At 55.9% G+C, this 55411-nt stretch carries 57 protein-coding genes, 1 pseudogene and 1 riboswitch (2 of these 59 only partly in view); of the genes and pseudogenes, 26 read left to right on the top strand and 32 right to left on the bottom strand.

Annotated features, from left to right (window positions below):
• Positions 1-30: the end of a disulfide bond formation protein DsbB gene (gene dsbB / locus ACOTXT_RS03295; protein WP_028015880.1), read on the top strand. 501 nt of this gene lie to the left of the window's left edge; the window shows 30 of its 531 coding nt (coding positions 502-531); the start codon falls outside the window, past its left edge; its stop codon occupies positions 28-30.
• A 115-nt stretch (positions 31-145) separates the two neighbouring features.
• Here the strand turns inward: dsbB and ACOTXT_RS03300 are convergent, their stop codons facing one another.
• The 3 genes from ACOTXT_RS03300 to ACOTXT_RS03310 form a co-directional block, all read right to left on the bottom strand.
• Positions 146-586 carry a YcgN family cysteine cluster protein gene (locus ACOTXT_RS03300; RefSeq protein WP_008500509.1) on the bottom strand — a complete coding sequence of 147 codons (441 nt, stop codon included), beginning with the start codon at positions 584-586 and terminating at the stop codon, positions 146-148.
• A gap of 93 nt (positions 587-679) precedes the next feature.
• The gene (locus ACOTXT_RS03305) at positions 680-1339 is read right to left on the bottom strand and encodes a fumarylacetoacetate hydrolase family protein (protein ID WP_008500508.1); all 660 of its coding nucleotides are present in this window, start codon (positions 1337-1339) and stop codon (positions 680-682) included.
• Positions 1340-1386: 47 nt separating this feature from the next.
• Positions 1387-1662 carry a YcgL domain-containing protein gene (locus ACOTXT_RS03310; RefSeq protein WP_008500507.1) on the bottom strand — a complete coding sequence of 92 codons (276 nt, stop codon included), beginning with the start codon at positions 1660-1662 and terminating at the stop codon, positions 1387-1389.
• 123 nt (positions 1663-1785) lie between these two features.
• On the opposite strand from ACOTXT_RS03310, the gene minC reads away from it, so the two are divergent.
• The 3 genes from minC to minE are packed head-to-tail and all read left to right on the top strand — an operon-like array spanning position 1786 to position 3602.
• Positions 1786-2493 (top strand): septum site-determining protein MinC, encoded by a 708-nt coding sequence (minC, locus tag ACOTXT_RS03315; protein WP_008500506.1) that lies wholly within the window; start codon positions 1786-1788, stop codon positions 2491-2493.
• 23 nt (positions 2494-2516) lie between these two features.
• Entirely contained in the window at positions 2517-3329 is an 813-nt protein-coding gene (gene minD, locus ACOTXT_RS03320) for a septum site-determining protein MinD (protein WP_008500505.1), read from the top strand.
• 3 nt (positions 3330-3332) lie between these two features.
• Positions 3333-3602, top strand: a complete 270-nt coding sequence (gene minE / locus ACOTXT_RS03325; protein ID WP_008500504.1) for a cell division topological specificity factor MinE — start codon at positions 3333-3335, stop codon at positions 3600-3602.
• A 74-nt stretch (positions 3603-3676) separates the two neighbouring features.
• On the opposite strand, the gene rnd is transcribed toward minE, so the two are convergent.
• From rnd to ACOTXT_RS03350, 5 genes are all read right to left on the bottom strand, one after another.
• A complete protein-coding gene (rnd, locus tag ACOTXT_RS03330; protein ID WP_333165311.1) occupies positions 3677-4792 on the bottom strand; it encodes a ribonuclease D in 1116 nt (371 codons plus the stop codon).
• Between the two features lie 83 nt (positions 4793-4875).
• Positions 4876-6561, bottom strand: coding sequence for a long-chain-fatty-acid--CoA ligase FadD (gene fadD, locus ACOTXT_RS03335; protein ID WP_014884268.1), 1686 nt, complete (start codon positions 6559-6561; stop codon positions 4876-4878).
• 203 nt (positions 6562-6764) lie between these two features.
• Positions 6765-7346: a Slp family lipoprotein gene (locus ACOTXT_RS03340; RefSeq protein ID WP_333165246.1), complete on the bottom strand. Its 582-nt coding sequence runs from the start codon at positions 7344-7346 to the stop codon at positions 6765-6767.
• Positions 7347-7383: 37 nt separating this feature from the next.
• Complete coding sequence (tsaB, locus tag ACOTXT_RS03345) at positions 7384-8079, bottom strand: tRNA (adenosine(37)-N6)-threonylcarbamoyltransferase complex dimerization subunit type 1 TsaB (RefSeq protein WP_008500500.1); 696 nt, start codon at positions 8077-8079, stop codon at positions 7384-7386.
• A 66-nt stretch (positions 8080-8145) separates the two neighbouring features.
• Complete coding sequence (locus ACOTXT_RS03350; RefSeq protein ID WP_333165243.1) at positions 8146-10056, bottom strand: ATP-dependent DNA helicase; 1911 nt, start codon at positions 10054-10056, stop codon at positions 8146-8148.
• A gap of 133 nt (positions 10057-10189) precedes the next feature.
• Here ACOTXT_RS03350 and ACOTXT_RS03355 point away from each other — a divergent pair, with 133 nt between their 5' ends.
• On the top strand, positions 10190-10534 hold the full coding sequence (locus ACOTXT_RS03355) for a RidA family protein (protein ID WP_008500498.1): 345 nt from the start codon (positions 10190-10192) through the stop codon (positions 10532-10534).
• Between the two features lie 6 nt (positions 10535-10540).
• Here ACOTXT_RS03355 and ACOTXT_RS03360 read toward each other — a convergent pair whose 3' ends face one another.
• A complete protein-coding gene (locus tag ACOTXT_RS03360; protein WP_008500497.1) occupies positions 10541-10723 on the bottom strand; it encodes a YoaH family protein in 183 nt (60 codons plus the stop codon).
• Positions 10724-10784: 61 nt separating this feature from the next.
• Here ACOTXT_RS03360 and pabB point away from each other — a divergent pair, with 61 nt between their 5' ends.
• The 4 genes from pabB to ACOTXT_RS03380 all read left to right on the top strand — a co-directional run bounded on the left by pabB (position 10785) and on the right by ACOTXT_RS03380 (position 15974).
• Positions 10785-12110 (top strand): aminodeoxychorismate synthase component 1, encoded by a 1326-nt coding sequence (gene pabB, locus ACOTXT_RS03365; RefSeq protein ID WP_032663285.1) that lies wholly within the window; start codon positions 10785-10787, stop codon positions 12108-12110.
• Positions 12111-12116: 6 nt separating this feature from the next.
• A complete protein-coding gene (locus ACOTXT_RS03370; RefSeq protein WP_023293938.1) occupies positions 12117-12695 on the top strand; it encodes a CoA pyrophosphatase in 579 nt (192 codons plus the stop codon).
• A 185-nt stretch (positions 12696-12880) separates the two neighbouring features.
• The gene (gene sdaA, locus ACOTXT_RS03375; protein ID WP_008500494.1) at positions 12881-14245 is read left to right on the top strand and encodes an L-serine ammonia-lyase; all 1365 of its coding nucleotides are present in this window, start codon (positions 12881-12883) and stop codon (positions 14243-14245) included.
• 130 nt (positions 14246-14375) lie between these two features.
• Positions 14376-15974 (top strand): EAL domain-containing protein, encoded by a 1599-nt coding sequence (locus tag ACOTXT_RS03380; protein WP_032663284.1) that lies wholly within the window; start codon positions 14376-14378, stop codon positions 15972-15974.
• Positions 15975-15980: 6 nt separating this feature from the next.
• Here ACOTXT_RS03380 and yoaE read toward each other — a convergent pair whose 3' ends face one another.
• Entirely contained in the window at positions 15981-17540 is a 1560-nt protein-coding gene (yoaE, locus tag ACOTXT_RS03385) for a CNNM family cation transport protein YoaE (RefSeq protein WP_008500492.1), read from the bottom strand.
• Entirely contained in the window at positions 17528-17737 is a 210-nt protein-coding gene (locus ACOTXT_RS03390; RefSeq protein ID WP_371006884.1) for a protein YoaL, read from the bottom strand. Before ACOTXT_RS03390 ends, yoaE begins: the two co-directional genes overlap by 13 nt.
• Positions 17738-18001: 264 nt before the next feature.
• Between ACOTXT_RS03390 and manX the strand changes: the two genes are divergently transcribed.
• The 5 genes from manX to mntP all read left to right on the top strand — a co-directional run bounded on the left by manX (position 18002) and on the right by mntP (position 22157).
• Positions 18002-18967: a PTS mannose transporter subunit IIAB gene (manX, locus tag ACOTXT_RS03395; protein WP_008500491.1), complete on the top strand. Its 966-nt coding sequence runs from the start codon at positions 18002-18004 to the stop codon at positions 18965-18967.
• Between the two features lie 46 nt (positions 18968-19013).
• Positions 19014-19814 (top strand): PTS mannose transporter subunit IIC, encoded by an 801-nt coding sequence (manY, locus tag ACOTXT_RS03400; protein ID WP_008500490.1) that lies wholly within the window; start codon positions 19014-19016, stop codon positions 19812-19814.
• A gap of 12 nt (positions 19815-19826) precedes the next feature.
• Entirely contained in the window at positions 19827-20678 is an 852-nt protein-coding gene (locus ACOTXT_RS03405) for a PTS mannose transporter subunit IID (RefSeq protein ID WP_006810994.1), read from the top strand.
• 55 nt (positions 20679-20733) lie between these two features.
• On the top strand, positions 20734-21192 hold the full coding sequence (locus ACOTXT_RS03410; protein WP_045335013.1) for a DUF986 family protein: 459 nt from the start codon (positions 20734-20736) through the stop codon (positions 21190-21192).
• A 198-nt stretch (positions 21193-21390) separates the two neighbouring features.
• A riboswitch (yybP-ykoY riboswitch) is annotated at positions 21391-21581 on the top strand.
• A 9-nt stretch (positions 21582-21590) separates the two neighbouring features.
• The gene (gene mntP / locus ACOTXT_RS03415) at positions 21591-22157 is read left to right on the top strand and encodes a manganese efflux pump MntP (protein ID WP_039266936.1); all 567 of its coding nucleotides are present in this window, start codon (positions 21591-21593) and stop codon (positions 22155-22157) included.
• On the opposite strand, the gene rlmA is transcribed toward mntP, so the two are convergent.
• From rlmA to mgrB, 7 genes and pseudogenes are all read right to left on the bottom strand, one after another.
• Positions 22154-22969 carry a 23S rRNA (guanine(745)-N(1))-methyltransferase gene (rlmA, locus tag ACOTXT_RS03420; RefSeq protein ID WP_333165237.1) on the bottom strand — a complete coding sequence of 272 codons (816 nt, stop codon included), beginning with the start codon at positions 22967-22969 and terminating at the stop codon, positions 22154-22156. The genes mntP and rlmA overlap by 4 nt on opposite strands.
• Before the next feature lie 65 nt (positions 22970-23034).
• Positions 23035-24753 (bottom strand): peptidoglycan glycosyltransferase FtsI, encoded by a 1719-nt coding sequence (gene ftsI / locus ACOTXT_RS03425; protein WP_045335016.1) that lies wholly within the window; start codon positions 24751-24753, stop codon positions 23035-23037.
• 219 nt (positions 24754-24972) lie between these two features.
• Positions 24973-25182 carry a transcription antiterminator/RNA stability regulator CspE gene (gene cspE / locus ACOTXT_RS03430; RefSeq protein WP_001062678.1) on the bottom strand — a complete coding sequence of 70 codons (210 nt, stop codon included), beginning with the start codon at positions 25180-25182 and terminating at the stop codon, positions 24973-24975.
• A gap of 13 nt (positions 25183-25195) precedes the next feature.
• A pseudogene (locus tag ACOTXT_RS03435) lies at positions 25196-25340 on the bottom strand (DUF2627 domain-containing protein).
• Positions 25341-25864: 524 nt separating this feature from the next.
• Positions 25865-26854 carry an MBL fold metallo-hydrolase gene (locus ACOTXT_RS03440; protein WP_129344706.1) on the bottom strand — a complete coding sequence of 330 codons (990 nt, stop codon included), beginning with the start codon at positions 26852-26854 and terminating at the stop codon, positions 25865-25867.
• Between the two features lie 24 nt (positions 26855-26878).
• Positions 26879-27169 carry a YebO family protein gene (locus ACOTXT_RS03445; protein ID WP_008500484.1) on the bottom strand — a complete coding sequence of 97 codons (291 nt, stop codon included), beginning with the start codon at positions 27167-27169 and terminating at the stop codon, positions 26879-26881.
• 74 nt (positions 27170-27243) lie between these two features.
• Positions 27244-27387 carry a PhoP/PhoQ regulator MgrB gene (gene mgrB, locus ACOTXT_RS03450; RefSeq protein WP_006175995.1) on the bottom strand — a complete coding sequence of 48 codons (144 nt, stop codon included), beginning with the start codon at positions 27385-27387 and terminating at the stop codon, positions 27244-27246.
• 159 nt (positions 27388-27546) lie between these two features.
• Between mgrB and ACOTXT_RS03455 the strand changes: the two genes are divergently transcribed.
• Complete coding sequence (locus tag ACOTXT_RS03455) at positions 27547-27786, top strand: YobH family protein (protein WP_008500483.1); 240 nt, start codon at positions 27547-27549, stop codon at positions 27784-27786.
• A gap of 66 nt (positions 27787-27852) precedes the next feature.
• Here the strand turns inward: ACOTXT_RS03455 and kdgR are convergent, their stop codons facing one another.
• Complete coding sequence (gene kdgR, locus ACOTXT_RS03460) at positions 27853-28644, bottom strand: DNA-binding transcriptional regulator KdgR (protein ID WP_021240421.1); 792 nt, start codon at positions 28642-28644, stop codon at positions 27853-27855.
• A 178-nt stretch (positions 28645-28822) separates the two neighbouring features.
• Between kdgR and ACOTXT_RS03465 the strand changes: the two genes are divergently transcribed.
• The gene (locus tag ACOTXT_RS03465; protein ID WP_021240422.1) at positions 28823-30196 is read left to right on the top strand and encodes an MFS transporter; all 1374 of its coding nucleotides are present in this window, start codon (positions 28823-28825) and stop codon (positions 30194-30196) included.
• Positions 30197-30247: 51 nt separating this feature from the next.
• On the opposite strand, the gene htpX is transcribed toward ACOTXT_RS03465, so the two are convergent.
• The 4 genes from htpX to ACOTXT_RS03485 form a co-directional block, all read right to left on the bottom strand.
• The gene (gene htpX / locus ACOTXT_RS03470; RefSeq protein ID WP_021240423.1) at positions 30248-31129 is read right to left on the bottom strand and encodes a protease HtpX; all 882 of its coding nucleotides are present in this window, start codon (positions 31127-31129) and stop codon (positions 30248-30250) included.
• A 193-nt stretch (positions 31130-31322) separates the two neighbouring features.
• Entirely contained in the window at positions 31323-33371 is a 2049-nt protein-coding gene (prc, locus tag ACOTXT_RS03475; protein WP_021240424.1) for a carboxy terminal-processing peptidase, read from the bottom strand.
• 19 nt (positions 33372-33390) lie between these two features.
• The gene (gene proQ / locus ACOTXT_RS03480) at positions 33391-34077 is read right to left on the bottom strand and encodes an RNA chaperone ProQ (RefSeq protein WP_333165506.1); all 687 of its coding nucleotides are present in this window, start codon (positions 34075-34077) and stop codon (positions 33391-33393) included.
• A 96-nt stretch (positions 34078-34173) separates the two neighbouring features.
• Positions 34174-34671, bottom strand: a complete 498-nt coding sequence (locus ACOTXT_RS03485) for a GAF domain-containing protein (RefSeq protein ID WP_008500476.1) — start codon at positions 34669-34671, stop codon at positions 34174-34176.
• 132 nt (positions 34672-34803) lie between these two features.
• On the opposite strand from ACOTXT_RS03485, the gene yebS reads away from it, so the two are divergent.
• The 4 genes from yebS (at position 34804) to ACOTXT_RS03505 (ending at position 40555) form a co-directional block, all read left to right on the top strand.
• Positions 34804-36087, top strand: coding sequence for a membrane integrity lipid transport subunit YebS (gene yebS, locus ACOTXT_RS03490; protein WP_047074160.1), 1284 nt, complete (start codon positions 34804-34806; stop codon positions 36085-36087).
• The gene (locus ACOTXT_RS03495) at positions 36056-38689 is read left to right on the top strand and encodes a PqiB family protein (RefSeq protein ID WP_023325508.1); all 2634 of its coding nucleotides are present in this window, start codon (positions 36056-36058) and stop codon (positions 38687-38689) included. Before yebS ends, ACOTXT_RS03495 begins: the two co-directional genes overlap by 32 nt.
• A gap of 77 nt (positions 38690-38766) precedes the next feature.
• Positions 38767-40209, top strand: a complete 1443-nt coding sequence (rsmF, locus tag ACOTXT_RS03500) for a 16S rRNA (cytosine(1407)-C(5))-methyltransferase RsmF (protein WP_333165511.1) — start codon at positions 38767-38769, stop codon at positions 40207-40209.
• Positions 40210-40315: 106 nt separating this feature from the next.
• Positions 40316-40555, top strand: coding sequence for a YebV family protein (locus ACOTXT_RS03505; protein ID WP_008500472.1), 240 nt, complete (start codon positions 40316-40318; stop codon positions 40553-40555).
• 34 nt (positions 40556-40589) lie between these two features.
• Here the strand turns inward: ACOTXT_RS03505 and pphA are convergent, their stop codons facing one another.
• Positions 40590-41234, bottom strand: coding sequence for a protein-serine/threonine phosphatase (pphA, locus tag ACOTXT_RS03510; RefSeq protein WP_095442391.1), 645 nt, complete (start codon positions 41232-41234; stop codon positions 40590-40592).
• Between the two features lie 166 nt (positions 41235-41400).
• Between pphA and ACOTXT_RS03515 the strand changes: the two genes are divergently transcribed.
• The gene (locus ACOTXT_RS03515; RefSeq protein ID WP_021240429.1) at positions 41401-42342 is read left to right on the top strand and encodes a VirK/YbjX family protein; all 942 of its coding nucleotides are present in this window, start codon (positions 41401-41403) and stop codon (positions 42340-42342) included.
• A 405-nt stretch (positions 42343-42747) separates the two neighbouring features.
• On the opposite strand, the gene ACOTXT_RS03520 is transcribed toward ACOTXT_RS03515, so the two are convergent.
• From ACOTXT_RS03520 to yobA, 3 genes are read right to left on the bottom strand one after another with little or no spacing between them, the layout of a single operon-like run.
• Entirely contained in the window at positions 42748-43086 is a 339-nt protein-coding gene (locus ACOTXT_RS03520) for a YebY family protein (protein ID WP_032652385.1), read from the bottom strand.
• A gap of 16 nt (positions 43087-43102) precedes the next feature.
• Positions 43103-43972 carry a copper homeostasis membrane protein CopD gene (gene copD / locus ACOTXT_RS03525; protein ID WP_333165516.1) on the bottom strand — a complete coding sequence of 290 codons (870 nt, stop codon included), beginning with the start codon at positions 43970-43972 and terminating at the stop codon, positions 43103-43105.
• Between the two features lies 1 nt (position 43973).
• Positions 43974-44345 (bottom strand): CopC domain-containing protein YobA, encoded by a 372-nt coding sequence (gene yobA / locus ACOTXT_RS03530; protein WP_069598484.1) that lies wholly within the window; start codon positions 44343-44345, stop codon positions 43974-43976.
• 137 nt (positions 44346-44482) lie between these two features.
• Between yobA and ACOTXT_RS03535 the strand changes: the two genes are divergently transcribed.
• From ACOTXT_RS03535 to exoX, 3 genes are all read left to right on the top strand, one after another.
• On the top strand, positions 44483-44713 hold the full coding sequence (locus ACOTXT_RS03535; protein ID WP_008500465.1) for a DNA polymerase III subunit theta: 231 nt from the start codon (positions 44483-44485) through the stop codon (positions 44711-44713).
• Positions 44714-44823: 110 nt separating this feature from the next.
• On the top strand, positions 44824-45474 hold the full coding sequence (locus ACOTXT_RS03540) for a carbon-nitrogen hydrolase family protein (RefSeq protein ID WP_008500464.1): 651 nt from the start codon (positions 44824-44826) through the stop codon (positions 45472-45474).
• A 24-nt stretch (positions 45475-45498) separates the two neighbouring features.
• The gene (exoX, locus tag ACOTXT_RS03545; protein ID WP_025756911.1) at positions 45499-46161 is read left to right on the top strand and encodes an exodeoxyribonuclease X; all 663 of its coding nucleotides are present in this window, start codon (positions 45499-45501) and stop codon (positions 46159-46161) included.
• Here exoX and ptrB read toward each other — a convergent pair.
• On the bottom strand, positions 46158-48218 hold the full coding sequence (ptrB, locus tag ACOTXT_RS03550; protein WP_333165519.1) for an oligopeptidase B: 2061 nt from the start codon (positions 48216-48218) through the stop codon (positions 46158-46160). The two genes, exoX and ptrB, sit on opposite strands and share 4 nt — an antisense overlap.
• An 85-nt stretch (positions 48219-48303) precedes the next feature.
• Complete coding sequence (locus ACOTXT_RS03555; protein WP_333165522.1) at positions 48304-48954, bottom strand: tellurite resistance TerB family protein; 651 nt, start codon at positions 48952-48954, stop codon at positions 48304-48306.
• Positions 48955-49125: 171 nt separating this feature from the next.
• Between ACOTXT_RS03555 and purT the strand changes: the two genes are divergently transcribed.
• A complete protein-coding gene (gene purT / locus ACOTXT_RS03560; protein ID WP_333165524.1) occupies positions 49126-50304 on the top strand; it encodes a formate-dependent phosphoribosylglycinamide formyltransferase in 1179 nt (392 codons plus the stop codon).
• Between the two features lie 41 nt (positions 50305-50345).
• On the opposite strand, the gene ACOTXT_RS03565 is transcribed toward purT, so the two are convergent.
• The 3 genes from ACOTXT_RS03565 to zwf all read right to left on the bottom strand — a co-directional run bounded on the left by ACOTXT_RS03565 (position 50346) and on the right by zwf (position 54547).
• Complete coding sequence (locus tag ACOTXT_RS03565; RefSeq protein WP_025756915.1) at positions 50346-50987, bottom strand: bifunctional 4-hydroxy-2-oxoglutarate aldolase/2-dehydro-3-deoxy-phosphogluconate aldolase; 642 nt, start codon at positions 50985-50987, stop codon at positions 50346-50348.
• A 39-nt stretch (positions 50988-51026) separates the two neighbouring features.
• Entirely contained in the window at positions 51027-52838 is a 1812-nt protein-coding gene (gene edd, locus ACOTXT_RS03570; RefSeq protein WP_045372535.1) for a phosphogluconate dehydratase, read from the bottom strand.
• A 233-nt stretch (positions 52839-53071) separates the two neighbouring features.
• Complete coding sequence (gene zwf / locus ACOTXT_RS03575) at positions 53072-54547, bottom strand: glucose-6-phosphate dehydrogenase (protein ID WP_008500457.1); 1476 nt, start codon at positions 54545-54547, stop codon at positions 53072-53074.
• 356 nt (positions 54548-54903) lie between these two features.
• Here zwf and ACOTXT_RS03580 point away from each other — a divergent pair, with 356 nt between their 5' ends.
• On the top strand, positions 54904-55411 hold the 5' portion of the coding sequence (locus tag ACOTXT_RS03580; RefSeq protein WP_008500456.1) for a MurR/RpiR family transcriptional regulator. The gene runs 362 nt beyond the window's last position; the window shows 508 of its 870 coding nt (coding positions 1-508); it begins with the start codon at positions 54904-54906; the stop codon falls past the right edge of the window.

Genomic DNA, 55411 nt, shown 5'->3' on the forward strand with positions numbered 1-55411 from the left:
CCGAAGAAACGCGATTTGTTCGGACGCTAATTCGCCCGGCGGCGCTTCGCTTGCGCGGGCCTACGGTTTTGTAGGTCGGGTAAGCGCAGCGCCACCCGACACAACAGCGCACAATAAAAAACCCGCTTCGGCGGGTTTTTTAATCTCAACGGGTCGGGTGGTTCATGATGTGATCTTCCCAGTCCCGCACCTCGGACTCTTTCACCGCAATGTGGCGCACGGAGATACGTTCGCCGTGCATCGCCGCTTTTGAACCGGTCAGCAGGGGGTGCCAGTCAGGCAGACCTTTCCCCTCCGCCAGCAGGCGATACGCGCAGGTATGCGGCAGCCATTCAAAGGTGGGCAGATTCTCACGGGTTAATTTAATGCAGTCTGGCTCGAACTCGAAGCGGCGCTCGTAGTTGCGGCACTGGCAGGTTTTGATATTCAGCTGCTTGCAGGCCACGTTGGTGAAGTAGATTTCGTCCGTGTCTTCATCCATCAGCTTGTGCAGGCAGCACTGACCACAGCCGTCGCATAAGGATTCCCATTCCGCGTCGGTCATGTCGTCGAGAGTTTTGCTTTGCCAGAAAGGGATGTCGTTCATCAGGATGTCCACACGTCAAAAGAAAGCGCACCTTATAACGAGTCTGGCACGTCGTTGCAAGTTTTGCCGCCCTTTTCAGGCGGCAAGAGGAGGTTACAGCACGCGGGTTTTCAGCGACAGGCCGTTAAAACCAACTTCAAGTTCATCACCGCTCGCGAGCGGACCAACGCCTTCCGGCGTGCCGGTCAGGATCACATCACCCGGCTTGAGGGTAAAGAAGCGGCTCATGTAGGCGATCAGCGGCACAATCTTATGGATCATGTCTGCCGTGGTGCCCTGCTGGCGGATTTCACCGTTAACCTTCAGGCTGAGCGGCGTGTCCTGCGGATTACCGGTAAATTCGCTCACCGGCACAAACGCCGAAATCGGGCAGGAATTATCAAACCCTTTGGCTTTTTCCCACGGCTGCCCCGCTTTCTTCATTTTACCCTGCACGTCGCGTAGCGTCAGATCCAGCGCCACGCCATATCCGGCAATCGCTTTTTGCACATGCTCTTCGGAGGCCTGACGCAGCGTTGCGCCGATCAGCACGGCGAGTTCCACTTCGTGGTGCACCGAGCCGAGCCCCTGCGGCAGGGCCAGCGGCTGGCGAATATCGCAAAGCGCCGTTTCAGGCTTAATGAACAGAACCGGCTCTTCTGGCGTCGCACTGCCCATCTCCTGAATATGTTTTGCATAGTTGCTGCCCACGCAAACCACTTTGCTGACGGGATAATCCAGTAATGCACCTTGCCAGTTATGATGTTGATACATGGTCGACCCCTAAACGGTTGATGTGTTGTGCTCAAAAACAGTTGAGACTATTTTTTACCGTTCGCCTCAAGATGCTGTTTTAATAAATTCTCGGGTGGCGGCGGAAGCTGTAAATAATAGCCCTGCTCGGCTAATGCCGTTTTCACTTTCTCCAGATCGGCATTCACCAGTTTCTTGCGACCATCAAGCGGCAGCAGCATCGCCATCTGCGGTCGGCCAAAGCTCTTCATTAATTCTTCAGGCACGCGTGAAAAATCGTCTTTCTTTTCGACATAAAGATAGGTCTGGTCACGGGTTGTACTTCTGTAGATCACACAAAACATGTTTTTACTCTGAATTAATGGGTGGTTGCTTGCCTCAATATACTCCTGACTATAACATGCCTGATACTCTTCGGAATATCGCAGCGAGTGGTTGCGGTTAATAGCAAATTGAGTAAGGCCAGGATGTCAAACACGCCCATCGAGCTTAAAGGCAGTAGCTTCACCTTATCAGTGGTACATTTGCATGATGCAAAACCCGAGGTTATTCGTCAGGCGTTAGAAGACAAAATCGCCCAGGCTCCCGCCTTCCTGAAGCACGCCCCTGTTGTTATCAACGTCAGCGGTCTTGAAGCGCCGGTTAACTGGAAACGTCTCCAGCAGGCCGTCTCCTCGACCGGACTGCGTATTGTCGGCATCAGCGGCTGCAAAGATACTGAACTGAAAGCGGAAATTGACCGTGCGGGGCTGCCGCTTCTGAATGAAGGCAAAGAAAAAGCCCCGCGTGCGGCACCCGTTGCCGTCGAAACGCCCCCTCCTGCGGCGCAAAACGTTACAAACATCACAAAAACGCGAATGATTGATGTGCCGGTTCGTTCCGGTCAGCGCATTTATGCACCAAACTGTGATCTGATTGTTACAAGCCACGTCAGTGCTGGCGCTGAGCTGATTGCAGATGGCAATATTCACGTTTACGGTATGATGCGTGGACGTGCGCTCGCAGGTGCAAGTGGCGATCGGGACGCGCAAATATTTTGTACTCACCTGACGGCGGAACTGGTGTCCATCGCAGGTGAATATTGGCTGAGCGACAAGATCCCAGCCGAATTTTATGGCAAAGCGGCTCGCCTGCTTCTGGCAGACGACGCGTTGACCGTTCAACCGTTGAATTGATCCCTTTTTAACAAGGAATTTCTATGGCACGCATTATTGTTGTTACTTCGGGTAAAGGAGGCGTTGGCAAGACCACCTCCAGCGCGGCCATCGCTACTGGTTTGGCCCAGAAGGGAAAGAAAACCGTCGTTATCGACTTCGATATCGGCCTGCGTAACCTCGACCTCATCATGGGATGTGAGCGTCGCGTCGTGTATGACTTTGTGAACGTCATTCAGGGCGATGCCACGCTGAACCAGGCGCTGATTAAAGACAAGCGCACCGAGAACCTCTACATTCTCCCGGCTTCTCAGACGCGTGACAAAGACGCCCTGACCCGTGAAGGGGTGGAAAAGGTGCTCGACGAGCTGAAAAAAATGGAGTTCGACTTCATTGTCTGTGACTCCCCTGCCGGCATCGAAACCGGTGCCCTGATGGCGCTCTACTTCGCTGATGAAGCGATCATCACCACCAACCCTGAAGTTTCATCCGTGCGTGACTCAGACCGCATTCTCGGGATCCTCGCCTCTAAATCCCGTCGTGCGGAAAATGGCGAAGACCCGATTAAAGAACACCTGCTGCTCACCCGCTACAACCCGGGCCGCGTGAACAAAGGTGACATGCTGAGCATGGAAGACGTGCTGGAGATCCTGCGCATTAAGCTGGTGGGCGTTATCCCGGAAGATCAGTCCGTGTTACGTGCCTCTAACCAGGGCGAGCCAGTGATCCTTGATACAATGGCAGATGCAGGTAAAGCTTACGCCGATACCGTTGACCGTCTGCTGGGAGAAGAACGTCCTTTCCGCTTCATTGAAGAAGAGAAGAAAGGTTTCCTCAAACGCCTGTTCGGAGGATAAGTTATGGCATTACTGGACTTTTTTCTCTCGCGGAAAAAGAACACCGCCAACATCGCAAAAGAACGTCTGCAAATTATCGTTGCGGAGCGTCGTCGTAGCGACGCCGAGCCTCACTACCTGCCGCAGCTGCGCAAGGACATCCTGGAAGTGATCTGTAAGTACGTGCAGATTGACCCGGAGATGGTGACGGTGCAGCTGGAACAAAAAGACGGGGATATTTCGATTCTGGAGCTGAACGTGACGCTCCCGGAAGCGGAAGAGTCGCGTCCGTAGGTTTGTGATTTCGTCGCCCCGGTAAGCGCAGCGCCACCGGGGGAATATGCCGGGTTTATCACCCGGCATATTTTTTATCGCGGATAACCTTCCAGCAGCGTATTCAGGCGACCGGCCATCAATTCCCCGCGCCATCCCGCCATCATCTCCGGCATGCCATTCTGCGGCTTCAGCTTCCAGTGCCAGTTAAGCAGCTGGTTAATCTGACGGCGTGAAGCGAGCAGCTCCGCGCTCAGCTTGCTTTCCGTAGCCACCGCCTGCACCAGCGCTTTGATGTCCTTAAACGCTTTGCGATAGCCCGGCATATCCATCAGGTTCAGCAGCGGTTCCGGCAGCGCCTCTTCCGGTAACGCCTGCGCTTTTGCGACCAGCGCCAGCAGGGTTTTGCCGTGGAAACGGATTTCACTGCCCGAAAGCCCAATGCTGTCCAGCTCGCCGAGGCTGCCCGGCATATAGCGCGCAACCGCCCAGAGATGCTCTTCACGAACCACAAAGTTAACGGCCAGATCGCGCTCGCGCGCTTTACGCAAGCGCCAGTCTGCCAGCAGCTGCAGGCACGCCAGCTGACGCGTACGCAGCTGCCAGGCGTTGCTGATGTCGCGCCAGGCCTCTTTCGGCTCCACCACTTCCTGACGACGCAGCTGGGTCATACGGCACTCGTCCAGCGCGGCGGACAGCCAGCCGGATGCCTCGGCTTCTTGCATCAGCTGTCCGGCGATCGGCAGCAGGTAAAACACGTCAGCCGCCGCATACTCCAGCTGGCGCGCGGTAAGCGGACGGGCCAGCCAGTCGGTACGGGATTCGCTTTTATCCAGCGTCAGGCCCGTATACTCCTCCACCATGGCGGCAAAGCCCCAGGAGAGCGGTCGCCCGCTGAACGCCGCAAGGATCTGCGTATCAATCAGCGGCTGAGGCATGATGCCAAAGGTGTTCAGAAAGACTTCCAGATCTTCACTGCCTGCGTGCAGGTATTTCGTGACGGCGGTATCGAGCAGCAGATCGCGCATCGGCGTCCAGTCGGTAATGCCGAGAGGGTCGATCAGCGACACGTGTTTACCGTCGTACATCTGAATCAACCCCAGCTGCGGATAGTACGTCCGGGTACGGACAAACTCGGTATCCAGGGCAATGGCAGGAAAGTCGCGCGTCACTTCGCACAGCGAAGCCAGCTCGTCGTTGGTCGTGATCATCTGGTAATTCAAATCGGATTCTCTTTTGTTTGCGCCCATAAAAAACGCCGGCTTAACCGGCGTCTGGACGATTAACGTGAAGCTCAGGCCTTATTGTCTACTTTGGCACGGGCTTCGTCACGTAATTCTCGTCGTAATATCTTCCCGACGTTGGATTTCGGCAGCTCGTCGCGGAATTCCACCAGCTTCGGCACTTTATAGCCCGTCAGCTGACGACGACAAAACGTTATCAGCGCTTCCTCGGTGAGAGAAGGATCTTTCTTGACCACAAATATTTTCACCGCTTCACCGCTGCTGCCGGAAGGCACGCCGACCGCTGCCACTTCGAGTACGCCGCTGTGCTGCATGACCACGTCTTCGATCTCATTCGGATAGACGTTGAAGCCAGAGACCAGGATCATATCTTTCTTGCGATCGACAATGCGCAGGAAGCCCTCGTCATCCATCACCGCGATGTCACCGGTATGCAGCCAGCCGTCTTTGATGATTTCGTCGGTCGCGTCGGGACGCTGCCAATAGCCCAGCATGACCTGTGGACCTTTAACGCACAGCTCCCCCGGCTCACCCGGCGCGACTTCGTTATCGTTATCATCGACCAGTTTCGCTTCAGTAGAAGGAACGGGCAGTCCAATGCTTCCGCTGTGGTAGTCGATGTCATGCGGGTTAACGCTGACCAGCGGCGCGCACTCCGTCAGGCCATAGCCCTCCAGCAGATACTGGCCGGTAAGCTTCACCCAGCGCTCGGCCACCGCCTGCTGAACCGGCATGCCGCCGCCCGCAGAGAGATGGAGCGTGGAGAAGTCCAGCTGCTGGAACTCTTTGTTATTAAGCAGCGCGTTAAACAGGGTATTTACCCCGGTCATGGCGGTGAACGGGTATTTTGCCAGCTCTTTCACCAGCCCCGGTATATCACGCGGGTTGGTAATCAGCACGTTTTGACCGCCCAGCTCAATAAACAGCAGGCAGTTCATGGTCAGTGCGAAAATGTGGTACAGCGGCAGCGCCGTAATGACCAGCTCTTTGCCGGGATGCAGCAGCGGCCCGTAGGTTGCATTGACCTGCTCAAGGTTCGCCAGCATGTTGCGGTGGGTCAGCATTGCGCCTTTCGCCACGCCAGTGGTACCGCCGGTATACTGCAGGAACGCGAGATCTTCTGAGACCACTTCCGGCTTAACATACTGCATACGATAGCCCGCATGCAGCGCGCGGCGGAAGGAGATAGCGTCCGGCAGATGGTATTTTGGCACCAGACGTTTGACGTATTTGACGACAAAGTTAACCAGCGTGCCTTTGGCGGTGGAGAGTTGATCCCCCATGCGCGTCAGGATGACGTGTTTCACCTGGGTTTTGTCGACCACTTTTTCCAGCGTATGGGCAAAGTTGGACACAATGACAATCGCAACCGCGCCGCTGTCGTTCAGCTGATGCTCCAGCTCGCGCGGGGTGTACAGCGGGTTGACGTTAACGACAATCATCCCGGCACGCAGGATACCGAACAGCGCCACCGGGTATTGCAGCAGGTTCGGCATCATCAGCGCGACGCGGTCCCCTTTTTGCAGCCCCAGCCCTTCCTGCAGGTACGCCGCAAACGCCCGGCTGCGCTCCTCCAGCTTACGGAACGTCATCACCTCGCCCATATTCACAAATGCGGGCTGGTCCGCGTAGCGCCTTACCGAGTGTTCAAATAATTCCACCAGGGATTGATAACGGTCAGGATTGATCTCAGCAGGAACATCTGCGGGATAACGGTTAAGCCAAACCTTCTTCAATGCATCACCTCTGAAATGAGTGTTCGTCGTCATCACAACCCCGATAATAAACAGTTTGTTAACATTATATTAACTCAGCGTACCAGTTTATTAATTGTTCAGATTTAAGGTTGCGAAGCGCGTCACTCTTTTTTTTCGTTTTATCCGTAAAAAAACAGAGACAGCGGCTGAGCCGCTGTCTCTTTTCTAACAATAACAGTGAGTTACTCAGTTACGATCGTCTGTACCTGTGCAGGCCCCGGGTTATACCAGCCCCAGCCCGGGTAGCCGTAACGATAAGGATGTGGACCCCACATCCACGGATCGATCGGCTGAGGCGGCATGATCACCTGCTGTGCCAGCCGCCAGCGCTTGTAGCCGTTGACCTGCATGGTCATAAATTTATACGGCGTGCTGCCGATTTTGCCCTGTACGGCGCCGGTAATCGGCCCGACAACGGTCACCAGCTGTCCGCGGAAATCGACCGGGTCCAGGAACCCACTGACGTCCGCATAGATACGTCCCCGGGAGGCCTCGCCCAGTACAGGCCGAGCGCCGCTGTCGAGCGGTACCGTGGCGATCTCCAGACGGGTTTTCCCCTGCTGGTTCTGCACGTCGATCACTTTCCCACCAAAGCGCGCTTCCTGGCCGATGTACAGCTCAGGTGCATTCATCACCCGAACCAGATCCTGCTGTGGCGTCGGGCTGCTGCCCTTAATCGCATCAGGAACGGAAACGCATCCGCTCAGTGCTATGGCAACCGCGCCTGCCATAATAAGGCGTACTACTTTAGTCTGAACCGCCATGATGCGACTCCTTTTTCTCAGTTCCTGTTACTGAGATTCACTCGCGGCCCGGAAGTTTCTTCCACGCGACGGTGTTTCGCAAATAAACCGGTTCCGCGTGTTCAACGGCCACGGTTTTGCCTGCTGCGAGCAGCTGGCTGGCAATCGGAAGCATATCTTCCGCAGCCGGCAGAAGCATGTTGCCGTCCACCAGCGTCAGCCCGGTGCCGTTCGCCATCTCAGGCCACGCCTGCCAGCCCGTACCGACGGTCGCCCACTCGCCGGACAGCTGCTTCAGCCGTTCCGTCACCGCTTCCGGCTTAAGCACGGCTTCCGTCTCTTCACCGTGCCACACGCCCTGCTCGTCGCGGGTGTATTCGGCCCAGTAGACTTCGCCCATGCGGGCATCAATCGCTGCCAGGACGCGCGTTGCCCCGGTCATGCGCCATGCGCCCTGCGCCATGGTGGCGAGGGTTGAGACGCCGATCATCGGCAGTTCGGCGCCCAGCGCCAGCCCTTGCGCAATGCCAATCCCGATGCGTACGCCCGTAAAGCTGCCGGGGCCGCGGCCAAAGGCCAGCGCGTCGAGGTCGGTTAAGGAGGTGTTGCCCTGGGTTAAAATGGCTTTTACCAGGGGGAGAATGCGTTGGGTGTGTTCCCGTGGGCACTCTTCGAAATGGGCAGAAACAGCACCGTCGTTCAACAGAGCAACAGAGCAAGCCTCTGTCGCGGTATCAATAGCCAGAATTCGCATCAGTCGTCGCGCTCTCGCAAGGGTCAGTCACAAAATGGCGCGCATCTTAGCACACTCCGGGGTAAATTACTCCGCCGTTGGGTTTGCCAGGAAACGCACCGCGCGTTTTATGTCCCGCGTCCGCGGTGCGGGCGGCAGGCTTGCAAGGAAGGTTGCCCCGTAAGGACGCATCACCAGCCGGTTATCGCAGATGACCAGCACGCCGCGATCGGTGACGTCACGGATTAAGCGCCCTACCCCTTGCTTAAGCGTAATGACCGCATCCGGCAGCTGAACCTCGTCAAACGGATCGCCGCCGCGCAGGCGGCAGTCTTCCATGCGCGCCTTCAGCAGCGGATCGTCCGGGGAGGTAAACGGCAGCTTATCAATGATCACCAGCGAGAGCGTATCGCCCCGCACGTCGACCCCTTCCCAGAAGCTGCTGGTTGCGACCAGCAGGGCATTACCGGCGCTAACGAACTGCTGCAGCAGCTGGCCTTTGCTGGTTTCGCCCTGCAGCAGCACCGGTAGCGTCATGATGGCGCGGAACTGCTCGGCGAGGTCGCGCATCATGGCGTGGGAGGTGCAGAGCATAAAGCAGCGGCCGTTATTGGCCTCGATCATCGGCTTCAGCATCGCCGCGAGATGCCGCGCCGCCCCCGGCTGGTTCGGCAGCGGCAGATTGCGCGGCACGCAGAGCAGCGCCTGCTTTTCGTAATCGAACGGGCTGGGCAGAAGCAGCGATTCCGCCTGCTCGATGCCGAGGCGCTCGGTGAAGTGGTGCAGGTCGTCATTCACCGACAGGGTTGCCGACGTGAAGATCCAGCTGCCCGGCTTTTGCGCCATCACCTCTTTAAATTTATCCGCCACCGTCAGCGGCGTGAGCGCCAGGGTAAAGTGGCGCGAAGTGCACTCGTACCAGTAGCTGTAACCCGGCTGGTTAATCTCTTTCAGCCGCTTCAGCCGCCCGCGATAGAGCGTGGCGCGTTCGAAGGCCGCATCCAGCAGCGCGGAGCGGCCGAGCGACAGTTTCGCTACGTCGTAGCAGAGCTCAAGCGCATCATCGAGCAGCAGCAGCGCGCGCTGGATGTTTTTGTCCGCCAGCAGCTCGCGCAGGTTACCGCGATAGCCCGGCTCGCCGAGCTGTAAACGGAAATCCTGCGCGCTCTGCGCCAGACGGTCGGCGCACTTCTGCAGCTGCTGGGTATCTTTGAGTTCGGTCCGGTAAGCAATGGTGAAATCTTTCGCCAGATCCTGCAGCTGGCGGCTGGAGAGCGACTGCCCAAAATACTGGCTGGCGATGTCCGGAAGCTGGTGGGCTTCGTCGAAGATCATCACGTCCGCCTCCGGGATCAGCTCACCAAAGCCGCTGTCCTTGACGACCATATCCGCCAGAAACAGATGATGGTTCACCACAACAACATCAGCATCCATCGCCGTTTTGCGCGCTTTCACCACGAAGCAGTCTTTATACAGCGGGCAGTCGCTGCCGAGGCAGTTGTCGTTGGTGCTGGTCACCAGCGGCCAGGCGGGAGAGTCTTCCGGCACGCTCGCGCAGGTGCTGATGTCGCCCTCTTCCGTCTGGTTCGCCCAGGCGCGAAGGATAATGACGTCGCTCAGGGTTTGCACCGGCAGGTCACCGCCCGCCAGCGCCTGCTGCTCAAGGCGTTCCAGGCAGAGATAGTTGGAGCGCCCCTTCAGCAGGGCCAGACGGCCTTTGTATTTCAGCGCCTTTGCCACCGTGGGCAAATCGCGGCTGTAGAGCTGGTCCTGCAGGGCTTTCGAACCGGTCGAGATAATCACCTTTTTTTTCGCCCGCAGCGCCGGCGCAAGATAAGCATAGGTTTTACCCGTGCCGGTACCCGCTTCGACCACCAGCGGCTGAGCCTTATCGATGGCGCGTGCAACGGCGTGCGCCATCTGTCGCTGAGGCTCACGGGGTTTGAAGCCGGGGATAGCCTGCGCTAATTGACCTTCAGGGGAAAAATCGTCTGCCACGGTGCTCTCTCACTGTATTTTTGCACAGGGATTATGTCAGCCCATCCTCTCCTGTGCCACCCCAAATAGTGACGACACGAGAACAATATGGCAGTCTTGCCGCCTGACGACGAAAAATAACGAGGAAACGTTTATGACAATTGTGCGCATTGATGCCGAAGCCCGCTGGTCTGATGTGGTGATCCACAACCAGACGCTCTACTACACCGGCGTCCCGGCGAACCTTGACGCGGATGCGTTTGAGCAGACGGCCAATACCCTGGCGCAGATTGACGCGGTGCTGGAAAAACAGGGCAGCGACAAATCCCGCATTCTGGATGCGACGATTTTCCTGGCGAACAAAGACGACTTCGCGGCAATGAACAAAGCCTGGGATGCGTGGGTGGTGGCGGGTCACGCGCCTGTACGCTGCACCGTACAGGCCACGCTGATGAAGCCGGAATACAAGGTTGAGATTAAGATTATCGCGGCGGTTTAAGCCCGATCACTCTTCATCTTCATCCTCGAAACGCGCCACGATCCGCTCGCCGGTATGCGTGGCGCGCAGTTCTTCCGCCACCTGGGAAATCGCCTGTCCGCTGCTCATCCCCTGGGACATCAGTTCCTGAATTCGCTCAACCGCTTTCTGCTGCTGTTCATGGCTCAGAGAAGGTAAACCTGCAAACATCGTCAACTCCTGCTAAATTATTCGCGCTAATTATTTCACGCTGCCCGGTAGTATGCCACACATGAACATGCGCTTCCCCACTGTTATTACCCTGCCCTGGCGGACAGACGCCGCTGAATACTGGTTTTCCCGCCTGAGCCATCTTCCTTTTGCGATGCTGCTGCACTCCGGCCATGCGGACCATCCCTACAGCCGCTTTGATATTCTGGTCGCCGATCCGCTGAAGACGCTGACAACCGATGACCTGTCGCTGACGGACGATCCGCTGGCGCAGCTTCAGCACGATATTAACGCGCTGGGCTTATCCGCTACGCCAAACCCGGACCTTCCCTTCCAGGGAGGCGCGCTGGGCCTGTTTGGCTATGATTTGGGCCGCCGTTTCGAAACGCTGCCCGAGCATGCTCAGGCTGATATTTCTCTGCCAGACATGGCCGTGGGGCTGTATGACTGGGCGTTAATTGTCGATCACCAGAAAAAAACGGTTTCCCTGCTGAGCCATCGTGACGTCCAGGCGCGTCTGGACTGGCTTGAGGCGCAACAGGCTGCACCCGCAGAGACGTTCACGCTGACCTCCGGCTGGCGCTCCAACATGAGCGCTGCGGAATATGCCGAAAAATTCGCGCGCGTTCAGGCGTATCTGCAAAGCGGCGACTGCTACCAGGTTAACCTCGCCCAGCGCTTCCAGGCGACCTATCGGGGAGATGAATGGCAGGCGTTTACCCGCCTAAATGCCAGCAATAAGGCGCCGTTCAGCGCATTTGTCCGTCTGGAACAGGGGGCGATCCTCAGCCTGTCGCCCGAGCGTTTTATTCATCTGGCCGAGGGCACCATTCAAACCCGTCCGATTAAAGGCACGCTGCCACGCCTTGCCGATCCCGACGCCGACCGCAAGCAGGCGGAAAAACTCGCCGCCTCGCCGAAAGACCGCGCCGAAAACCTGATGATTGTCGATCTGATGCGCAACGACATTGGCCGGGTGGCCGTGCCGGGCAGCGTCCGCGTGCCGGAACTGTTTGTCGTCGAGCCTTTCCCTGCGGTGCATCATCTGGTCAGCACCATTACCGCGCGGCTGCCAGACTCGCGCACGGCCTGCGACCTGCTGCGCGCCGCGTTCCCGGGCGGCTCCATCACCGGTGCGCCGAAGGTGCGGGCAATGGAGATCATTGATGAACTGGAGCCCCACCGCCGCAATGCCTGGTGCGGCAGCATCGGCTATATCAGCCTGTGCGGCACGCTGGATACCAGCATTACCATCCGCACGCTGACCGCCTGCAACGGAAACCTTTACTGTTCGGCCGGGGGCGGGATTGTTGCCGATAGTCAGGTCGATGCGGAATATCAGGAAACCTTTGATAAAGTTAACCGTATCCTGAAACTACTGGAGTAATCACGGGTGGAAAAAGAGAACCTGACGCTGGATGATTTTTTATCGCGTTTTCAGCTACTAAGACCGCAGGTCAACCGCGAAGCGCTGAATCAGCGTCAGGCGGCCGTGCTGATCCCGGTCGTGCGTCGCGCACAGCCGGGCCTGCTGCTCACCCAGCGTTCCGCCCATTTACGCAAGCATGCCGGTCAGGTCGCTTTTCCGGGGGGCGCGGTAGACAGCTCCGACGCCTCGCTGATTGCCGCCGCGCTGCGGGAGGCGCAGGAAGAGGTCGCCATTCCGCCGGAGGCCGTTGAGGTCATCGGCGTGCTGCCGCCCGTCAACAGCGTCACCGGCTTTCAGGTTACGCCGGTGGTCGGTATTATCCCGCCGGACCTGCAGTATCACGCCAGCGTCGATGAAGTCTCAGCGGTGTTTGAAATGCCGCTGGAAGAGGCCCTTCGGCTGAGTCGTTACCACCCGCTGGATATTCAGCGTCGTGGGCATGACCATCGGGTCTGGTTGTCCTGGTATCAGCATTATTTTGTCTGGGGCATGACGGCGGGCATCATTCGTGAACTGGCGCTGCAGATCGGCCTGAAACCTTGACTATACTTTACATTCCGCCCTCTTCTGCCAGGTTTGCGATCTGCGTCGCGCTATTAGCAAAACCCATCGTTAACCATTAGTTTAATTCATGTGAATAGTTAAGCCGAGGTCGGTGTTCCCTCTTACACTATGCGCAGTTATAACATCGTTACTGGAACCCCGGTAACCCTGTCAGGAGTGTGAAAGTGATTAGTATATTCGACATGTTCAAAGTGGGAATTGGCCCTTCGTCTTCCCATACTGTTGGCCCGATGAAGGCCGGTAAACAGTTCGTCGATGATCTGGTCGAAAAAGGATTACTGGAAAGCGTTACCCGTGTGGCCGTGGATGTTTACGGCTCGCTGTCATTAACGGGTAAAGGCCACCACACCGATATCGCCATTATTATGGGTCTGGCAGGCAATATGCCGGATACCGTTGATATTGATGCCATTCCGGCATTCATCCGCGACGTGGAAACACGCGGCCGCCTGCTGCTGGCAAACGGCCAGCAGGAAGTCGATTTCCCGCAGGATGACGGCATGCGTTTTCGCAGCGACAACCTGCCGCTGCATGAAAACGGCATGACCATTCACGCATATAGCGGTGAAAAAGAGATTTACAGCAAAACGTATTACTCCATCGGCGGTGGCTTCATCGTGGATGAAGAGCATTTTGGCAAGGACAGCGTCGGCGACGTCAGCGTACCGTACCCGTTCAAATCGGCGACCGAGATGTTGGGTTACTGCAAACAGACCGGTCTTTCCCTGTCCGGCATGGTGATGCAGAACGAACTGGCCCTGCACAGCAAACAAGAGATTGAAGACTATTTTGCCAACGTCTGGCAAACCATGCGCGCCTGTATCGATCGCGGGATGAACACCGAAGGCGTTCTGCCGGGTCCACTGCGCGTGCCGCGTCGTGCCTCTGCTCTGCGCCGTATGTTGGTAACCACGGACAAGTTCTCCAACGACCCGATGAACGTGGTCGACTGGGTGAATATGTTTGCGCTTGCGGTTAACGAAGAGAATGCCGCCGGGGGCCGCGTCGTGACGGCGCCAACCAACGGCGCGTGCGGCATTGTTCCTGCGGTGCTGGCGTATTACGACCACTTTATTGAGCCCGTGACGCCGGACATCTATATCCGTTATTTCCTGGCGGCAGGTGCCATCGGCGCGCTGTACAAGATGAATGCCTCCATCTCCGGTGCGGAAGTGGGCTGTCAGGGTGAAGTCGGCGTGGCCTGCTCCATGGCGGCGGCGGGTCTGGCAGAGCTGCTGGGCGCAAGCCCTGAGCAGGTCTGCGTGGCGGCTGAAATCGGTATGGAACATAACCTCGGTCTGACCTGCGACCCGGTCGCGGGCCAGGTGCAGGTGCCGTGCATTGAGCGTAACGCGATTGCCTCGGTGAAAGCCATCAACGCCTCTCGTATGGCGATGCGCCGTACCAGCGAACCTCGCGTATCGCTGGATAAGGTGATTGAAACCATGTACGAAACGGGCAAAGACATGAACGCGAAATACCGCGAGACGTCCCGTGGTGGCCTGGCCATTAAGGTGCAGTGCGACTAATACTGCCTTTCGCCCATCTGCAACGGATGGGCGAATTTCCCTCTTCTTCCTCGTCTCCTTCTGCTTTCCCCACTACACTTTCACTGTTGCGTCCGGCTTTTGTGGCTGGTGGCTTACCAGGCGACCGTTCATGCAAACTGCACAAACGATCATTAAAAATTATCGCCGAAAACGCGTTATCGTCTGCGTGACGGTTGCGCTCCTCACGCTCATCCTGACGCTAGGCATTCGCTTTATCTCCCAGCGCAACGTTAACCAACAGCGGATCCTCGATTTTACCAGCCATACCGTTCGCGCCCTTGATAACGTTCTGCTTTCCCTGGAAAACCACCGCAACGTGCTGCAGCCGCTGGTGGGGCAGCCCTGCCCGCAGGTGCAGCTGGCGCTGCGGCAGCAGGCAGCCATTTTGCAGACGGTACGCTCCATTGCCCTGATCGAAGACGGTATCCTGTACTGTTCGAGTATTTTCGGCAGCCGCAGCGAGCCTGTGCGTGACGTCCTTCAGGAGCTCCCTGCCAGCACGGCGAAGCTGATTTTATCGACCGACCAGTGGCTGCTTAAGGGCAGCCCTGTTTTGATCCAGTGGTATCCCGTCTCTCAGGACGGTGAAGATGGCGTCGTCGAGATTATCAATATCGACCTGATCGCCAGAATGATCCTTGAGCCCCAGCGTCCGCTCATCAATGACGTGGTGCTGACAGTCGGCAATCGCTTTTTACGCTACGGTCAACGCGTCACCGACAGCCTGACGTTTGATGAGGAGAGCGCCCTTTTCCAGCAGTCTTCAACCCAAAATCCTTTCACGATTACGGTCGGCGGACCTGGCCCCGGAGAGTTAGCCTTAAAAAGCCTGCCCGCCCAGCTGCCGCTGGGACTGATGCTCAGCCTGCTGCTGGGCTATCTCGCCTGGCTGGCGACGGCAAACCGGATGAGCTTTACGTGGGAGATCGATATGGGCATTGCGGCGCGGGAATTTGAGCTTTTCTGCCAGCCGCTGGTGAATGCCCGCACCCAGGCGTGCACTGGCGTGGAGATCCTGCTGCGCTGGAATAACCCCCGTCAGGGTTGGATCACCCCGGAGGTGTTTATCCCTCTGGCAGAAGAACATAACCAGATTGTCCCCCTGACCCGCTACGTCATCGCCGAAACGGTGCGCCAGATAGGCTACTTCCCGTCCAGCCCCGGTTTTCACATCGGCATTAACGTCGCCGCCAGCCATTTCCGCCACGCAGTATTGATTCAGGATCTGAACCGTCTCTGGTTCAGCGCCTGTCCGCGCCAACAGCTGGTAATTGAACTCACGGAACGGGATGCGCTGCTGGACGCGGATTATCGCATCGTGCGCGAACTGCATCGCAAGGGCGTGAAGCTTGCTATCGACGATTTCGGCACCGGGAACAGCTCCCTCTCCTGGCTTGAAAAGCTGCACCCGGACGTCCTGAAGATTGACCAGTCTTTTACGACCGCCATCGGCACCGATGCCGTGAATTCAACGGTGACGGATATGATTATCGCGCTGGGCCAGCGGCTGAATATCGAACTGGTGGCGGAAGGGGTTGAGACTGAGGAGCAGGCGCGCTATTTACGCCGTCACGGCGTACCTGTGCTGCAGGGATTTTTCTATGCGCGGCCGATGCCGCTGCGGGACTTTCCAGACTGGCTGGCGGGAAGTGCTCCCCCGCCAGCACGTCATAACGGGCACATCGTGCCCTTAATGCCGCTGCGTTAAGCAGACTTACTCATCTTCATCGTGGGCAGATTGTTCTTTAACAATGCGGACCATATCAACGCGATAGTCGTTGGCTTCGACAATGGTAATGTGCAGCGGCGGCAGCTCAATCACATCGCCAACGCGCGGGATCTGTCCGTTCACGGCGATAACCAGACCGGCAACGGTCGCGATGTCTTCTTCATCGTTAACCACGTTTTCCAGCCCCAGCGTGTGCGAGAGCGCGTGCAGGTCGGTCGTACCTTTAACCAGCCAGCCTTCGCCATCGGCAACAATTTCCGGCGTTTCGTCTTCATCCGGGAATTCACCGGCAATCGCTTCCAGCACGTCCAGCGGCGTCACCAGCCCCTGCACCACGCCAAACTCGTTGGTGACGATAACAAAGCTACCGCGCGCGCGGCGCAGCACACCGAGCAGGTTGATCGGATCCAGCGTTTCCGGCACCACAATCGCAGGCGATGCGGCAGCAACGGCTTCGACGTTAACGCCTTCTTCCAGAGCGACAAGCATCTCTTTTGCCCTGACCACGCCGATGATCTCATCCAGCTCGCCGCGACACACCGGGAACAGGCTGTGCGGTGAAGAGAGCAGCTGCTGGCGAATTTCATCCACGCTCAGGTTAGCATCGACCCAGCTGATCTCCCCGCGCGGCGTCATGATGCCGCGCAGCGAACGGGAGGCCAGGGAGAGCACGCCGTTAATCATGTAGCGTTCCTGTTCCACAAACGCCCCTTCCGGCACCGGAACCGGGTTGTGGTTTTCGGAATCAGACTGAACGTTCACCTGACGACGACCGCCCATCAGACGCAGAATGGCATCCGCGGTACGGGCGCGCAGCGGCTGATTTGACTGCTGCTTAATAAAGTTACGACGCGCAATCTGGTTGAACAGCTCGATCAGGATCGAGAAGCCAATCGCAGCGTACAGGTAGCCTTTCGGAATATGGAAGCCAAAGCCTTCCGCCACCAGGCTCAGACCAATCATCAGCAGGAAGCTCAGACACAGCACCACCACCGTCGGATGCTGGTTCACGAAACGCGTCAGCGGTTTCGACGCCAGCAGCATGACCGCCATCGCAATAACCACAGCCGCCATCATGACCGGCAGGTGGTTCACCATGCCGACCGCCGTGATCACCGCATCCAGCGAGAAGACCGCATCCAGCACCACGATCTGCAGCACCACCACCCAGAAACTGGCATAGCCTTTACCGTGACCATCATCGTGCTGCCGGTTTTCCAGCCGCTCATGGAGCTCTGTCGTCGCTTTGAAGAGCAGGAATATCCCCCCGATCAGCATGATCAAATCACGGCCGGAGAAGGTGTAATCCATGACGGAGAACAACGGTTTGGTTAGCGTGACCATCCACGAGATAACGGAGAGCAGACCCAGTCGCATGACCAGCGCCAGCGAGAGACCAATCAGACGCGCTTTATCACGCTGTTTTGGCGGCAGCTTATCCGCAAGGATGGCGATAAACACCAGGTTATCGATGCCGAGAACAATCTCCAGCACCACCAGCGTGAGCAATCCTACCCAGATTGACGGGTCCATTAAGAATTCCATGACAAGCTCCTGCTAAAGGAATGACGAAACGGTGCCCCACTCAACGTGGGCAAAACAGAGGCAGACAGAGTCGATACGTGGCGAGGATCGCCGGTGAAAAAGCCGCGAAATGGCCTGAAAGATGACTGACGTCGGTGACGGTCCATATAGTGGGCTGTAGCCCTATACTCCTGAACAATTAAACGGAGGCTAAACATATCAGACACAATGCATTTTTAGCAAAGATTTACGTTCCTTTGCAAAGATCTGTAACACAGTGGCTGTACCCTTAAGATAAATCTGTCGCGCGTGGCTAAATTACGGATCTTCATCACATAAATTATTTTTTCACTATCTAAAATAATTCGCGGAAGTCTTAGTTTTTGAACTCTAACCCTTATCTGAATCGATTCGGTTCGCCAATACGATTCTCAGTACGACTGCCCGGCAGGCGTATTAATGATAATAAAAGGAGGTAGCAAGTGACCATTGCTATTGTCATAGGCACACATGGTTGGGCTGCTGAGCAGCTACTCAAAACGGCAGAGATGCTGTTGGGCGAGCAGGAAAACGTCGGCTGGATCGATTTCGTTCCCGGTGAAAACGCCGAGACGCTGATTGAGAAGTACAACGCTCAACTCGCGAAGCTGGATACCAGCAAGGGCGTGCTGTTTCTCGTTGATACATGGGGCGGCAGCCCGTTCAATGCTGCCAGCCGCATTGTCGTCGATAAAGAGCACTATGAAGTTGTCGCCGGGGTCAATATCCCCATGCTGGTGGAAACCTTCATGGCGCGCGACGACAATCCGTCTTTCGACGAGCTGGTGGCCCTGGCCGTTGAAACGGGCCGTGAAGGGGTGAAAGCCCTGAAAGCACAGCCGGTGGAAAAACCTGCCCCTGCGCCCGCAGCGGCACCGAAAGCGGCAGCGCCGGCAAAACCGATGGGTCCGAATGATTACATGGTGATTGGCCTTGCGCGTATTGATGACCGCCTCATCCACGGTCAGGTTGCCACGCGCTGGACCAAAGAGACCAACGTTCAACGCATTATCGTGGTCAGCGACGAAGTGGCCGCCGACACCGTTCGTAAAACCCTTCTGACTCAGGTTGCTCCGCCTGGCGTTACCGCGCACGTCGTGGATGTCGCCAAGATGATCCGCGTTTACAACAACCCGAAATATGCGGGCGAACGCGTAATGCTTCTGTTCACTAACCCGACAGACGTTGAGCGCATTGTTGAAGGCGGCGTGAAAATCACCTCCGTTAACATTGGTGGTATGGCCTTCCGTCAGGGCAAAACGCAGGTCAACAACGCCATTTCAGTTGATGCGAAAGATATCGAGGCATTCAACAAGCTGAATGCGCGCGGTATTGAGCTGGAAGCCCGTAAGGTTTCCACGGATCAAAAACTGAAAATGATGGATTTGATCGGCAAAGTTGGGAAATAAGCCCGCGCCGGTTCTCACATAAAGTTTATGTAATAGGAGAAGTGCAATGGAGATTACCACTCTTCAGATTGTACTGGTGTTCGTCGTCGCATGTATTGCGGGTATGGAATCCGTACTTGATGAATTTCAGTTCCACCGCCCTCTGGTGGCCTGTACGCTGATTGGGGCCGTTCTGGGTGACATGAAAACCGGTATCATCATCGGTGGTACCCTGGAAATGATCGCCCTGGGCTGGATGAACATCGGTGCGGCAGTTGCGCCTGATGCCGCGCTGGCCTCTATCATTTCGACCGTTCTGGTTATTGCCGGTCACCAGAGTATTGGTGCAGGTATCGCCCTGGCGATCCCGCTGGCAGCCGCAGGCCAGGTTCTGACCATCATTGTTCGTACTATCACCGTAGCCTTCCAGCACGCAGCGGATAAGGCCGCCGAAAACGGCAACCTCACGGCACTGTCGTGGATCCACGTTTCTTCCCTGTTCCTGCAGGCGATGCGTATCGCGATCCCGGCGGTTATCGTTGCGATCTCCGTCGGTACCAGTGAAGTCCAGAGCATGCTGAACGCCATTCCTGAAGTGGTCACCGGCGGTCTGAACATCGCGGGCGGCATGATCGTGGTCGTTGGTTATGCGATGGTCATCAACATGATGCGCGCAGGCTACCTGATGCCGTTCTTCTACCTCGGCTTCGTGACCGCGGCATTCACCAACTTCAACCTGGTTGCACTGGGTGTGATTGGTGCGGTAATGGCGATTCTCTACATCCAGCTCAGCCCGAAATATAACCGCGTCGCGGGTGCCCCAGCGCAGGCTGCTGGTAACAACGATCTCGATAACGAACTGGACTAACAGGTGAGCGACATGGTTGATATGACAAAAACTACCACCGAGAAAAAACTCACTCCGGGTGATATTCGTGGCGTGTTCATCCGTTCTAACCTGTTTCAGGGTTCATGGAACTTCGAACGTATGCAGGCGCTGGGTTTCTGCTTCTCCATGGTACCGGCGATCAAACGCCTGTATCCGGAAAATAACGAAGCGCGCCGTCAGGCCATCAAGCGTCACCTGGAATTCTTTAACACCCATCCTTACGTTGCGGCGCCCGTTCTGGGCGTAACGCTGGCGATGGAAGAGCAGCGTGCGAACGGCGCAGAGATTGACGACGGTGCCATCAACGGTATCAAAGTCGGCCTGATGGGCCCGTTGGCTGGCGTCGGTGACCCGATCTTCTGGGGTACCGTGCGTCCGGTCTTCGCCGCACTGGGCGCCGGTATCGCGATGAGCGGCAGCCTGCTTGGCCCTCTGCTGTTCTTCATCCTGTTCAACGCCGTGCGTCTGCTGACCCGTTACTACGGCGTGGCCTACGGCTACCGTAAAGGGGTGGACATCGTTAAGGACATGGGCGGCGGCTTCCTGCAGAAACTGACTGAGGGGGCGTCAATCCTCGGCCTGTTTGTCATGGGGGCACTGGTTAACAAGTGGACGCACGTGAACATCCCGCTGGTGGTATCGACCATCACCGGACAGGATGGTCAGACCCGCGTCACCACCGTACAGACGATTCTGGACCAGCTGATGCCGGGCCTGGTCCCGCTGCTGTTGACCTTCGCCTGTATGTGGCTGCTGCGTAAGAAAGTGAACCCGCTGTGGATTATCGTTGGCTTCTTCGTCATCGGTATCGCGGGTTACGCCGTCGGCCTGCTGGGTCTGTAAGTATCAATGCTATAGGCCGGGGGCTTGCCCCCGGTTTTTTTTATCTGGAGGATGAATGACTGCCACGGACATCGTACTGGTTTTATTTATTATTGCCCTTCTGGCTTATGCGATCTATGACGAGTTCATCATGCCGCGCCGTCACGGCGAGACGCTGCTCTCCCTTCCCCTGCTACGACGCGGGCGCGTGGATGCCTTTATCTTCGTGGGCCTCATCGCCATTCTTATTTACAATAACGTCACCAGCCATGGTGCATTATTAACCACATGGTTATTATGTGCGCTGGCATTAATGGCGATTTATCTGTTCTGGATCCGCACGCCGAAAATCATTTTTAAATCCCACGGATTCTTCTTCGCCAATGTATGGATAGAATATAACCGTATTAAAGAAATGAATTTATCCGAGGACGGCGTGCTGGTGATGCAATTAGAACAACGCCGCCTGCTTATTCGGGTGAAGAATATTGATGACCTGGAAAAGATATACAATTTACTTGTTAAAACTCAATGACTTAGCCATATAGCAATGGCTATAACTTGTGTTTATTTTGCGCAAGCAATATAGCCAAAGCTATATCCCCACCGCTAATTTGAACGCTATTTGTTAACGATATTTTCACGATTAAAGACAAATGAAAATCGTTATCAACAAACGATTTAAATAATGCCTTTTCATTGTTGTTTTATATTCTCAAAATATGTTAAGGTTGCGCCCGTCGTTGGGGAGTAGCCGATTTCCTGTTCGCAGGAAATGTACGTGTCAACATACTCGTTGAAAAACGTGGCACGTACGGATCGCTTACCGCATGTCTTATGTGCGTTGCGATCAGGCGAGACCATAGATACATCAACTGCTTTTTACTGGGGGCAGTGATGTGTCATATGGATATCCCCGGTCTGGACGCTGTTATGAATATCTCCGCTACGATCCTTCTCGCTTTTGGCATGTCCATGGACGCATTCGCTGCTTCCATCGGGAAAGGCGCCACGCTACACAAACCTAAATTCTCAGAAGCCCTGCGTACCGGCCTGATTTTCGGCGCTATCGAAACGCTGACTCCGCTTCTCGGCTGGGGACTCGGCATGCTCGCCAGCCAGTTCGTGCTGGAGTGGAACCACTGGATTGCCTTCGTCCTGCTGGTGTTTCTCGGTGGCCGAATGGTCATTGAAGGTTTTCGCGGCGGCGATGATGAAAACGAGGAGCCGCAGCACCGCCACGGCTTCTGGCTGCTGGTCACCACGGCCATTGCCACCAGCCTTGATGCGATGGCCGTCGGCGTCGGTCTGGCATTTTTGCAGGTCAATATTATCGCCACCGCGCTGGCTATTGGCTGTGCAACCCTGATTATGTCCACGCTGGGCATGATGGTCGGACGGTTTATCGGCCCGCTGCTGGGTAAACGCGCCGAGATCCTCGGGGGGATTGTGCTGATTGGCATTGGTGCCCAGATCCTCTGGGCACACTTCGCCGGTTAATCTTCGCGCTGCCAGACGTGGATGCTGAAGTCCGTCTGGCAGCGAAATGTTGAGTGTGCCGCTAACGTTTCCCATACCTCAGGTTTTGCCCGCCACGCGAACGGCGTCATCTGCAATAACGCGACGGCCTCTTCCCCTTTCAGCATCATTTCGTACGCCACCGATTCCGCCTGCTTCAGGGTAAAACCGGCCAGCTGTTCAGAATGAGGGGCATGGAGACGCACTTCGTCGTAGATCAGCCCTTTCAGCTCCATCAGATGACGCGGACCTGGCGTCACGGTGACCACCCATCCGCCCGGTTTCACGACGCGCGCCAGCTCCTCCGCCTTACACGGCGCGTAGATGCGGATAACCGCGTTCATGCTGGCATCGTCAAACGGCAGCCGGTGGCTGGACGCCACGCAGAACGTCACGTCGGTATAACGTTTTGCCGCCGCGCGAATGGCCACTTTCGACACGTCCAGACCGAATGTCTGTGCGCCCTTCTCACGAGCAACCTCCGCAAACCGTGCGGTGTAGTACCCTTCCCCACAGCCGATATCGAGCATGGCGGTGGCGGAAGCAGGCAGAATGTCATTCAGCCTCTGCGCGACGGTCTCCCGCAGCGGCAGATAGTGCCCGGCATCGAGAAACGCGCGGCGCGCCCGCATCATCTCTGCACTGTCGCCAGGATCGCGCGAGCGCTTATGCTGCACCGGCAGAAGATTCACGTAGCCTTCTTTTGCCTGGTCAAACTGATGCCCCTGCGGACAGGTATAACGTTTATCTGAGTAGGTCAGGGGGGCGTGACAAAGGGGACAGCTGAAGGACATGGCTACTCCGGAGCATAATCAAAGGGCGAAGTGTACCGCTATTCGCCCCTGTTATAAACGCCCGGTTAGCGCATGACGATAAGGTGTTCGGACCCCGCCGGTAATCCGTCAGGTTTGATATTCTCCAGACGCAGCACGTTACCCATAATCTCGCTGAAGACAGGCGCGGAGACGGCACCGCCGTAGTAGGCCCCGTTTTGCGGATCGTTAATCACCACCACCAGCGCAAAACGCGGATTGCTGGCAGGCGCAACGCCTGCGGTGTAGGCGACGTATTTATCGACATACTTCCCGCTATCGTCAATTTTCTTCGCCGTACCGGTTTTCACCGCCACCCGGTAATCACGTACGGCAGCCTTAACGCCTCCGCCGCCCGGCAGCGCAACGCTCTCCATCATGTGTTCCACCTCGTGCGCAATCTCTTCCGGCATGACGCGGTGCCCGATAACGGGGGGATCGATGCGGGTGATGGAGAGAGGACGCTCAAGCCCGAACCCGCCAATCGTGGCGTAGACGTGGGCCAGCTGGAGCGGCGTGACCATCAGCCCGTAGCCGAAGGCAAAGGTCGCGCGATCGAGCTGGCTCCAGTATTTACGCTGTGGCAACAGCCCCGAGCTTTCCCCCGTTAAGCCAAGCCCCGTATTGGTGCCAAAACCAAAGTTTCGATAGGTATCAATAAGGTGCTGAACGGGCATCGCCAGAGAAAGCCGGGAAACGCCAGTGTCGCTCGATTTTTGCAGGATCCCGGTCATCGTCAGCTCAGGGTAATAGCCCACGTCGCGAATGCGATGCCCGTCAAGGGTATACGGATGGGTATCAATCACGCTGTCCGGCTGGACCAGGCCCTGCTGCAGGGCCGTCATCAGCACCAGCGGCTTGACGGTCGAACCGGGTTCGAACGTATCGCTGATCGCGCGGTTGCGGAAATCATTTATCGTCGCGCCTTCCCGATTATTGGGATTGAAATCCGGATAGCTCGCCATCGCGAGTATTTCCCCGGTTGGGATATTAATTAATACCGATGCCCCCGACTCGGCCTTGTTCCAGGCCACGGCATTGTCGAGCGCATCTTCGGTGATGGTTTGCAGCCGCTCGTCAATACTTAACTGAATGTTATGCGCCGGTGAGGGCGCGATTTCTGTCAGGTTTTCAACCACGCGCCCGTAGCGATCTTCCCTTACCTGACGCACGCCCGGCTTGCCGGTGAGTTGGGCGTTGAAGCTCTTTTCCACTCCTTCAATGCCCTGCCCGTCAATATTGGTGAAACCAATCAGGTTCGCTGCCACATGGCCAGCAGGATAAAAACGGCGGGACTCGTCGCGTAAATTGATGCCGGGCAGATTCAGTTTATCGATCCACTTTGCCTGTGCCGGATCGACCTGGCGGGCAAGGTAAATAAAACGCCCCTGCGGGTTGGCGTTGATGCGTGCCGAGAGCGTGCCGAGGGAGAGATGCAGCGCGCTGGCCAGCGCCTGCCAGCGCTCATCAAGGCTGACGCCCCCTTTTGCCAGCACCGTCTTAGGATCGGCCCAGACGGCCTGGACAGGCACGCTCACCGCCAGAGGGCGGCCCTCGCGATCCATTATCATGCCGCGCGGCGCATCAATCGCCAGCTGGCGGAGGGATCGCATATCTTCCTGCTTCACCAGATTGTCAGGCTTAATGATTTGCAGCCAGGCAACGCGGCCCAGCAGAAAAGCCAGACTACAAAAAATAGCTAAACAGAGCAGCACAAAACGCGCCGGCGTGAAATTTCCGACGGTCGCTATCGATTTCTTCTTCACCTGAACCCCAGGACTGTAAAACAACGCACTGATTTAACGGGAAAAGATGGGTTTAGGGTGGCAAAACAGTGCTACTAACCTCGCAGCTTTGCAACAAGTTACTAACAAGACCGTGGATGGTAATATTTTGAAAGATAAGGGACATAAAAAAGCCCCGCGACAGGCGAGGCTTTATGTCTGAGAGTGAAGTGCCGGGCACTTCAGTCAGCAGCGGTTCGATCAGATAGCAGTTACGTTAACTGCAGCTGGGCCTTTCTGGCCGTCCTGAATTTCGAACTCAACGTTCTGGCCTTCAGCCAGAGTTTTGAAGCCGTTACCCTGGATTGCAGAGAAGTGTACGAACACGTCTTTGCTGCCGTCAGCAGGAGTAATGAAACCAAAACCTTTAGACTCGTTGAACCACTTAACTTGACCTTTAATCTTTGCCATTTTGCAAAATTCCTTAGAGTGTTTTCTTAGCCCGCAGGCATTAACTGAGATAAAACTGAGACATTACTGCATGAGGCACTAATATAAGGTTCGGCAGAGAAGCGGTATTCAACGACAACGTGTTTACTCAGGACTTCTTTACTGAAAATGCCACACATAAACAGAACTGTACCTCGTTTGACCCAAAACGTGTTATCACACACTATGTTTAATATGGCAAGCCATTTTTAAACATGTCTCGATCCGCCGCACAAATTCGAACAGTGCCTGTCAGGTTTTGCACAATTATGCGCATCGCGTACAGACAGCCCTGCTGCGTAACAAAGACCCAGCATTGCTTGCACAACCGCTGTAATCTAAGACTTTTTTAACATAGCTCATTCATTACGAACCGTCCAGCAACCAGGAAAAGAAATCTTTCGTCCTGATTGAGTTAGAACAATTTGTGAAAAGTTATGCTTAAATCATTGTAACGCGACCAAATTGTTTCAGAGAAAAACACTGTTAAAAACCCGCTTCCATCTGTATTAAAATGCACCAGCGAATAAACAGCGTTATGCACCAAAATAATGAAATTTTTATGACTCTGCATCAAAAGAAGGCAAGCAAAACGTTTCGATAAAAATAAAACATTCCCAGGCGCGTTTACATCAAGAATATATGCAACAATTTATCGCTTCGTTTAGAAGGATAAATATTCACCAATTTTCAGTATCCTGAAAGAATGATTAACTGGTGCTAAATTATCGAGCGTGTCAGTTAACTCCTGCACAGGTTCATCTAAAGCTTCATCTGCCAGTTCAAACACGCCCCAGTGAATGGGAAACGCCAGAGGGCAACCCAACTGCTGCCACAATGCCACCGCTGATTGCGGATCCATATGATGAACAGCCATGAACCATCGTGGGGCATAGGCACCAATCGGCAACGCGGCGGCATCTATCTGGCCCAGGCGTTCAGGAATCAACAACAGCTCAGGCGAATAGCCGGTATCACCGCTGAACCAGAAACGGTGATGCCGTCCTTCCATCACCCAGCCACACCATAAGGAACGATTGCGGTTCCATGGCGTGCGCATGCTCCAGTGCTGTGCCGGCACGGCGGTCAGCGTCATCCCCTGCCAGGTGAAACTCTGCCACCAGTCGAGTTCGACCACGCGTTTTGCTCCCCGGCGACGAAACCAGTCGGCCAGGCCCAACGGAACGAAACAACAGACGTCGGGAAAGCGCTTGAGGATTCTGCGAATGGTTGCGTCATCAAGATGATCGTAATGATTATGGGAGATGACAACCGCATCAAGCTGATGAAGTTGCTCGACAGACAGTACGGGAGGCGTTTTGCGCTGGGGTCCCAGGAAAGGCAGCGGAGAAGCACGTCGTGAAAACACCGGATCGGTAAGGATGATATTGCCGTCCAGCTGCAGCAACACGCTCGCGTGTCCGAGCCACCACACCCCATCTTCATGAGATTGCGCCAGCTCAACGGGTTGCCACCACTGGCGGATGAAATCGTCATAACCCAGCGCGGGCGGCTTCGGTAAACCGGCCTCTTTGCGCGCTTTACGCCAACGGTCAAGGTCACCGGGTTGATGTCCGACAGGAAGGGTATTACGAAAACCGTTCGGGGTATGATGTTTCAGGGAGGGGTCATACCAGGGATTTTTCCAGACCACAGCCACCTCCCAGGACAAAAAAGATTAACGCTCAGCCACCAGGCGGATAAAGTCGTCTTCGTCTTTGTTATCTTCAGCGACCGCGTCTTTCGGCGCGTCTTTCTCTTCCGGTTCGTTAGCCTCGCAAAGACGGCGTAGCAATGCATTCTGGCGTTTTTGCTGATCGAGCAGCGCTTCCAGCAGTTCGATCTGCTCATTTGTACGCGAACTGGCCCGATTCACGAAAAACCAGATGACCAGCCCCACAAGCAGAACCACCAAAGAAATCATCAGGGATGCCATATTCAGCAACCCTGAATTCAGTAACTCACCCATTTCACCACCTCAATAAAAACGTCTATTTTACCACTGGCGTGAAGGAAGGAAATCACGTTGAGAAAAAATGTGTATTACCACGGAATAAATTTGTTGATTGCGCAAACGCCGCTAAAAAACTGTACATCCTGATCGCACATCACATTGATCGTCTGCGTCCATAACACCACGCACGCTATCAGTACGATAATCAGAATTACCCAGCGTATTTTTTTCACTCCACACTCCGTCTAAGGACCTGATGTAACGAGATTATCACGCTTATCTTAAACAAGGGCTAACTGCGCCTCCATCGCGGTTTTTAAGAATGCTGCACTTGTTTCATTGCGTAAACACGTTACGCTAGCATTACGATAACAACGATAAAAGAGGTAATAATGCGATTCATCATTCGAACAATTATTGCACTGGCCCTTGTCTGGATTGGCCTTCTGTTAACGGGCTATGGTGTGCTTGTGGGGAGCACAGAAAACGCAGCCGGGTTAGGCATTCAGTGTAAATACCTAACCGCACAAGGAATGAGCACCGCCCAGTATCTGCATACTGACAGTGGGATCATTGGCTTAACCCAATGTCCTGTACTGCGTAAAACATCCGTCGTGATTGATAACGGCTAATCAGCCGGGTTCATGAGGCATAAAAAACGCCGCATCAGATGCGGCGTTTTTTCATTTCAGCAGGGATTAAAACGGGTAGTCGTGATAGCCCATCTGTTCAGAAATTTTACGTGCGGCAGTGTGCAGAATAGTCACATACTCATGCAGACGCTCTTCGGAGAAGCGTAAGGTTGGGAAAGAGATACTTAAGCCCGCAATCACCACCCCAAAGCGGTCAAATACCGGGACGCCGATACAGCGCAGCCCCTCTTCCTGCTCTTCGTTATCTTCGCCATACCCTTGCTCGCGCACGCGGTCGAGCACCGTCAGCAGCGCTTCCGTACTGGTAATGGTTCGTTCCGTGCTGCGCTTGTATTCCACGCCGTCGAGGATCTGCTCCACTTCCTCGCGATCGCGCCACGCCAGCAGAACCTTACCAATCGCGGTACTGTAGAGCGGGTTGCGGCGACCAATGCGCGAATACATGCGCAGATTGTACATGGAGTCGATTTTATGGATGTAAACGATGCTGTCTTCATCCAGCGCACCGAGATGAATGGTCTCTTTGGTCAGGCGAGAGATTTCACGCATCTGAATGTCCGCGCTGCGGATCAGGTCAACATTTTGTAGCGCACGCGCACCTAATTCAAACAGCTTCAGCGTCAGAGAATATTTTTCAGATTCGCCTTCCTGCGCAACGTAACCCAATGATTTCATGGTTTGCAAAAAGCGATAAACGGTGCTTTTTGACATCATCACGCGCTGTGACAGCTCTGTAATACCTATTTCACGCTCTTCTCCAAGCGCCTGTAAGATGCCAAACACCTTCAGCACGGAAGAAACAGAATCTGGTTGTTTATCCAAATCCGCAATAGCCATTTACCACCTCATAGCGAGTGTTTTATAAAAATCAGAACTGGTTTTTATTATAAGTTCCCGTCATGTCAGCTGCAATCAATCCGCGTTTACTTCGTTACAAATCTGCGACATATCGCGGCTGTAACAATGCTAAAATAGTTACCCTGAGAATAATTTCACGCTGAGCTTTTTACTCCTGATGGACAAGAATCTTTCCGATGGCCTGCCATTACCCCAGCGGTATGGCGCAATAGCGACCATCATTATCGGTATCTCCATGGCCGTCCTTGACGGCGCGATTGCCAACGTTGCCCTGCCAACCATCGCCAGCGACCTGCATGCCTCACCCGCCAGTTCGATTTGGATTGTTAACGCCTACCAGATTGCGATTGTGGTTTCACTGCTCTCGTTCTCTTTCCTGGGCGATATGTTCGGCTATCGCCGGGTGTATCAGTGTGGCCTGGTGGTTTTCACGTTTACCTCCCTGTTCTGCGCCCTTTCGGATTCATTGCATACCCTGACGCTTGCGCGTATTGCGCAGGGTTTTGGCGGCGCGGCGCTCATGAGCGTAAACACGGCGCTGATCCGCTTGATTTATCCCCAGCGCCATCTGGGGCGCGGGATGGGGATAAACTCGTTTATTGTGGCCGTCTCTTCAGCCGCCGGGCCAACCATTGCGGCGGCGATCCTTTCCGTCGCGTCATGGCAATGGCTGTTCGCCATTAACGTGCCGCTGGGTATCGTCGCTATCTTCTTTGCCCTGCGCTTTCTTCCCGCTAACGGCCCCAAAAGCAGCATGCCGCGCTTCGACGTGGCGAGCGCGGTGATGAATGCCCTGACCTTCGGCCTGCTGATTACGGCGCTGAGCGGCTTTGCGCAGGGACAATCGCTGATGCTTACCGGCGCTGAGCTCATCGCCCTGCTGGCGATCGGCTTCTTCTTTGTTCGCCGCCAGCTCACCCTCCCCGCGCCTTTGCTGCCCGTTGATCTGCTGCGTATTCCTCTCTTTTCACTCTCCATTTGCACGTCCGTCTGCTCGTTTTGCGCCCAGATGCTGGCTCTGGTCTCTCTGCCCTTCTTTCTGCAGAGCGTGGTAGGCCGGTCAGAAGTGGAGACCGGACTGCTGCTCACCCCCTGGCCGCTGGCGACCATGGTGATGGCCCCTCTGGCAGGGTACTTAATTGAACGCGTTCACGCCGGTTTACTCGGGGCGCTGGGGCTGGCGGTAATGGCGACAGGCCTTTTCGCACTGGCATTGCTGCCCTCGTCGCCTTCCGATCTGGACATCATCTGGCGCATGATCCTCTGCGGCGCGGGGTTTGGGCTGTTCCAGTCCCCCAATAACCACACCATTATCACCTCAGCACCGCGCCATCGTAGCGGAGGGGCCAGCGGCATGTTGGGAACCGCGCGTCTGCTTGGGCAAAGCACCGGTGCGGCGCTGGTCGCCCTGATGTTTAACCTCGCAGGCCAGAACGGCAACCATGTTGCCCTCCTCACCGCCGGTGTACTTGCCACCCTCGCGGCTATCGTCAGCGGCCTGCGGGTGACCCAGCCCAGGGTTCAGGCATAAAAAAAAGCCGGGCGGAGTGTTCTCCTGCCCGGCTTATTGTGTTTTGTTGCGTTACTTCAGGTATTCCCCACTGCGCAGCGCTTCAATACGTTTATCCAGCGGCGGGTGAGACATAAACAGCTCGCTCAGCGATTTGGATTTACCGTTAATGCAGAAGGCCATCATGCTGTTCGCTTCCTGCGGCTCGTAGGAGGTTTTCAGACGCTGCAGCGCGGCAATCATCTTCTCGCGACCAACCAGCTTCGCAGAACCGGCATCCGCGTGGAATTCACGGTGGCGGGAGAACCACATCGTGATGATGCTCGCCAGAATACCGAATACCAGTTCCAGCACCATCGACACGGCAAAATAGATCAGCGGGTTGCCGTTGCTCTCTTCGCCTTCGTCACGGTTGCCGCCCATGAAGCCAGCGGCAATCTGCGCCAGAATGCGGGAGATAAAGATCACGAAGGTGTTTACCACGCCCTGAATCAGGGTCATGGTCACCATGTCACCGTTTGCGATATGGCTGATTTCGTGGGCGATAACCGCTTCGGCTTCGTCACGGCTCATGTTCTGCAGCAGTCCGGTGCTAACAGCGACCAGTGACGCATCGCGGCGGGCACCCGTGGCGAACGCGTTGATGTCCGGAGCATGGTAAATGGCCACCTGCGGCATGGTGATCCCGGCCTGACGGGACTGCTGAGCCACCGTATTCATCAGCCACTGTTCCATATCGTTACGCGGCTGTTCAATAACCTCACCCCCTACCGATTTCAATGCCATCCACTTCGACATCAGCAGGGAGATGAACGAGCCACCAAAACCAAACAGCAGCGCCATAATCAACAGACCCTGAACGCTGCTCGACTGAATTCCTGTCAGGCTTAGCACGAGCCCGAAAACCACCATCACCGCAAGGTTGGTGAGCAGGAAGAGCGCGATTCGCATCATAATTTTCTTTTTACCTCAGTTTAACAAAACGCACTATGCGATTACCCACATCGTATGGGTATTGCGGCTATTTTCAAGCATCCTGAGGGCGTAAGTCACCAGAAAGACACAACTTTACACAATTGAAAATCTGGCTGACGGAAGGATAAAGTACAAAAAGAAACAGGCACAATCTCTTGTGCCTGTTGGGAGGTTATTTTGCCGGAGCGGGCTGTACGGCAGGTTTCTCTTTTTCCTGATTTGCCAGGTCGAGAGCGATATGCACCGTCTCGTCGAGATACGGATCCGGCTCCTGGTAATCTTTTGGCAGATCGTCCAGTTTCTTGAGCAGAGGTTTACCTTCACGCTTGAAGCGATCGTTGACACGCGCCAGGCGGGTTGCATCGTCTTCGTTGTTCTCTTTTTCACGCTGAGCGTAGTTCAGAGAAACGATATTCCGCTTATCTTTCAGGGCATTGAATCGGGCAATATCCTTCAGGATGTACTGGAACTCCGGATCTTTCGCGATGCGGTCGTTATGCGCCTTCAGCAGCTCAGGGCCAAATTGCGTCATATCACCCGCTTTCACGTAGGTCGCGGCATTGATGCTGTCCCACGGCAACGCGTTATCTTCAAACTTCTCGCCAGTTTCCGTCTCCTGGGTGCCTGTCGGCATGATGATGTCCGGCGTGACACCCTTACGCTGCGTACTGCCGCCGTTTACGCGGTAGAATTTCTGAATGGTGTACTGAACCGAGCCCAGTGCAGGCCATTCCGGACGCAGCATTTGATCGTAAATCCGATTCAGAGAGCGATACTGCTGAACGGTGCCTTTCCCGAAGGTTGGCTCACCGACGATCAGCGCGCGGCCGTAGTCCTGCATGGCAGCGGCAAAGATCTCAGACGCGGAAGCGCTGAAGCGGTCAACCAGAACCACCAGCGGGCCTTTGTAGTAGACCACACCGTCATTGTCCGCATCTTCACGCACTTTACCGTTGTTATCGCGCACCTGAACCACCGGGCCAGATGGGATGAACAGGCCAGAGAGTGAAACCGCTTCCGTCAGCGCCCCGCCGCCGTTACTGCGCAGGTCGATGATGATGCTGCTGACGTTCTGCTTTTCAAGTTTCTGCAGCTGAACTTTCACATCGTCAGTCAACCCGACGTAGAAGCCAGGAATATCCAGGACACCCACCTTCTCTTTACCCACGGTTTTCACCGACATTTTCACCGCGCGATCTTCCAGACGGATACGCTCACGGGTCAGGGTAACGATACGGGTTTTGGTACCTTTTCCGGCTGGCAGAATTTCCAGACGAACCTTGCTGCCCTTCGGACCTTTGATCAGCGCAACCACGTCATCAAGACGCCAGCCGATCACATCGACCATGTTCTGGCCGGTTTGCCCCACACCCACAATGCGATCGCCTACGCTAATGGCTTTGCTTTTGGATGCCGGGCCACCCGCGACCATCGAATTGATCACCGTATAATCATCGTCCATCTGCAGCACCGCGCCGATACCTTCCAGAGACAGGCTCATTTCGGTATTAAACTGCTCGGTGTTGCGAGGTGAGAGATAGTTGGTGTGCGGATCAATTTCGTGCGCAAAGGCCGTCATGGCCAGTGAGAAAACATCCTCACTGTTGGTCTGTGCCAGGCGACGAATGGCAAATTTGTAACGACGCGTCAGCGTGTCACGGATCTCTTTTTCGTCTTTGCCGGTGAGCTTAAGGCTCAGCTCGTCGTATTTCACTTTGCCGTCCCACAGCGCATTCAGCTCGGCTTCATCTTTTGGCCAGGGCGCTTTGCTGCGGTCCAGATTGAAGGTGTCGTTGCCGGTGAAGTCCATCGGACGTTCCAGCACTTTCAGCGCGTACTGATAGCGTTCGAAGCGGCGCTTTTGCGACAGGTTGTAGAGATCGTAGAAGAGATCCAGCTTGCCTGAACGCAACTCGTCACCCACCTCGGATTTCCGCTTAGCGAACTGCTCGACATCGCTGGCGAGCAAAACGTTATGGCTGTAATCCAGCAAGTTCAGATAGCGGTCAAAGATTTTGGCCGAAAAGGCCTGATCGAGATCGAACTGACGATAGTGCGAACGGGTGAAACGTGAGGTCACGCGCTCGCTCACCGTCGCGTGCTGCGTCTCTTCCTTGAGTACCGGAATTTGATCAACACGCGTGATATCGTCCACTGCAAAGGCGTGACCTGTTATAGCAAACAGGCCCGCCAGCGCGGTGAGCTTAAAAAAAGTGTTCATGCCAGGCTTGGCCTCCGTTTCAGAACAACAAGTGTTCTGCGCGTACAATCATTGACATACCAGAAGTCAGCTGTACACGAACGCCATCTTTGGTGATTTCCAGTACGATGGCGTCCATAGCATTGTTACCCGCTTTTACCTTCAGTGCCTGACCCACGCTCAGGGCGTTGATGTCAGAAACCGGCGTATGGCGCGGCTCTTCACGAGGCGCACGCGGGGCTTTTGCTGCTGGTTTGTCTGCACGCGGTTTGCGATCGTTATTATCGTGACGACGCGGCGCAGGGCGTGGTTTACGCTCACGACGAGGCGCTTCTTCCTGGCCGTTTGCCGCGGCGGCTTCGCGTTTTTTCGCTTGCTGTTCTGCACGTTGTGCCTGAACGCGTGCTTTGGCTTCTTCCAGCTGCTTGCGCGCGTGCTCAACGTGCTGCTCGTCCAGCTCACCGCAAGGGTTGCCGTCGAGATCCACGCGGGTCGCGCCAGGTTTGATACCGTACAGGTAACGCCAGCTCGAAGTATAAAGACGTAAGGCGGAACGCAGCTGAGTTTTGCTGAGGTTCATTTCCCCTTCAACACGCGCCACCAGATCCTGAAAAATACCGACTTTCAGGGGACGAGCTTCGCCTTCCGCGCTGAAGCACTGCGGGAAACGCTCGGCCAGAAATGCGATAACTTCTTTACTGCTATTCAACTTAGGTTGATTTTCCATGAAATTTCCTGATTACAACGGACGTTGCCAACAAGCGCAGGCATGAACAGGCGTCATTATAATGACGCTATCAGTAAATGCTACGTTATCCGTTGATTATCCTGCGACGCTCGCAAAGAATTTTTGATAATCGGTTGCTGCGAGTACGTTTTCCAGATTCGCCACCAGCTCGCGCAGCCCCTGTTCGTCCTCGGTTGTAAAGCGACTGAAGACCGTACTGTCGATGTCCAGAACGCCAATAATCTGATTTTTGACCACCAGCGGCAGAACGATTTCAGAATTACTGGCGGCATCACAGGCGATGTGCCCGTCAAACGCATGAACGTCTTCCACACGCTGGACCTGATTCTCGGCCACCGCCGTGCCGCATACGCCACGCCCTACCGGAATACGCACGCAGGCCAGTTTGCCCTGGAACGGACCGAGCACCAGCGTTTCACCTTCCAGAAGGTAAAAGCCAGCCCAGTTCACGTCAGAGAGACGTTCAAACAGCAATGCGCTAGTATTTGCCAGAGTGGCTAAGAAGCTGGTCTCACCCGCCATCAATGCCTTAAAATCGCGGTTCAGATCCGCGTAGAATTCTGTTTTGTTCATTATTCAATCACTTAGTTGTCTTACAAAATTACCGCATAGCCTATTAAAATAAGCATTAAATGCGCTCATGCTCAAGATGAATCCGTTCATGAGTTATTATAACTTTCAACAATACTTATTTGTGCGCAGCTGATGGCCTTAAAAACAACCAAAATTACGCCGACGAGAAAGATAACTGTCCATACGGTAAGCGAAGCTTTGCCTCGTGCACATTATCAGCGTTGCCCCCAGTGCGATACGCTTTTTATGTTGCCGAAGATGAAATCGCACCAAAGTGCCTTCTGCCCCCGCTGTGACGCCAAAATTCGCGATGGCCGCGACTGGTCGTTGACCCGCCTCGCCGCCATGGCCGTTACCATGCTGCTGCTGATGCCCTTCGCCTGGAGTGAGCCGCTGCTAAAACTCTACCTGCTCGGCGTGCGCATTGACGCCAACGTGCTGCAGGGCATCTGGCAGATGACCCGTCAGGGCGATCCCATCACCGCCGCGATGGTGCTGTTCTGCACCGTCGGCGCCCCCCTGGTGCTGGTTGCCGCCATTGCCTATCTCTGGTTTGGCAACATTCTTGGCATGAACCTTCGCCCGGTGCTGCTGATGCTGGACAAGCTCAAAGAGTGGGTGATGCTGGATATTTATCTGGTGGGCGTGGGGGTTGCGTCAATAAAGGTGCAGGACTACGCCTTTTTGCAGCCCGGCGTCGGACTCTTTGCCTTCATCTGTCTGGTATTGCTGAGCATCCTGACGCTGATCCACCTGAACGTTGAGCAGCTCTGGGAGCGATTCTACCCTCAGCGCCCCGCCACGCGTCCCGATGAAAATCTGCGCGTCTGTCTGGGTTGCCACTATACCGGGTTACCCGACGCGCGCGGACGCTGCCCACGGTGCCACATTCCGTTGAGACTGCGGCGCAATAACAGCCTGCAAAAATGCTGGGCGGCGCTGATAGCCTCCCTGGTGTTCCTGATCCCCGCCAATATGCTGCCGATTTCCATCATTTACGTGAATGGTGGACGTCAGGAGGATACTATCCTCTCCGGGATTATCTCCCTTGCGCACAGCAATGTCGGGGTGGCGGCAATCGTCTTTATTGCCAGTATCCTGGTTCCCTTTACCAAAGTGGTGGTGATGATTACCCTGCTCATCAGCATTCACTTAAAGTGTGAACAAGGTTTACGGACCCGCATTTTGCTTCTGCGATTCGTCACCTGGATTGGCCGCTGGTCAATGTTAGATCTGTTCGTGATTTCGCTGATGATGTCGCTCATCAATCGCGATCAGTTACTTGCTTTTACAATGGGACCCGCGGCTTTTTATTTCGGCTCTGCGGTGATATTGACTATTCTTGCTGTGGAATGGCTGGATAGCCGCTTACTTTGGGATGCACATGAGTCAGGAAACCCCCGCTTCGCCGACTGAAGCGAGAATTAAAACAAAACGCCGCATTTCGCCATTCTGGTTGCTGCCCGTCATCGCCCTGATGATTGCAGGCTGGCTTATCTGGACAAGCTATGAGGATCGCGGCAGTACCGTCACCATTGATTTCCAGACCGCCGACGGCATCGTCGCCGGGCGAACCCCCGTACGCTTCCAGGGGGTTGAAGTGGGTACGGTTCAGGATATCTCCCTTGGAAAAGGGCTGAACAAGATTCAGGTGCGGGTCAGCATTAAATCTGACATGCAGGATGCCCTGCGCAGCGAAACGCAGTTCTGGCTGGTGACGCCAAAAGCCTCGCTGGCCGGTGTTTCCGGTCTGGATGCGCTCGTCGGCGGTAACTATATCGGCATGATGCCCGGCAAAGGTGAGCCGCAGGATCACTTTGTTGCTCTGGATACGCAGCCCAAATACCGCCTCAATAACGGCGATTTGATGATTCATCTCCAGGCGCCGGACCTCGGTTCCCTGAACAGCGGCTCCCTGGTCTATTTCCGTAAGATCCCGGTTGGCCGCGTGTACGACTACGCGATTAACCCGAATAAACAGGGCGTCACGATTGATGTGCTGATCGAGCGCCGCTTCACCAATCTGGTGAAAAAGGGCAGCCGCTTCTGGAACGTGTCCGGCGTGGATGCCGACCTTAGCCTGAGCGGTGCAAAAGTGAAGCTGGAGAGTCTGGCCGCACTGGTGAACGGCGCCATCGCCTTTGACTCCCCGGAAAACTCAAGCCCTGCCACGGCTGATGACACGTTCGGATTGTACGCCGATCTGGCGCACAGCCAGCGCGGCGTGATCGTCAAACTCGCCCTTCCCGATGCTAAAGGACTAAAAGCGGGTTCAACGCCGCTGATGTATCAGGGTCTGCAGGTCGGCCAGCTCACCAAAATGACGCTCAACCCGGGCGGATCGGTCACCGGCGAAATGACGGTCGATCCGAGCGTGGTCGATCTCCTGCGCGAGAAAACGCGCATCGAAATGCGCAGTCCAAAGATCTCCCTGAACGATACCAGCCTCAGCACGCTGCTGACCGGCAATACCTTTGAGCTGATCCCCGGGGAAGGTCAGCCCAGCAATAGCTTCGTGATTGCCCCGGCGGATAAAGCCCTGCTGCAAAAGCCGGGCGTCGTGACGGTTACGCTCAATGCGCCAGAAAGCTATGGCATTGAAGCCGGTCAGCCGTTGATTTTACACGGCGTGCAGGTGGGACAGGTGCTGGAGCGGAAGCTCTCCGCGGATGGGGTGCAATTCTCCGTCGCCATCGATCCGCAATACAGAGACCTGGTACATGGCGACAGTAAATTCGTGGTGAACAGTCGCGTCGACGTGAAGGTAGGTCTGGACGGCGTGGAGTTTCTCGGCGCCAGCGCCAGCGAATGGGTGAACGGCGGCATCCGTATTTTGCCGGGGGATAAAGGCCCCGTGCGCGACAGCTACCCGCTGTATGCCAACCTTGAGAAAGCGATTGAAAACAGCCTGAGCGATCTTCCTACCACCACGCTGACGTTAAGCGCCGAGACCCTGCCGGACGTTCAGGCGGGCTCCGTGGTGCTGTATCGCAAGTTTGAAGTCGGGGAAGTGATCACCGTTCGCCCGCGTGCCGACGCCTTTGATATCGAACTGCACATCAAGCCGGAGTACCGCAAGCTGCTGACGCCGAACAGCGTCTTCTGGGCTGAAGGCGGCGCGAAAGTGCAGCTGAACGGTAACGGACTGACCGTACAGGCCTCTCCGCTGTCACGCGCGCTGCGCGGGGCGATTAGCTTCGATAACCTCAGCGGAGCGGGCGCGAACCTGCGTAAAGGCGATAAGCGAATTCTCTTCCCGTCCGAGACCGCCGCACGCGCCGTGGGCGGGCAGATTACCCTGCACGCGTTTGACGCCGGCAAGCTGGCGGAAGGCATGCCCATCCGCTACCTGGGCATTGATATCGGGCAGATCCAGAAGCTGACGCTGATCACCTCGCGCAACGAGGTGCAGGCTACCGCCGTGCTCTACCCGGAATATGTGCAGACCTTTGCGCGCGCGGGTTCGCGCTTCTCGGTGGTGACACCGCAGATCTCGGCCGCAGGCGTTGAGCATCTCGACACCATTTTGCAGCCGTACATCAACGTGGAGCCCGGCCAGGGCAATGCCCGTCGTGATTTCGAGCTGCAGGAAGCCACGATTACCGACTCGCGCTACCTTGGTGGCCTGAGCATCGTGGTGGAAGTGCCGGAAGCCGGCTCGCTGAGCATCGGCACGCCGGTGCTGTTCCGCGGCATTGAGGTCGGTACGGTCACGGGCCTGACGCTCGGGACCCTCTCCGACCGCGTGATGGTGGCGCTACGCATCAGCGAACGCTACCAGCACCTGGTGCGTAATAACTCGGTGTTCTGGCTGGCATCCGGCTACTCGCTGGACTTCGGCCTGACGGGAGGCGTGGTGAAAACCGGGACCTTCAACCAGTTCATTCGCGGTGGTATTGCGTTTGCCACACCGCCGGGGACGCCGCTGGCGCCGAAAGCGCAGCCGGGTAAACATTTCCTGCTGCTCGAAAGCGAACCGAAAGAGTGGCGCGAATGGGGAACCGCCCTGCCGCGTTAATCTCCAAGGCTCCGGTGTCAACGCACCGGAGCCTTTATGTTACACTGCGCACCTGAACTTTTCCCTGTGGTGTGCCCGTGGCTCAAAACTCCGTATTTCTTCCTGAACAATTCCTGGCGCAGATGCGCGAGGCGCTTCCTTCTCACCTGTCGTTAGACGATTTTATCGCCGCCTGCCAGCGCCCGTTACGCCGCAGTATTCGCGTCAACACGCTGAAAATCAGCGTCGAGGATTTTCTGGCGCTGGTCGCGCCCTACAGCTGGCAGCTTACGCCGGTACCGTGGTGCGCTGAGGGGTTCTGGATCGAGCGCGATGACGAAGACGCCGTGCCGTTGGGAAGCACCGCTGAACATCTGAGCGGCCTGTTCTATATCCAGGAAGCCAGCTCAATGCTGCCGGTGGCTGCTCTGTTTGCAGAGGGCAATGCGCCTGAACGCGTAATGGATGTGGCCGCGGCGCCTGGCTCAAAAACCACGCAGATTGCCGCCCGTATGGGTAACCGGGGAGCGATCCTCGCCAACGAGTTTTCCGCGAGCCGCGTGAAGGTATTGCATGCCAACATCAGCCGCTGCGGTATTCATAACGTTGCCCTGACGCACTTCGACGGCCGCGTGTTTGGCGCCGCCCTGCCGGAAGCCTTCGACGCCATTCTGCTGGACGCTCCCTGCTCCGGCGAAGGGGTGGTGCGTAAAGATCCCGATGCGTTAAAGAACTGGTCCGTGGAAAGCAACATTGAGATCGCCGCCACGCAGCGGGAGCTGATCGAGAGCGCATTCCATGCCCTTCGCCCAGGCGGCACGCTGGTCTATTCAACGTGCACCTTAAACCGCGATGAAAACGAAGACGTCTGCCTGTGGCTGAAAGCGCAATACCCGGATGCGGTCGAATTCCTGCCGCTTAACGATCTGTTTGTCTCAGCACAGGAGGCGATTACGCCGGAGGGTTTCCTCCACGTATTCCCGCAGATTTACGACTGCGAAGGCTTCTTTGTGGCACGTCTGCGTAAAACGCAGGCGGTTGCTCCCCTGCCCGCCCCCAAATTCAAGGTCGGCAACTTCCCGTTTGCCCCCCTCAAAGGTCGCGATGCAGCACAGCTTGTCGCCGCCGCCGAAAAAATTGGCCTGGTCTGGGATGAGAGCCTGCACCTCTGGATCCGTGATAAAGAGGTATGGCTGTTCCCGGCTGAGATCGAACCGCTCATCGGAAAGGTCCGTTTTTCCCGAATCGGGATCCGCCTGGCGGAAGTGCATAATAAAGGCTATCGCTGGCAGCATGAGGCCGTCATCGCCCTTGCCGGGCACGAGATTGCCTTTGCCCTGACGCATCAGGAAGCCGAAGAGTGGTACCGTGGTCGCGATGTCTATCCTGACAGCACGCCATCAGGCGATGAAGTGATCGTGACGTATCAGGGATACCCGCTCGGGCTGGCAAAAAAAGTCGGTTCACGACTGAAAAACAGCTATCCGCGCGAGCTGGTCCGGGATGGACGACTGTTTACCGGTAACGATCGCACGGCCTGAAAAAAAGCGCATTTTTTTACTGGCGATTTTGCTCTCCTTGTCTACGATCAAAAACGGGTGGCCGTACTGGTCATACCAGATTTTGACAACCGACCCGGAGAGCACTATGACGAAAACCAGCGTGCGTATTGGCGCTTTTGAGATCGACGACGCAGAACTGCGCGGCGAAGCGCAAGGCGATCGAACGTTAAGTATTCCCTGCAAATCCGACCCGGATTTGTGCATGCAGCTCGATGCATGGGATGCAGACACCAGCGTCCCGGCAATACTTGATGGCGAACATTCTGTTCTTTACCGTGAGCATTACGATAGTAAAACCGATGCCTGGGTCATGCGTCTTGCCTGACCTAAAGAGAACCCGCCCGAAGGCGGGTTATTTATTACTGCAGCTGCGCCAGCGTAAAGTAACCGTCAAATACGGCGCCCGTATCAATGTAGTGGAGATTGTCAAAATCATACCTTCTGTCGACGGGCGTATGTCCGAACCAGAAATGATCCGCACCGCGGATGCCCTGCCCTTTACCCACCATAAACCCCATCAACCGATCGCGATCCCATAAAACGCGCTGGGCGCTCACCGGTTTTTGCCAGCGGTATTCCGCTGCCGGATAATCCGCATGGGCAATCACGTTCAGACCGTTCGCACAGGTTATCTCGATGATATGCGGTAAATCGTGACAGGCCTCAAGCAACGACAGCGCAAGCTGTTGCTGGTCCCGTACAAGTTGCCTGAACCATATTCCGCCATTCATCGTCCAGAGTGAAAAATCGTTATTATCCAGACTGTCGAGCGCCATTTGCTCATGGTTGCCCCGGACGGCACGAAACCATTTTTCATTGATAAGCTGTAATGATTTAACGCTGTCCGGACCGCGATCGATCATATCCCCAACGGAAATAAGCAAATCCTCATACGGATTAAAATGACGGCGTTTAAGCTCATCCATAAGCCGCTGATAACAGCCATGTATATCGCTGACCACCCAGACGTGACGCCACATTCCACCTTCAATTCGCTGATACATAGCCCCTCCTTTTAACAGTATAGCCGCCACAGAAAGGGCAACAGCCGGGCGTGGTCCTCACGAAGTGAAACAAACGGTAAACCAAACAGAAATAAAGATCCTCGCGCTATTAATCCCTTTTTCCTGGCTCTTTAGAATAAGGGTATAAGAAAAGAGAGGTCTTCACGTGTCTAATACGCACCTGCATAACGATGTTTTCTATCCGCATCGCACAAATATTATTTCTGAGCTGGTGAACGGCAAACGCGTCCCGGGGCCGATCTGGCGCAAGCGCGAATATCGCCTGAAGTTCCTGTTACGTTCGCTGGTGTTCTGGTCTTCTACCCATCGCATGCTGGAGGCGCTTTCTGGTCGCGACGATTTCGACAGACTGCTGGCCTCTCAAATTACATTGCCGAGCAAAACCCACCGGCAGTACCTGATGCGCGGTTTGACGGCTAACGATCGCGCCGACGCGATCGTTAGCCATTATTACTGGATTGATAGCCTGAAAGAGAGCGGCCTCGCCCTGGCACTGACCAGCCCACAGGAGAAGCCCGTTGCGCAGTTCCATGCAAAAGACGGTGTTATCTATACGGTTAATGCGTCCTCTGCAGGGAAAGCCGAGCGTGAAGGCGAAAGCACGCTTTGGCTTCGCGACAACGAGGATACGCTGCTGGCCAGCCTGACCTTTAGCGTCGCGCGCAGCAATGGGCAACAGGTCATGGTCATCGGTGGGCTTCAGGGCCCCCGCCGCAGCGTAACGCGTGACGTTATTAAACAGGCCACCCGCGCCTGCCACGGTTTGTTCCCTAAGCGCGTGTTGATGGAAGTGCTTTTCCAGCTGGCTGCACAGTCCTCCGTCCGGGCGATTTTTGCCGTCAGCGATGAGGGCCACGTATTCCGTGCGCTGCGCTATCGCCTCAGCAAAGGCCGCCATTTCCACGCCAGCTATGATGAATTTTGGGCCTCTCTGGACGGTAAAAAGCTCTCAGCCTTCTGCTGGCAGCTGCCGCTACAGATGGCGCGTAAATCGCTTGAAGAGATTGCCAGTAAAAAACGCGCTGAATACCGCCGTCGCTTTGAGCTGCTTGATGAAATTGAGGCGTCGGTTAAGTCGCACTTTTAGACCCCGCACGCGCTTTCTTGAATTGCACACGAAAATTTAACAAAACAGGCAAAAAGGGCTGGACTACAGCATGCCGTAGTGTGTTATGTTTTAACCAGACGTACAGGACGTGCGCTGCAGAAGTGAGACAACAAAAGGATTAGTCTTTTACTTTCATGCAGATAAAAAGAGACCGAATACGATTCCTGTATTCGGTCCAGGGAAATGGCTCTTGGGAGAGAGCCGTGCGCTAAAAGTTGGCATTAATGCAGGCTAAGTCGCCTTGCCTTTTAAGAATAGATGACGACGCCAGGTTTTCCAGTCCACAGCTAAAGCGGTCGGAAAAAAAGCGCCAGAGCATCATAAAATGTGAAAAACCGCAGTGCTTTCGCAAGCATCTGCGGTTTTTTATTGGAAACCTGAACGTTAGCAGAGCTTATCGGCGCGCTCGATAAACGGGGCCAGGCTCATTTTCTGTCCCGGATTCTCCGGGTCATCGATCTGAATGATGCTAATCGGCTGGCCGCTGCTCTTTCCGCTGGCCACCTGCTGCTCGGCGGTTTCATTTAACGGGTATTGCACCAGCGTGCTCGGGTTGATGGCATACAGCGCATGGCCCGGACGGCAGGTCAGCATCACCTCTTCGCGGTTGAACGCCCATTTATCCTTACCCACTTCAAAACGGCTGACGGTGATAACCTGCGGTGCGGCAAACGCGCTCCCCGTGCAGGCCAGCAATATGAGAGAAAGTACTGTCTTTTTCATATGATATTTAACCTTGTCAGAAGGGTTCCCAGGTGGCGAACAGACTGACCGTTGCCAGTACCAGCGCCCCCAGCACCACTTCTGCCTGTGTCATCCTGATAAAAATCTGTTGTGCTCGCCCGGTCTCCGGACGAAACCGTGGCACCAGAAAATACCGATTTGCCAGCGCAATTACCACCATCAACGCCACCAGCGCACATTTGAACAACAAAAACTGCACGTAGTCAGCCTGCCAGGGAATATGGACGCCCAGTATCATGAGCGCATTGATTGCTCCGCTGAGCAGCGCGCCCGCGACCGCATAATGGCCCACGCGCGAGAAGCGCATCATGGTATAGATGGCGGCATTCTGCCAGCGCCCGTTCGCCAGACGCATGCAGAACAGCAGGGGCAGTAATCCGCCAAGCCATGTAGCAGCACAGATCAGGTGAAAAGCGTGATTAAGGCGCTGCAGCGCCCCCATCGGACCGTCGTTCATCGCCGCGTGCCCTACCCCCGCCAGCAGGATAAGCTGCCCCATGGCGAGCAGCAGCAGCCGCGAACCCTTCAGCGGCGCGAGCCATGCTGCAGCGACCGTCATCGCAGCGAGAATCATTTGCCACAGCCAGACGCCGCCAAACTGTGTCCTCATTACGCCGGACCAGACCTGTGGGGCAAATACATCGCCCCAACCGTTACCCATCTGCCCGCCCTGAAGCATAAACATCAGGAGTGCAGCCGCCAGGCTCATAAAAGCCGCCACTTTCTGCTGCAGCTGGAAACGTCGGCACATCAGCCGCTGGAGAGAGGAAGGCGCAAACCAGACGCTGTAAAGCGCGTTGCCAAAAATCAGCATCAGCGCCCCGAAATGGATAAAGCGCAACCCGATATAACACAGCGCCAGCATGCTATTTCACGCTAAAGTGATAGCTACCTTTGGTTTTATGACCGTCTACAGAGACGACATGCCACTCTACCTGGTACGTCCCTGGCGTCAGCGTTTGGTCCAGCGGAACGGTGAGCTGCGCCTTGTTCTTTTCGTCGCGCGTGGCGGTTCCCGTTTTGATGACCTGCTTTTGCGCATCCGTCACCACCACACCGCTAAATCCCGGTTCGATGCCTTCTGAAAAATTCAGCGTAAGTGCCTGCGGAGCGCTCACCACGCTGTCCGCTGCCGGGATCGGCTGCTTAAGGTGCGCATGCGCCAGCACGGAGGGGGTCATCATTGTAGAGGCCAGAAAAACCAGTGCGCATACCGCGCGGGAAGCGGAGAAACCCATCGCAATCATTCCTTTTTGTTATGTCTGTATGCTAAAGAATAACGCTGTATAATAAACGAGTCGAGGATCATCCTGCCTCCGCTTGTCATCGTCGTGCAATCGCGGTAACGTTGCCGCCGCATAAAAAGGAGAAGGTAATGAAGATCAATCTGGCCGCCCTTCCACAGGACGAGATGGATAAAGTGAATGTCGATCTCGCTGCCGCTGGCGTCGCGTTTAAAGAGCGTTACAACATGCCTGTCGTGGCTGAAGTCGTTGAACGGGAACAGCCCGCCCATCTGCGCGACTGGTTTCGCGAAAGACTCATCGCCCACCGTCTCGCCTCGGTCAACCTCTCCCGTTTACCGTACGAACCTAAAGTTAAATAAGCTTAACAAGCCGTTACACTTCCTTACGCTGAATCTGGCAGGATAAGAAAACCCTGATAAATTTAGGTGTATTCTTAAATCCCTGCGACTCAGTGTATAAGGAAGTCACGATGTCACATTGGAATATAGCGGCGGCCCAGTATAGCGGGCAGCATCAGAGTGTCGATGACCATATCACGCACCACCTGCGCTTCATCGCCGAAGCAGCACGGCAGGGGTGCGATCTGCTGGTGTTTCCTGAACTGTCATTAACAGGCTCGGGAACGACGACGTTACCTCTCCCACCCGGCGACGCCCAGCTGGAACCGCTGCTCGACGCGGCGCATCGTTACCGAATAACCGTGATTGCCGGGCTCCCCGTGGAGCGGGATGGTCAGCGCCAGAAAGGTCTCGCGCTCTTCACCCCCGCTCGTCAACGCATCCTTCGCTACCCGCAAGGTGGCGGAGCCAGCCTGGTGCCGGGAGAGAAACAGCTCAGCATTATTGATGCGCATGCCGATTCCCCCAATCTCGATCCCAGAGCGTCGCTGTTTACCAGCTGTCAGTCAGTGGAGGATAACCGCTGGCGGCAGTCCATCAGTACCCTGCAGCGCTTCGCGCATAAATATGCCATAGCGGTGCTGATGGCGAACGCCTGCGGCGGTAGCGCGCTGTGGGATGAAAAAGGCCAGCTGATCGTTCGCGCGGATAAGGGCGAGCTGCTGTTGACAGGCACGCTCGGCGGAGAGGGTTGGCAAGGCGATATCATTCCTTTAGGCTAGGCGTTTTAAGCTCAGGAGTGTTCAATGCTGCGCGTCATCGATACCGAAACTTGCGATCTTCAGGGCGGAATTGTGGAAGTGGCCTCTGTCGACGTGGTTGATGGTAAAATCGTCAACCCAATGAGCCATCTGGTGCGTCCCGATCGCCCCATCAGCCCTCAGGCGATGGCTATCCATCGCATTACCGAATCGATGGTGGCGGACAAGCCGTGGATCGAAGACGTTATTCCCCACTATTACGGTAGCCCGTGGTACGTCGCGCATAACGCCAGCTTTGACCGCCGCGTGCTGCCGGAGATGCCCGGGGAGTGGATTTGTACCATGAAGCTGGCGCGTCGCCTCTGGCCGGGCATTAAATACAGCAACATGGCGCTGTACAAGTCCCGCAAGCTCAGCGTCCGCACGCCTGAGGGGCTTCATCATCACCGGGCCCTGTATGACTGCTATATCACCGCCGCGCTACTGATTGATATCATGAATACCTCTGGCTGGACGCCGGATGATATGGCGACCATCACCGGCCGTCCCGCACTGCTGACCACGTTTACCTTTGGTAAATACCGGGGCAGAGCGGTGTCGGATATTGCGGATAAAGACCCGGGCTATTTGCGCTGGCTGTATAACAACCTTGACAAAATGAGCCCGGAACTGCGCCTGACGCTGAAACATTATCTGGGCGAAGCTTAACGCTCTGCACGGCCTGGCAGCGTCTCCTGCGCCAGGCCAATCAAGAAGGCGTATTCCAGCGCCACCCCTTCATACGATTTAAATCGTCCCGATTTCCCGCCGTGTCCGGAATCCATGTCGGTACACAGCAGCAGCAGGTTGTCGTCGGTTTTCAGCTCCCGCAGTTTCGCCACCCATTTTGCCGGCTCCCAGTACTGCACCTGAGAGTCATGCAGACCGGTGGTGACCAGCATGTGGGGATAGGCTTTCGCCTCGACGTTATCGTAAGGGCTGTACGTTTTCATATAGCGGTAGTAAATCTCATCCTGCGGATTCCCCCACTCTTCAAACTCCCCGGTCGTCAGCGGAATGGATTCATCGAGCATGGTCGTCACCACATCGACAAACGGCACCTGCGCGACAATCCCCTTAAAGCGTTCAGGACGCTGGTTGATAACCGCTCCCATCAGCATACCGCCCGCGCTGCCGCCCATGCCAAAGCAGAGTTTCGGATCGCCATAGCCCTGATCAATCAGCGCATCGCAGACGTCGAGGTAGTCATTGAAGGTGTTTTTCTTTTTCAGGAATTTCCCGTCCTCATACCAGTGCTGCCCCAGCTCACCGCCGCCGCGAATATGGGCGATGGCGAAAACAAAGCCGCGGTCGAGCAGGCTTAAACGGCTGCTGCTGAAATCAGCATCCATGCTGGAGCCGTAGGAGCCGTAGCCGTACACCAGAATCGGTTTTTTGCCTTTCTGGAAATGGGCTTTGTGATAGACGAGCGAGACGGGGACCTCGACGCCATCCCGGGCGGTGACCCACAGGTGCTCGCTGCGGTAGTTTTCGGACTCAAACCCTTTAACCTCGGTCTGCTTAATTACCTGACGCTGCCCGGTATCCATGTCCAGCTCAAACAGGGTGTCCGGTGTGGTCATGGATGAGTAGCCGTAGCGCAGCCGCGATGATTCGGGTTCGGGATTGAACCCAATCCACGTCACATAGGCCGGGTCGTCGAACGCGATCCCCACCACTTCCCGCGTTTTGCGGTTGATTTGCCGGATGCTGGTCAGCCCGCGCTGGCGCTCCTCCACTACCAGCCAGTCGGTGAACAGGGTAAACCCTTCCAGCATCACCTGATCCCGCGCGGGGATAAGCACCTCCCACTTGCGCTCATCGCGCACTTTGGTTTTATAGAGGCCAAAGTTTTTACCCTCGCGATTCGAGCGCAGATAAAAGCTGTGCTGGAAGTGATCCAGGCTGTACTCATGATCCTTTCGGCGCGGCAGAAAACAGAGCGGCTGGGCGTCCGGCAGTTCGGCATCCAGCAGCAGGACTTCCGACGTCGTGGCGCTGGCCAGGAAGATAATGACATAATGGCGCGAAGAGGTTTTATGCAGGCTGACATAAAACGTTTCGTCTTTCTCTTCATAGACCAGCTCGTCGTCTGCGGAGTCCGTTCCGATGGTATGCCGCCATACCTGATAGGGCAGCAGCGTAGAGGCGTGCTTTTTGACGTAGTACACCGTCTCGGAATCATTCGCCCAGACAAAATCCGGGGAGACGTTTTCCAGCATTTCCGGATACCAGTTGCCGGTGTCCAGGTTGCGAAAACGCAGGCCGTACTGGCGACGGGAGAGATAATCCTCCGCCAGCGCCATCACCGCGTTATCCGGCGAAATGGACATGCCGCCCAGAGTATAAAACTCGCTGTGGGCCGCGCGCTGATTGGCATCCAGCAGAATATCCCACGCATCCCATTCGGCGCTCAGGACCGACTGACGCTGGTAGATGGGATACTCGTTGCCGGGCTCATAAATATGGCGATAGCGATAGCCATTTTTGGTCCAGGGCGCGGAGATATCGCGCTGAGGAATACGTTGCACCATTTCATTCAGCAGCTGGTCCTGAAGCGTCTGCTGGCTGGACATGACCTTGCGGCCATAGTCGTTTTCCTCGTGCAGGTAGTCGAGCACCTCTGGCCGGGAGCGTGAATCGTCCCGTAGCCAGTAATAGTTGTCTATACGCGTATCGCCATGCGTGGTGATCGCATAAGGTATACGTCGGGCTTTCGGTGGCATGTCGTCATTCTTTTTCGTTTTACACCCTATAAGGTTGGCAAAACCCACGCATGATGCAAGCGAAACCGGGTCGCAACGGCGAGAACTATCCCTGTAACGCCTGTTTTTGTTCCCGAATATCCCGCTCAATGCCCTCACGCACGTCCTGCGGGATCTTCAGCGCGTCGCCAAGCGCATTCAGGTAGCTGCGCTCCATAAAGTGATCGATATCGATGGCGGCACAGCTGAGGAAATAGAGTTCAAGCGCCTCTTCCTCATTTTTCACGCTTTGCGCCAGACGCTGCGGATCCAGGGGCTGTTCGATGGCCTGCGCCACCAGCGCTCTGCCCTTCTCTTCGACGCCGGCTTCGCGCAACTGCTGTTCGATCGCCAGCCGTTCCTTATCGTCGATATGTCCGTCACTTTTCGCGGCAAAAACCAGCGCAAGAATGAGCCTCTCGGTGCGCAGATCCAGCGGCGAGGTGTGCTCGCCGTAGTGCGGTTCATTGCTGTGCGCGGTCCGGACCCTGTCCTTGTATTTATTCCACAGGACGGTGCCCGCAATGGCGCCCCCACCGGCCAGCAGCGCGCCTGTCCCGTACTTTGCCAGCAGCTTGCGCGAGGATTTATTCGCGACCAGCAGGCCTGCCAGCCCGCCGAGCGCCCCGGGCACCAGCAGTGTGCTGAGATCCCGCTCGCCGGAAGACGACGTTTTCTGCCCTAACAGTGATTGCAATTGATTTAGCCAGCCAGACATGGTTTCCCTCACTTAACGGTGAACATGTTCCACAGCGTAAGCGAGCAGGCGTCAGGAAATGTCTGGACGGGCTAAAGAAGCGCAAATTTCTTCTCCCCTCACCTGGCCGTACACAAGACAGACGCAAACGTTTTCGTTTATACTGCCCGCAACTTTTTCAGGGGGATTGTTATGATTCGTTTAGGAACCGCGCTGCGACCTGCGGCGACGCGAGTGATGCTGTTGGGATCGGGCGAGCTGGGAAAAGAGGTCGCCATTGAGTGCCAGCGTTTAGGCGTGGAAGTCATTGCCGTAGACCGCTACGCCGATGCACCCGCCATGCACGTCGCCCATCGTTCTTATGTGATTAACATGCTGGACGGCGATGCCCTTCGTGAGCTGATTTCACGCGAGAAGCCTGATTTCGTTGTACCGGAAATTGAAGCCATCGCCACCGACACGCTGATTGCGCTTGAGCAGGAAGGCCAGCGCGTGGTGCCCTGCGCGAAAGCCGCAAAGCTGACCATGAACCGCGAAGGCATTCGTCGTCTGGCGGCAGAAGAGCTGGGATTGCCCACGTCGAGCTATCGTTTTGCTGGCGATAAAGCCGCATTCCTGCAGGCCGTTGAGGAGATTGGTTACCCGTGCATCGTTAAGCCGGTGATGAGCTCCTCCGGTAAAGGACAGAGCTTTATCCGCGACAGCAGCACGCTGGACAAGGCGTGGGAGTACGCCCAGCAGGGTGGCCGCGCCGGTGCCGGTCGCGTGATCGTTGAAGGGGTGGTGAAGTTTGATTTCGAGATCACCCTGCTGACCGTCAGCGCCGTTGACGGCGTCCATTTCTGCGACCCGATTGGCCACCGCCAGGAAGATGGCGATTACCGCGAATCCTGGCAGCCGCAGCAGATGAGCGCCCTGGCGCTGGAGCGTGCGCAGGCGATCGCCCGTAAAACCGTCCTGGCGCTGGGCGGCTATGGCCTGTTTGGCGTGGAGCTGTTTGTGTGCGGCGATGAGGTGATCTTCAGCGAAGTCTCCCCTCGCCCGCATGACACCGGCATGGTCACGCTGATTTCGCAGGATCTCTCCGAGTTCGCCCTGCACGTGCGCGCCTTCCTCGGCCTGCCCGTCGGCGGTATCCGTCAGTACGGCCCGGCCGCCTCGGCGGTGATCCTGCCGCAGTTAACCAGCCAGAACGTTACGTTTGATAATGTTGACGCGGCGGTGGGTGCCGGGTTGCAGGTCCGTTTGTTCGGCAAGCCGGAGATCGACGGAACCCGCCGTCTTGGCGTGGCATTAGCCACCGGGGATAACGTTGACGACGCCGTGGCGAGAGCGAAAGCGGCCGCTGCGAGCGTCAAGGTAGAAGGATAAAAAAACGGGCCGAAAGGCCCGTTTTTCATGCGGCGAATGACTTACTGCTTCGCGCCTTCTACCGCTTCGCGAGCCAGTCTGGTGATGCGATCCCAGTCGCCCGCTTCCAGCGCATCCGCCGGAACCAGCCATGAGCCTCCGATGCACAGCACGCTTTTCAGCGCCAGGTAGTCACGGTAGTTGGCAGGAGAGATACCGCCCGTCGGGCAGAAGCGTACCTGAGAGAATGGACCGGCAATCGCCTGCAGCGCTTTGGTGCCGCCGTTCGCTTCCGCCGGGAAGAATTTGAACTCTTTCAGACCGTAGTCCATGCCCAGCATCAGTTCAGAGACGGTGCTGATGCCCGGGATCAGCGGAATAGTGCCTTCGGTGGCGGCTTTCAGCAGCGACTCGGTCAGGCCCGGGCTGATGGCAAACTGTGCGCCCGCTTCGGTCACTTCAGCCAGCTGTTTTGCGTTCGTTACGGTACCCGCACCGATAATGGCATCCGGCACTTCTTTGGCAATCGCGCGAATGGCATCCATCGCGCAGGCGGTACGCAGGGTCACTTCCAGAACGCGAACGCCGCCCGCAACCAGCGCTTTCGCCATCGGTACAGCGTGCTCCAGCTTGTTTACCACGATAACCGGCACGACAGGGCCAGTGGTCAGGATTGCTTCTGCACTTGTTTTCCAGTTTTTCATCAGAGTCTTCTCTCGCCAGATCGTTAAAATCAAGTCGTCTTAAAACGTAATACAGGTTGCGCCCTGCTCAGCACCGGAGAGGTTCGCACGCAGTGCGCCAAACATTTCGCGTCCTGTTCCCACGCGCGACGCGCTCAGGTCAGGAATATGGGGCTGACGTGCCGCCAGCTCGGCGTCATCCACCAGCAGGGTTAGCTCGCCTGTCTGACCGTTAACGCGGATCATGTCACCGTCACGCACTTTCGCCAGCAGGCCGCCGTCGTACGCTTCCGGCGTCACGTGGATAGCTGATGGCACTTTACCTGAGGCGCCAGAGAGGCGTCCATCGGTCACCAGTGCAATTTTGAAACGGCGGTCCAATAATACACCAAGTGGTGGCATAAGTTTATGTAATTCTGGCATCCCGTTGGCTTTAGGCCCCTGATGACGCACCACTACCACGCAGTCTTTGTCGAGCAGACCGGCGTCAAAGGCAGGTAATACGTCGTGCTGGCTTTCAAATACCACCGCTGGCGCTTCGATAATCTGGTTCTCTTCCGGTACGGCAGAGGTCTTCATTACCGCGCGACCGAGGTTACCGCTCAGCACCTTTGTGCCACCGTGAGGAGAGAAAGGTTTGTCGATGGTGGCGATAACCTGCGCATCAAGAGATGCGGTCGCCCCTTCGCGCCAGTCCAGCTCGCCGTTGTTCAGCCATGGCTCCTGGGTGTAGCGCTGCAGGCCAAAGCCCGCTACGGTGTTAACATCTTCATGCAGCAGACCGCCCTTCAGCAGCTCGCGCATGAGCAGCGGTACGCCGCCTGCGGCCTGGAAGTGGTTGATGTCCGCCGGACCGTTTGGATACAGGCGCGCCATCAACGGCACCACGGAAGAGATCTCGGAGAAGTCATCCCAGTTAATCAGAATGCCCGCCGCACGCGCCATGGCCACCAGGTGCATGGTGTGGTTGGTCGAACCGCCGGTGGCCAGCAGCGCAACAATTCCGTTGACGATAACTTTTTCGTCGACCATTTTGCCCATCGGCATCCATTCGTTGCCGTTTCCGGTCAGACGCGTGACCTGACGGGCCGCGGCCTCGGTCAGCGCCTTGCGCAGCGGTGCATCCGGCTGGATAAAGGACGAGCCCGGAAGCTGCATTCCCATAAACTCCACCACCATCTGGTTCGTGTTCGCGGTACCGTAGAACGTACAGGTGCCCGGCGCGTGGTAGGATGCAGCTTCCGCTTCCAGCAGCGCCTGACGATCTGCTTTTCCTTCCGCGTACAGCTGGCGAATGCGCACTTTTTCTTTGTTCGGCAGGCCGCTTGCCATTGGGCCCGACGGCACGAAGATCGCAGGCAGATGACCAAACGACAGCGCGGCCATCACCAGGCCCGGAACAATCTTGTCGCATACGCCGAGATAGAGCGCGCCATCAAACATGTTGTGTGACAGGCCCACCGCTGCGGACATGGCAATGACTTCACGGCTCAGCAGGGAGAGCTCCATACCGTCCTGACCCTGCGTCACGCCGTCGCACATGGCGGGTACCCCACCCGCCACCTGGCCGACCGCATTCACGCTGTGCAGCGCTTTACGGATGATATCCGGGTAGACCTCATAGGGCTGGTGCGCGGAAAGCATATCGTTATAAGCGGTAATGATGGCGATATTGTTACGCAACATGCTTTTCAGCGACGCTTTATCGTCAGGCTGGCAGGCGGCGAAGCCGTGCGCCAGGTTACCGCAGGCCAGCTGGGAACGGTGAACGGTGTTGCTCTTCGCCTGTTCAATCCGGGCGAGGTAGGCCGAACGGGTCTCTTTCGAGCGCTCAATAATGCGCTGTGTTACGCGTAACAATGTCGGATTCATAAAAGCTCCTCTCATTTATCTGTCCGGGCTCGGGAGTTTACAAAGTCGCTGGCAGTTGTTAACAACGCTGAAACGCTTGCTGTCCGGAGCTCAGGGGCAAAATCACTTCCGGCAGTGTAATAAAAAAAGCTCCGCGGGTGAATCCACGCGGAGCTTAAAAGTTGAAAATTGTGGCACGAGCTGTGTTAGATCATGTTACCGGTAAAATAACACTTTCGGGCTAGCGGATTATCTTACTCAAACTCGTTCCAGGAGCGGCCATCGCGGGTGATCATTGCCACCGACGCGACAGGTCCCCATGTGCCCGCCTGATACGGTTTTGGCGCATCCTGATCGGCAGCCCAGGCTTCGGTGATGGAGTCGACCCATTTCCACGCCTCTTCCACCTCATCGCGACGCACGAACAGCGCCTGGATACCGCGCATGGTTTCCAGCAGCAGACGCTCGTAAGCATCGGCCAGGTGTGTCTGGTTGAAGGTTTCGGAGTAGCTCAGATCCAGCTTGGTGGTCTGCAGGTTGTGTTTATGATCCAGGCCCGGCACTTTGTTCAGGATCTGGATATCCACGCCCTCGTCCGGCTGCAGACGAATGGTCAGCTTGTTCTGCGGCAGCTCCTGCCAGGACTCTTTGAACAGGTTCAGTTCCGGGTTCTTAAAGTAGACTACCACTTCGGAACATTTCGCAGGCAGACGCTTACCGGTGCGCAGGTAGAACGGAACCCCCGCCCAGCGCCAGTCGTCGATGTCCACGCGGATGGCCACGAACGTCTCGGTGTTGCTGGACTTGTTCGCGCCCTCTTCTTCCAGGTAGCCAGGCACCTTTTTGCCTTGCGCAAACCCGGCGGTGTACTGGCCGCGAACGGTTTTCTCGCGCACGTTGGAGCGGTCGATGCGGCGCAGCGACTTCAGCACTTTCACTTTGGCGTCACGGATGCTGTCCGCCGTCAGGTCAGACGGTGGAGACATGGCAATCATGCACAGAATCTGCAGCAGGTGGTTCTGAATCATGTCGCGCATCTGACCGGCCTGGTCAAAGTAACCCCAGCGGCCTTCAATCCCCACCTCTTCCGCCACGGTGATTTCCACGTGGTCGATGGTGCGGTTGTCCCAGTTGTTCACAAACAGGGAGTTAGCAAAACGCAGCGCCAGCAGGTTCAGCACCGTCTCTTTACCGAGATAGTGGTCAATACGGTAGACCTGGCACTCTTCAAAGAACTCGCCCACCTGGTCGTTGATTTCACGCGAGGTTGCCAGGGACGTACCCAGCGGCTTCTCCATCACGACGCGCGCCGGTTTGGCGTTCAGTTTGGCTTCGCCCAGGCCCTTGCAGATGGCGCCGAAGGTGCTTGGCGGCATGGCGAAATAGTTAATGGTGACACGGTTTTTCTGATCCAGCATCGCGCCCAAGCGAGCGAATGCGCTGACGTCATTCACGTCAAGGTTGCAGAAATCGAGACGACCGCTCAGGGTATCCCACAAACTTTCATCAATTTTTTCCTTCATGAAAGTTTCGAGCGCCTCGCGGACGACTTTGGTATAAGCGTCCTTGTCCCAGTCGGCGCGCCCAACACCCAGGATACGGGTATCCGGATGAATTTGGCCCGCTTTCTCCAGTTGATACAGGGAAGGCAGCAATTTTCGGCGTGCAAGATCGCCTTTCGCGCCGAAAATGACCAGGTCACATGCCTGGGCTGTTTGCGTTACCGCCATGTCATTCTCCTCAGTTGGATCACCTGGTACTTCTGCCAGGTATCGTTGTAATTTTATTACAATGCACTGTACTGCTTTTACGTCATTCCCGAAACCATTAGCGCTTATCGTCGCGTGCGATACCGCGATTTTTCACCCTTCGGATGATTTAGACGGCTTAATGACGCAACAACCGTCATTTCTTTGCGCAACAGGGTCATAGCAAAACCCGACATCGATCAAGTAATGAAAAAAAACAACAACATTATCTCGTCGATTGTTACCCTTAATGGAAGCCACAGGGGTAATATCGGCTAAATCGAATCACGATTTCATCAATTAATGAAATCGTTTACACCCATGAGCGTCCTGTTAACATGAACATGCTGGAAAAAATCCAGTTTCAACTGGAACACCTTAGCAAATCCGAGCGAAAAGTGGCCGAGGTCATTCTCGCCTCTCCCGCTCAGGCGATTCATTCAAGCATCGCCGCTCTGGCACAGGAAGCGGGTGTTAGCGAACCCACGGTCAATCGCTTCTGCCGCAGCCTGGAAACGCGCGGCTTTCCTGATTTTAAACTGCATCTGGCACAAAGTCTGGCTAACGGCACCCCTTATGTTAATCGTAATGTGGATGAAGACGACAGCGTTGATGCCTATACCGCGAAAATTTTTGAGTCGGCCATGGCTTCGCTTGACCACGTCCGTCAGTCTCTGGACATGAGTTCCGTGAATCGCGCAGTGGATTTACTCACCCAGGCCAAGCGAATTGCCTTCTTTGGGCTCGGGTCGTCGGCGGCCGTCGCGCATGACGCCATGAACAAATTTTTCCGCTTTAACGTCCCGGTGATTTATTCCGATGACATTGTCCTGCAACGCATGAGCT

It is taken from the genome of Enterobacter cloacae complex sp. IR5422 (genome assembly GCF_049238165.1).
Classification (GTDB): Bacteria; Pseudomonadota; Gammaproteobacteria; order Enterobacterales; family Enterobacteriaceae; genus Enterobacter; species Enterobacter roggenkampii.

What these genes read in the sequence shown, in the direction of transcription:
- ACOTXT_RS03300 (WP_008500509.1), bottom strand. Translation starts at nt 586, where the DNA reads ATGAACGACATCCCTTTCTGGCAAAGCAAAACTCTCGACGACATGACC.
- ACOTXT_RS03305 (WP_008500508.1), bottom strand. Translation starts at nt 1,339, where the DNA reads ATGTATCAACATCATAACTGGCAAGGTGCATTACTGGATTATCCCGTC.
- ACOTXT_RS03310 (WP_008500507.1), bottom strand. Translation starts at nt 1,662, where the DNA reads ATGTTTTGTGTGATCTACAGAAGTACAACCCGTGACCAGACCTATCTT.
- minC (WP_008500506.1), top strand. Translation starts at nt 1,786, where the DNA reads ATGTCAAACACGCCCATCGAGCTTAAAGGCAGTAGCTTCACCTTATCA.
- minD (WP_008500505.1), top strand. Translation starts at nt 2,517, where the DNA reads ATGGCACGCATTATTGTTGTTACTTCGGGTAAAGGAGGCGTTGGCAAG.
- minE (WP_008500504.1), top strand. Translation starts at nt 3,333, where the DNA reads ATGGCATTACTGGACTTTTTTCTCTCGCGGAAAAAGAACACCGCCAAC.
- rnd (WP_333165311.1), bottom strand. Translation starts at nt 4,792, where the DNA reads ATGATCACGACCAACGACGAGCTGGCTTCGCTGTGCGAAGTGACGCGC.
- ACOTXT_RS03340 (WP_333165246.1), bottom strand. Translation starts at nt 7,346, where the DNA reads ATGGCGGTTCAGACTAAAGTAGTACGCCTTATTATGGCAGGCGCGGTT.
- tsaB (WP_008500500.1), bottom strand. Translation starts at nt 8,079, where the DNA reads ATGCGAATTCTGGCTATTGATACCGCGACAGAGGCTTGCTCTGTTGCT.
- ACOTXT_RS03355 (WP_008500498.1), top strand. Translation starts at nt 10,190, where the DNA reads ATGACAATTGTGCGCATTGATGCCGAAGCCCGCTGGTCTGATGTGGTG.
- ACOTXT_RS03360 (WP_008500497.1), bottom strand. Translation starts at nt 10,723, where the DNA reads ATGTTTGCAGGTTTACCTTCTCTGAGCCATGAACAGCAGCAGAAAGCG.
- pabB (WP_032663285.1), top strand. Translation starts at nt 10,785, where the DNA reads ATGAACATGCGCTTCCCCACTGTTATTACCCTGCCCTGGCGGACAGAC.
- ACOTXT_RS03380 (WP_032663284.1), top strand. Translation starts at nt 14,376, where the DNA reads ATGCAAACTGCACAAACGATCATTAAAAATTATCGCCGAAAACGCGTT.
- yoaE (WP_008500492.1), bottom strand. Translation starts at nt 17,540, where the DNA reads ATGGAATTCTTAATGGACCCGTCAATCTGGGTAGGATTGCTCACGCTG.
- ACOTXT_RS03390 (WP_371006884.1), bottom strand. Translation starts at nt 17,737, where the DNA reads ATGTTTAGCCTCCGTTTAATTGTTCAGGAGTATAGGGCTACAGCCCAC.
- manY (WP_008500490.1), top strand. Translation starts at nt 19,014, where the DNA reads ATGGAGATTACCACTCTTCAGATTGTACTGGTGTTCGTCGTCGCATGT.
- ACOTXT_RS03405 (WP_006810994.1), top strand. Translation starts at nt 19,827, where the DNA reads ATGGTTGATATGACAAAAACTACCACCGAGAAAAAACTCACTCCGGGT.
- ACOTXT_RS03410 (WP_045335013.1), top strand. Translation starts at nt 20,734, where the DNA reads ATGACTGCCACGGACATCGTACTGGTTTTATTTATTATTGCCCTTCTG.
- mntP (WP_039266936.1), top strand. Translation starts at nt 21,591, where the DNA reads ATGAATATCTCCGCTACGATCCTTCTCGCTTTTGGCATGTCCATGGAC.
- rlmA (WP_333165237.1), bottom strand. Translation starts at nt 22,969, where the DNA reads ATGTCCTTCAGCTGTCCCCTTTGTCACGCCCCCCTGACCTACTCAGAT.
- cspE (WP_001062678.1), bottom strand. Translation starts at nt 25,182, where the DNA reads ATGGCAAAGATTAAAGGTCAAGTTAAGTGGTTCAACGAGTCTAAAGGT.
- ACOTXT_RS03445 (WP_008500484.1), bottom strand. Translation starts at nt 27,169, where the DNA reads ATGGGTGAGTTACTGAATTCAGGGTTGCTGAATATGGCATCCCTGATG.
- ACOTXT_RS03455 (WP_008500483.1), top strand. Translation starts at nt 27,547, where the DNA reads ATGCGATTCATCATTCGAACAATTATTGCACTGGCCCTTGTCTGGATT.
- kdgR (WP_021240421.1), bottom strand. Translation starts at nt 28,644, where the DNA reads ATGGCTATTGCGGATTTGGATAAACAACCAGATTCTGTTTCTTCCGTG.
- ACOTXT_RS03465 (WP_021240422.1), top strand. Translation starts at nt 28,823, where the DNA reads ATGGACAAGAATCTTTCCGATGGCCTGCCATTACCCCAGCGGTATGGC.
- htpX (WP_021240423.1), bottom strand. Translation starts at nt 31,129, where the DNA reads ATGATGCGAATCGCGCTCTTCCTGCTCACCAACCTTGCGGTGATGGTG.
- prc (WP_021240424.1), bottom strand. Translation starts at nt 33,371, where the DNA reads ATGAACACTTTTTTTAAGCTCACCGCGCTGGCGGGCCTGTTTGCTATA.
- proQ (WP_333165506.1), bottom strand. Translation starts at nt 34,077, where the DNA reads ATGGAAAATCAACCTAAGTTGAATAGCAGTAAAGAAGTTATCGCATTT.
- ACOTXT_RS03485 (WP_008500476.1), bottom strand. Translation starts at nt 34,671, where the DNA reads ATGAACAAAACAGAATTCTACGCGGATCTGAACCGCGATTTTAAGGCA.
- yebS (WP_047074160.1), top strand. Translation starts at nt 34,804, where the DNA reads ATGGCCTTAAAAACAACCAAAATTACGCCGACGAGAAAGATAACTGTC.
- ACOTXT_RS03495 (WP_023325508.1), top strand. Translation starts at nt 36,056, where the DNA reads ATGAGTCAGGAAACCCCCGCTTCGCCGACTGAAGCGAGAATTAAAACA.
- ACOTXT_RS03505 (WP_008500472.1), top strand. Translation starts at nt 40,316, where the DNA reads ATGACGAAAACCAGCGTGCGTATTGGCGCTTTTGAGATCGACGACGCA.
- pphA (WP_095442391.1), bottom strand. Translation starts at nt 41,234, where the DNA reads ATGTATCAGCGAATTGAAGGTGGAATGTGGCGTCACGTCTGGGTGGTC.
- ACOTXT_RS03520 (WP_032652385.1), bottom strand. Translation starts at nt 43,086, where the DNA reads ATGAAAAAGACAGTACTTTCTCTCATATTGCTGGCCTGCACGGGGAGC.
- copD (WP_333165516.1), bottom strand. Translation starts at nt 43,972, where the DNA reads ATGCTGGCGCTGTGTTATATCGGGTTGCGCTTTATCCATTTCGGGGCG.
- yobA (WP_069598484.1), bottom strand. Translation starts at nt 44,345, where the DNA reads ATGGGTTTCTCCGCTTCCCGCGCGGTATGCGCACTGGTTTTTCTGGCC.
- ACOTXT_RS03535 (WP_008500465.1), top strand. Translation starts at nt 44,483, where the DNA reads ATGAAGATCAATCTGGCCGCCCTTCCACAGGACGAGATGGATAAAGTG.
- ACOTXT_RS03540 (WP_008500464.1), top strand. Translation starts at nt 44,824, where the DNA reads ATGTCACATTGGAATATAGCGGCGGCCCAGTATAGCGGGCAGCATCAG.
- exoX (WP_025756911.1), top strand. Translation starts at nt 45,499, where the DNA reads ATGCTGCGCGTCATCGATACCGAAACTTGCGATCTTCAGGGCGGAATT.
- ptrB (WP_333165519.1), bottom strand. Translation starts at nt 48,218, where the DNA reads ATGCCACCGAAAGCCCGACGTATACCTTATGCGATCACCACGCATGGC.
- ACOTXT_RS03555 (WP_333165522.1), bottom strand. Translation starts at nt 48,954, where the DNA reads ATGTCTGGCTGGCTAAATCAATTGCAATCACTGTTAGGGCAGAAAACG.
- purT (WP_333165524.1), top strand. Translation starts at nt 49,126, where the DNA reads ATGATTCGTTTAGGAACCGCGCTGCGACCTGCGGCGACGCGAGTGATG.
- ACOTXT_RS03565 (WP_025756915.1), bottom strand. Translation starts at nt 50,987, where the DNA reads ATGAAAAACTGGAAAACAAGTGCAGAAGCAATCCTGACCACTGGCCCT.
- edd (WP_045372535.1), bottom strand. Translation starts at nt 52,838, where the DNA reads ATGAATCCGACATTGTTACGCGTAACACAGCGCATTATTGAGCGCTCG.
- zwf (WP_008500457.1), bottom strand. Translation starts at nt 54,547, where the DNA reads ATGGCGGTAACGCAAACAGCCCAGGCATGTGACCTGGTCATTTTCGGC.